Origin of the sequence: Microbispora sp. NPDC049633 (genome assembly GCF_040675265.1) — a bacterium.
In the GTDB taxonomy this organism is placed as follows: Bacteria; Actinomycetota; Actinomycetes; order Streptosporangiales; family Streptosporangiaceae; genus Microbispora; species Microbispora maris.
Genome location: NZ_JBFAOO010000056.1, coordinates 1 through 41,190, shown reverse-complemented (window position 1 = coordinate 41,190; position 41,190 = coordinate 1). Strand labels below are relative to the sequence as shown.

37 protein-coding genes are annotated in these 41,190 nt (G+C 72.4%); 16 read left to right on the top strand and 21 right to left on the bottom strand.

The window, feature by feature from the left end; translation table 11 throughout:
* Both AB0J39_RS17210 and AB0J39_RS17205 read right to left on the bottom strand, forming a co-directional pair.
* A partial coding sequence (locus AB0J39_RS17210) for a DoxX family protein (RefSeq protein ID WP_363465414.1) occupies positions 1 to 646 on the bottom strand: 646 nt, incomplete at its 3' end.
* Between the two features lie 78 nt (positions 647 to 724).
* Positions 725 to 2,314 (bottom strand): MFS transporter, encoded by a 1,590-nt coding sequence (locus tag AB0J39_RS17205; protein ID WP_363465411.1) that lies wholly within the window; start codon positions 2,312 to 2,314, stop codon positions 725 to 727.
* Positions 2,315 to 2,550: 236 nt separating this feature from the next.
* On the opposite strand from AB0J39_RS17205, the gene AB0J39_RS17200 reads away from it, so the two are divergent.
* Complete coding sequence (locus AB0J39_RS17200) at positions 2,551 to 4,914, top strand: AAA family ATPase (RefSeq protein ID WP_363465408.1); 2,364 nt, start codon at positions 2,551 to 2,553, stop codon at positions 4,912 to 4,914.
* Between the two features lie 102 nt (positions 4,915 to 5,016).
* On the top strand, positions 5,017 to 6,720 hold the full coding sequence (locus tag AB0J39_RS17195; RefSeq protein ID WP_363465405.1) for an ABC transporter family substrate-binding protein: 1,704 nt from the start codon (positions 5,017 to 5,019) through the stop codon (positions 6,718 to 6,720).
* Positions 6,721 to 6,747: 27 nt separating this feature from the next.
* On the opposite strand, the gene AB0J39_RS17190 is transcribed toward AB0J39_RS17195, so the two are convergent.
* Complete coding sequence (locus AB0J39_RS17190) at positions 6,748 to 8,250, bottom strand: hypothetical protein (protein WP_363465416.1); 1,503 nt, start codon at positions 8,248 to 8,250, stop codon at positions 6,748 to 6,750.
* Between the two features lie 225 nt (positions 8,251 to 8,475).
* Positions 8,476 to 8,730 (bottom strand): hypothetical protein, encoded by a 255-nt coding sequence (locus AB0J39_RS17185; RefSeq protein WP_363465403.1) that lies wholly within the window; start codon positions 8,728 to 8,730, stop codon positions 8,476 to 8,478.
* Between the two features lie 101 nt (positions 8,731 to 8,831).
* Here AB0J39_RS17185 and AB0J39_RS17180 point away from each other — a divergent pair, with 101 nt between their 5' ends.
* From AB0J39_RS17180 to AB0J39_RS17165, 4 genes are all read left to right on the top strand, one after another.
* Positions 8,832 to 9,398, top strand: coding sequence for an HhH-GPD-type base excision DNA repair protein (locus tag AB0J39_RS17180; protein WP_363465401.1), 567 nt, complete (start codon positions 8,832 to 8,834; stop codon positions 9,396 to 9,398).
* 177 nt (positions 9,399 to 9,575) lie between these two features.
* Positions 9,576 to 11,657 (top strand): SpoIIE family protein phosphatase, encoded by a 2,082-nt coding sequence (locus tag AB0J39_RS17175; protein WP_363465399.1) that lies wholly within the window; start codon positions 9,576 to 9,578, stop codon positions 11,655 to 11,657.
* A 219-nt stretch (positions 11,658 to 11,876) separates the two neighbouring features.
* Positions 11,877 to 13,565: an RNA polymerase sigma factor gene (locus AB0J39_RS17170; protein ID WP_363465397.1), complete on the top strand. Its 1,689-nt coding sequence runs from the start codon at positions 11,877 to 11,879 to the stop codon at positions 13,563 to 13,565.
* 345 nt (positions 13,566 to 13,910) lie between these two features.
* The gene (locus AB0J39_RS17165) at positions 13,911 to 14,801 is read left to right on the top strand and encodes a hypothetical protein (protein WP_363465394.1); all 891 of its coding nucleotides are present in this window, start codon (positions 13,911 to 13,913) and stop codon (positions 14,799 to 14,801) included.
* Position 14,802: 1 nt separating this feature from the next.
* Here the strand turns inward: AB0J39_RS17165 and AB0J39_RS17160 are convergent, their stop codons facing one another.
* Positions 14,803 to 15,552 carry a peroxide stress protein YaaA gene (locus AB0J39_RS17160; protein ID WP_363465391.1) on the bottom strand — a complete coding sequence of 250 codons (750 nt, stop codon included), beginning with the start codon at positions 15,550 to 15,552 and terminating at the stop codon, positions 14,803 to 14,805.
* Between the two features lie 127 nt (positions 15,553 to 15,679).
* Between AB0J39_RS17160 and AB0J39_RS17155 the strand changes: the two genes are divergently transcribed.
* On the top strand, positions 15,680 to 16,411 hold the full coding sequence (locus AB0J39_RS17155; RefSeq protein WP_363465389.1) for a GNAT family N-acetyltransferase: 732 nt from the start codon (positions 15,680 to 15,682) through the stop codon (positions 16,409 to 16,411).
* Positions 16,412 to 16,632: 221 nt separating this feature from the next.
* Here the strand turns inward: AB0J39_RS17155 and AB0J39_RS17150 are convergent, their stop codons facing one another.
* The gene (locus AB0J39_RS17150; protein ID WP_142561501.1) at positions 16,633 to 16,863 is read right to left on the bottom strand and encodes a hypothetical protein; all 231 of its coding nucleotides are present in this window, start codon (positions 16,861 to 16,863) and stop codon (positions 16,633 to 16,635) included.
* Between the two features lie 247 nt (positions 16,864 to 17,110).
* Between AB0J39_RS17150 and AB0J39_RS17145 the strand changes: the two genes are divergently transcribed.
* Positions 17,111 to 19,183: a DNA topoisomerase IV subunit B gene (locus tag AB0J39_RS17145; protein ID WP_363465386.1), complete on the top strand. Its 2,073-nt coding sequence runs from the start codon at positions 17,111 to 17,113 to the stop codon at positions 19,181 to 19,183.
* 35 nt (positions 19,184 to 19,218) lie between these two features.
* On the opposite strand, the gene AB0J39_RS17140 is transcribed toward AB0J39_RS17145, so the two are convergent.
* The 7 genes from AB0J39_RS17140 to AB0J39_RS17110 all read right to left on the bottom strand — a co-directional run bounded on the left by AB0J39_RS17140 (position 19,219) and on the right by AB0J39_RS17110 (position 23,271).
* Positions 19,219 to 19,515, bottom strand: coding sequence for a hypothetical protein (locus tag AB0J39_RS17140; RefSeq protein ID WP_363465384.1), 297 nt, complete (start codon positions 19,513 to 19,515; stop codon positions 19,219 to 19,221).
* Positions 19,516 to 19,714: 199 nt separating this feature from the next.
* Positions 19,715 to 20,143, bottom strand: coding sequence for a DUF6210 family protein (locus tag AB0J39_RS17135; protein ID WP_363465380.1), 429 nt, complete (start codon positions 20,141 to 20,143; stop codon positions 19,715 to 19,717).
* Between the two features lie 62 nt (positions 20,144 to 20,205).
* On the bottom strand, positions 20,206 to 20,700 hold the full coding sequence (locus tag AB0J39_RS17130; protein ID WP_363465378.1) for a carbonic anhydrase: 495 nt from the start codon (positions 20,698 to 20,700) through the stop codon (positions 20,206 to 20,208).
* A gap of 224 nt (positions 20,701 to 20,924) precedes the next feature.
* A complete protein-coding gene (locus AB0J39_RS17125) occupies positions 20,925 to 21,197 on the bottom strand; it encodes a hypothetical protein (protein ID WP_363465375.1) in 273 nt (90 codons plus the stop codon).
* Between the two features lie 35 nt (positions 21,198 to 21,232).
* Complete coding sequence (locus AB0J39_RS17120; RefSeq protein WP_363465373.1) at positions 21,233 to 21,553, bottom strand: hypothetical protein; 321 nt, start codon at positions 21,551 to 21,553, stop codon at positions 21,233 to 21,235.
* 15 nt (positions 21,554 to 21,568) lie between these two features.
* On the bottom strand, positions 21,569 to 22,576 hold the full coding sequence (locus AB0J39_RS17115) for an SPFH domain-containing protein (RefSeq protein WP_363465371.1): 1,008 nt from the start codon (positions 22,574 to 22,576) through the stop codon (positions 21,569 to 21,571).
* Between the two features lie 194 nt (positions 22,577 to 22,770).
* The gene (locus AB0J39_RS17110) at positions 22,771 to 23,271 is read right to left on the bottom strand and encodes a carbonic anhydrase (RefSeq protein WP_363465369.1); all 501 of its coding nucleotides are present in this window, start codon (positions 23,269 to 23,271) and stop codon (positions 22,771 to 22,773) included.
* 137 nt (positions 23,272 to 23,408) lie between these two features.
* Between AB0J39_RS17110 and AB0J39_RS17105 the strand changes: the two genes are divergently transcribed.
* A complete protein-coding gene (locus AB0J39_RS17105; RefSeq protein WP_363465367.1) occupies positions 23,409 to 23,783 on the top strand; it encodes a VOC family protein in 375 nt (124 codons plus the stop codon).
* Between the two features lie 4 nt (positions 23,784 to 23,787).
* Here AB0J39_RS17105 and AB0J39_RS17100 read toward each other — a convergent pair whose 3' ends face one another.
* The 3 genes from AB0J39_RS17100 to AB0J39_RS17090 all read right to left on the bottom strand — a co-directional run bounded on the left by AB0J39_RS17100 (position 23,788) and on the right by AB0J39_RS17090 (position 24,837).
* The gene (locus tag AB0J39_RS17100; RefSeq protein WP_363465364.1) at positions 23,788 to 24,075 is read right to left on the bottom strand and encodes a hypothetical protein; all 288 of its coding nucleotides are present in this window, start codon (positions 24,073 to 24,075) and stop codon (positions 23,788 to 23,790) included.
* A 1-nt stretch (position 24,076) separates the two neighbouring features.
* Complete coding sequence (locus tag AB0J39_RS17095; protein WP_363465362.1) at positions 24,077 to 24,421, bottom strand: hypothetical protein; 345 nt, start codon at positions 24,419 to 24,421, stop codon at positions 24,077 to 24,079.
* Between the two features lie 230 nt (positions 24,422 to 24,651).
* Positions 24,652 to 24,837 carry a hypothetical protein gene (locus tag AB0J39_RS17090; RefSeq protein ID WP_363465359.1) on the bottom strand — a complete coding sequence of 62 codons (186 nt, stop codon included), beginning with the start codon at positions 24,835 to 24,837 and terminating at the stop codon, positions 24,652 to 24,654.
* Positions 24,838 to 25,007: 170 nt separating this feature from the next.
* Here AB0J39_RS17090 and AB0J39_RS17085 point away from each other — a divergent pair, with 170 nt between their 5' ends.
* Positions 25,008 to 25,964 (top strand): helix-turn-helix domain-containing protein, encoded by a 957-nt coding sequence (locus AB0J39_RS17085; RefSeq protein ID WP_363465356.1) that lies wholly within the window; start codon positions 25,008 to 25,010, stop codon positions 25,962 to 25,964.
* 44 nt (positions 25,965 to 26,008) lie between these two features.
* On the opposite strand, the gene AB0J39_RS17080 is transcribed toward AB0J39_RS17085, so the two are convergent.
* Positions 26,009 to 28,540, bottom strand: a complete 2,532-nt coding sequence (locus tag AB0J39_RS17080) for a DNA topoisomerase IV subunit A (protein WP_363465353.1) — start codon at positions 28,538 to 28,540, stop codon at positions 26,009 to 26,011.
* Between the two features lie 189 nt (positions 28,541 to 28,729).
* Positions 28,730 to 29,305, bottom strand: coding sequence for a GNAT family N-acetyltransferase (locus AB0J39_RS17075; RefSeq protein ID WP_363465350.1), 576 nt, complete (start codon positions 29,303 to 29,305; stop codon positions 28,730 to 28,732).
* A 96-nt stretch (positions 29,306 to 29,401) separates the two neighbouring features.
* Here AB0J39_RS17075 and AB0J39_RS17070 point away from each other — a divergent pair, with 96 nt between their 5' ends.
* Positions 29,402 to 31,513, top strand: coding sequence for a RecQ family ATP-dependent DNA helicase (locus AB0J39_RS17070; RefSeq protein ID WP_363465347.1), 2,112 nt, complete (start codon positions 29,402 to 29,404; stop codon positions 31,511 to 31,513).
* Between the two features lie 146 nt (positions 31,514 to 31,659).
* Entirely contained in the window at positions 31,660 to 32,238 is a 579-nt protein-coding gene (locus AB0J39_RS17065) for a hypothetical protein (RefSeq protein ID WP_363465345.1), read from the top strand.
* 23 nt (positions 32,239 to 32,261) lie between these two features.
* On the opposite strand, the gene AB0J39_RS17060 is transcribed toward AB0J39_RS17065, so the two are convergent.
* Positions 32,262 to 33,155 carry a sugar kinase gene (locus tag AB0J39_RS17060; RefSeq protein WP_363465342.1) on the bottom strand — a complete coding sequence of 298 codons (894 nt, stop codon included), beginning with the start codon at positions 33,153 to 33,155 and terminating at the stop codon, positions 32,262 to 32,264.
* A 277-nt stretch (positions 33,156 to 33,432) separates the two neighbouring features.
* Between AB0J39_RS17060 and AB0J39_RS17055 the strand changes: the two genes are divergently transcribed.
* From AB0J39_RS17055 to AB0J39_RS17040, 4 genes are all read left to right on the top strand, one after another.
* Positions 33,433 to 36,069: a GNAT family N-acetyltransferase gene (locus tag AB0J39_RS17055; protein ID WP_363465339.1), complete on the top strand. Its 2,637-nt coding sequence runs from the start codon at positions 33,433 to 33,435 to the stop codon at positions 36,067 to 36,069.
* Between the two features lie 82 nt (positions 36,070 to 36,151).
* Entirely contained in the window at positions 36,152 to 36,745 is a 594-nt protein-coding gene (locus AB0J39_RS17050; protein WP_363465336.1) for a DUF5998 family protein, read from the top strand.
* A gap of 29 nt (positions 36,746 to 36,774) precedes the next feature.
* Positions 36,775 to 37,971, top strand: a complete 1,197-nt coding sequence (locus tag AB0J39_RS17045) for a nucleotide pyrophosphatase/phosphodiesterase family protein (protein WP_363465333.1) — start codon at positions 36,775 to 36,777, stop codon at positions 37,969 to 37,971.
* Between the two features lie 142 nt (positions 37,972 to 38,113).
* Positions 38,114 to 38,926, top strand: a complete 813-nt coding sequence (locus AB0J39_RS17040) for a sulfurtransferase (protein ID WP_363465330.1) — start codon at positions 38,114 to 38,116, stop codon at positions 38,924 to 38,926.
* A 33-nt stretch (positions 38,927 to 38,959) separates the two neighbouring features.
* Here AB0J39_RS17040 and AB0J39_RS17035 read toward each other — a convergent pair whose 3' ends face one another.
* On the bottom strand, positions 38,960 to 39,940 hold the full coding sequence (locus tag AB0J39_RS17035; RefSeq protein ID WP_363465327.1) for a pyridoxal-phosphate dependent enzyme: 981 nt from the start codon (positions 39,938 to 39,940) through the stop codon (positions 38,960 to 38,962).
* 128 nt (positions 39,941 to 40,068) lie between these two features.
* Positions 40,069 to 41,190: CHAT domain-containing protein (locus AB0J39_RS17030; protein WP_363465324.1), on the bottom strand; the 1,122-nt coding region annotated here is incomplete at its 5' end.

Genomic DNA, 41,190 nt, shown 5'->3' with positions numbered 1-41,190 from the left:
CGGCCGCCGGCGGCGGCTCCGACCCGGGCGAGGGCCGCCGCTCCCCGGAGGAGGGGGCGGGTCCCGCCGGGGCGGTGGGCCGTCCCTGCGCTCCGTCCGCGCCCGGCTCGCCGGGCCGCGGCGGGCGCAGCGCCGCGATGACCGCGTCGGCCTCGGCGTCGGCCCTGGCGTCGGCCCTGGCAGCACGGCCGGCGTCGGGGCGGTCGAAGGCGGCGGCGAACTCGCCGGCCGCCTCGGCCTCGCGCCGTTTGATCACCACCATGTGGTCGGCCGAGATGCGGCCCGCGCCGGTGACCGCCAGCAGCACGGAGGCGGCCCCGAGAGCCACGATCAGCTCGATGTCGCCCCCGGTGAGCGGCAGGCCGGCGTCCCCGGCCGTGAGCACGAAAACCGCGAGGGCCTCGGCGAACAGCAGCAGTCCGACGATCGGCACGGCGAGGCCCGCGATCAGCAGCGTGCCGCCGACCAGCTCGGTCAGCATGGTCACCGGCGCCCACACGTGGGGCAGCGGGGCCTGCAGCGTGGTGAACTGGTCGGCGGTGGCGTTGAGGCCGGCTTCGAGCTTCTGCCAGCCGTTGGCGAAGAAGATCCCGCCGACGCCCATGCGGGCGGCCAGCGAGGCTAGGTCGTGCAGGGTTCTCTTCACGGCTTCTCATCCTGGGGGGTGGGGGATGACTTGCCCGGACACTTCCCCGCCTGCGCCGCCGTCATGCGCCCGGCCGGCTCAGTCCCGTACGCCGCCGGGCTCCTCGGCGCCGGCGTCCGAAGGGGCGGGAGCATGGCGGGGCAGCAGCAGGGCCACGGCCAGCGCGGTGAGCCCGAGCAGCGCCACGCTGACGGCGATGGTGGAGTGCAGGGCGGTGACGAATGCCACGCGGGCGGCGCCCAGCAGCGCGGCTCCGGTCGCGCCGGCCTCGCCGGCCACGTGCGCGGCCGCGGCCAGCGACTCCCGGGCCTGCGCCATGAGCCCGGACGGGATCCCGGGGACGGTCCCGAGCGAGGGGGCGTACACGATCGTGGTGATCGTGCCGAGGACGGCGATGCCGAGGCCCGCCCCGAGTTCGTAGGCCGTCTCCTCGATCGCGGCGGCGCCGCCCGCGCGCGCCTCCGGCACCGACGCCATGATCGTGTCGGACGCCGCCAGCAGGGCGACCTCGACGCCGAACCCGATGCCGACGAAGCAGACGGTCAGCATCACCGGATGCTGCTCGGTGCCCCAGGTCAGCACCGGGGTGAGCGACAGCGCGGTGAGGGCGAGACCGCCGCCGACCGTGGCGCGCAGCCCGATCCGCCCCAGCACGTGCGCGGCGGCCAGGCCGCCCGCGATGGCCGCGACCATGAGCGGCAGCATCCGCACGGCGGCTTGCGAAGGCGACAGCCCCAGCACGAGCTGGAGATACTGCGCCAGCATCAACTCCAGCCCGACCAGCGCGAAGATCGCCAGCAGCACGCAGCCCACGCCGGTCGCGAAGCCGCGCTGGGTGAACAGCCCGATGTCGAGCAGGGGGAAGTCGAGCCCCCGCTGCCGCCGCACGAACCAGACGAGCAGCGCGACGCCGGCCAGGAGGACGGCGAGCGAGGGGCCGCGGCCCAGCAGGTGCCCCGACCCCGCCTCCTTCAGCCCGAACGCGACGGCCAGGATGCCGGCGGTGGACAGCGCCGCGCTCAGCGCGTCCCAGGGATGCTCGGCCCGCCGCGGCGAGGCCGGCAGGATCCGTACGGCGAGCGGCAGCGCGACCAGCAGCAGCGGGACGTTGATGAGGAAGACCGCACCCCACCACAGATGCTCGACGAGGACCCCCCCGATCAGCGGCCCGACGGCCGCACCCGCGGCGGCGACCGCGCTCCACACGCCGAGGGCGATCGCCCGCTCGCGCCGGTCGGTGAACACCTGCCGGATGATCGAGAGCGTCGCCGGCATGATCATCGCTCCGCCGACGCCGAGGAACGCCCGCGAGGCGATGAGCGCGAGCGGGGTCGCGGCGAACGCGGCCGACAGCGAGGCCAGGCCGAACACCACGTAGCCGCCGAGCACGAAGGGCCGCCTGCCGTAGCGGTCGCCGAGGGTGCCGAACGTGACGAGCAGCGGCGCGACGACCAGCGAGTAGATGTCGATGATCCACAACAGCTGCACGGACGACGGCTCCAGCGCCGCGGTGAGTGCCGGGACGGCGATGTGCAGCACGGTCGCGTCGACCGCGATCAGGAGCAGGCTGAAACACAGGAGCACGAGCACCGACCACCGGCTCGCCCGATGCTCGCGCAGGGCGCCCGCGGCGCGGACGGCGGCGGACTCGACCGAAACCATGATCATCGACCGCTCAGTGCTCCTGCCCGAAAATTCCGGCCAGCTGGAACATGCGTGGCAGCTTAGGCCATGGGAAGCGGATCTCTCAGCCCTTCCGGGGATGTCGGGAACATATCGCCGGATCCGTATCGCTCCAGGTGATCGAACGGGGGCCGGCGACGTGCGTCGTCCACCGCGCCGCAAGGGTCCACCCATTCCGTCCGGACGTGCGGTATAACCGGGGTCGAAGCGGGGAGGCGTCGATGCGGGACTCCGACAGGGCACGGGCGGCGAGCCTCTTAAACCGAACTGCGGCACGTGATCTGTTCGAACAGGTGCGTTTCCGCTATTTCAGGCTTCCGCCGTTCGCGCGACGGGCGCTGTTCGCGGTGCTGCTGGTCGCGACCATGGGCGTGGCCGCGGCGCTGAACTGGTCGCTGATGCCCACGTTCATCTACACGTTCCTGGCGCTGTGCTTCCTCGCGCTGGCCCTCAGCTATCCGCGTGCCGCCGCGACCGTGCTCGTGCTCGCCGGGTGGGGCCTGCTGCTGCCGCTGTTCATGGGCGTTTTCGGCGGGCAGTCGATCGTGCCCGGCCTGCTGATGCTGCTGGGCGCGCTGACCGGCGGCGCGGCTCACCTGATCCGGTGGGTCCCGCCGTGGCTGACGACGCTGATGTCCCTCGTGCCCGCCGGGGTCGTCGCGCTGTCGCTGTCGCCGTTGTCGCCGTCCGCCGCCCTGTGGGGCGCCTATGGCGCGGCCGCCGCGGTGCTCCTCTACCGCCTGGTGCTGGCCCGCAGGGTGCGCGGCGAGGCGGAGCGGGAGGCGGCGGGGGCCGAGAGCCAGGTGCAGGTGCGCGCGTACGACAGGCCAGGACGGCCCGGCGGCCACCAGCCCGGGCCGGCCGAACCGGCCGCTCCACCGCCCATCACGGTCGAGCAGGCGCTCGCCGAGCTGGAGTCCATGATCGGCCTCGAACCGGTCAAGGAGCAGGTGCGCGCCATAGCCGCGTCGATCGAGGCGGCCCGGCTGCGCAGGGAGGCGGGCTACACCAACGAGCGGCCGATGCGCCACTTCGTGTTCGTCGGCCCTCCCGGCACCGGCAAGACCAGCGTCGCCCGATCGCTCGCCAAGATCTTCTACGCGTTCGGGCTGCTGGAGACGCCGTTCGTGGTCGAGGCGCAGCGGGCCGACCTCGTGGGGGAGTACCTGGGGGCCACAGCCATCAAGACCAACGAGCTCATCGACCGCGCGCTCGGCGGGGTCCTGTTCGTGGACGAGGCGTACGGCCTCATCAACTCGGGCGACGGCCAGCCCGACCGGTTCGGCGCGGAGGCCGTGCAGACGCTGCTGAAGCGGGCCGAGGACGACCGCGAACGGCTCATCGTCATCCTGGCCGGCTACGAGCGGGAGATGAACGACTTCCTGGCGTCCAATCCGGGGCTGTCGAGCCGCTTCGCCACCCGGGTGCGCTTCCCCAGCTACAGCCCCGCGGAACTGCTGGAGATCACCGAGGCGCTGCAGCAGCGGCGGGGAGACCTGCTCGCCCCCGAGGCGCGTCCCGTGCTGCGCCGGCTGTTCGAGGACGTGCACCGCCGGGCGCTCGTCGACGACCTCGGCAACGCGCGGTTCGCCCGCAGCCTCGCCGAGGCCGCCGCGCAGGCCCGCGACGTCCGCGTGGTGAGCGCGGGCGGGGCGCCGCGCGGCGAGGACCTGGTCACCGTCGCCGCCGACGACGTGACCAAGGCGTTCAACGAGATCACCGCGCGATACCGCGGCTACCAGGTCACCCCGACCCTGGACGAGGCGCTCGCGGACCTCGACAGGATGGCCGGCCTCGACCCGGTCAAGCGGCAGGTCCACGCGATCACCGCGCAGCTCAAGGTGGCCAGGATGCGGCAGGAGCAGGGCCTGCCGGTCCAGTCGCAGATGCGGCACATCGTGTTCGTCGGCCCTCCGGGCACCGGCAAGACGACCGTCGCGCGGATCGTCGGCCGGATCTTCTCCGCCCTGGGCCTGCTGGCCCGGCCCGACGTGGTCGAGGCGTCGCGGGCCGACCTGGTCGGCCAGCATCTGGGCGCGACCGCGATCAAGACCAACGAGCTGGTCGACCGCGCGCTCGGCGGCGTGCTGTTCATCGACGAGGCGTACAGCCTGGTCAACTCCGGCTACTCGGGGGGCGACGCCTTCGGGGCAGAGGCGGTGCAGACGCTGCTGAAGCGGGCCGAGGACGACCGCGACCGTCTGGTCGTCATCCTGGCCGGCTACGAGCGCGAGATGGACGCCTTCCTGGCGACCAATCCCGGTCTGGCCTCCCGGTTCAACCAGCGCGTGTCGTTCCCCTCCTACTCGCCGTCCGAGCTGACCGAGATCGCGGAGCTGCTCGCCGCGCGGAGCGGCGACAGGTTCGACGCCTCCGCCGCGCGCGACCTCGCGGACGTGTTCGACTGGGTCTGCCGTGAGGGGCTCATCGACGGGCTGGGCAACGGCCGCTTCGCCCGGTCCCTGTACGAGCGGGCCGCGCTGCGGCGCGACGTCCGCCTCGCCGAGCAGGGGTCGGCGAACGCCGCCGAGCTGACGACGATCACCAGCGATGACGTCCGCAGCGCGGTGGACGAGTTGTCCTGATGTCGTAGGGAAATCCACAGGGCGCGTGTCCCGATGGCCGAGTGCCGTCACTTCCTGCTACTAATCGACGACGTAGGGTAGCCAGGAGGATCGGAGAAGCGCGTGAGAGCACGATGGCCGGTTGCCCTGGCCGCACTGGCCGCTCTGTGGGCCGCCGGCGCCTGCGGCGTGCAGCGGGGGCCGGGTGAACCCGGCAACGAGCTCGCCCCCTCCCCGGTCAAGGCGTACGACATCAACCCGCTGGCGCGTGACAAGGTCAAGGACGGCGGCACGCTCCGGTGGGGGCTCACCGACTTTCCGTCCCAGTGGAACCGCAACCACGTCGACGGCGACACCATCGCCGTCAAGGTGGTGACGGACGCGTTGCTGCCGCGCACGTTCCGGTCGGACGCGCGGGGACGGCTGACCCTCGACACCGACTACGTGACCAACGCGAGGATCACCGCGACCTCCCCCCGCCAGGTCGTCACCTACTCGATCAACCCCAAGGCGAAGTGGTCGGACGGCAGGCCGATCACCTGGACGGACTTCGCCGCGCAGTGGAAGGCCATGAGCGGCCGCGACCGGGACTACCGGGTCGACTCGACCATCGCGTACGAGAACATCCAGAGCGTGGGCCGGGGGGCGAGCGACCGCGAGGTGGTGGTCACCCTCGCCCAGCCGTTCAACGAGTGGCAGTCCCTGTTCACGCCGCTGTATCCCGGCACCACCAACGCGACCGCGGCGGCGTTCAACGCCGACTGGATCAACCGCATCCCGGTGACCGCGGGGCCGTTCAAGGTGGAGCGCCTCGACGTCAAGGGCAGGACGGTCGCGCTCACCCGCAACCCCGCCTGGTGGGGCAACCGGGCGAAGCTGGACGGCATCGTGTTCCGCGCCGTGCGCCCCGACCAGATGGTCCACGCGTTCACCAAGGGGGACGTGGACGTCTTCGAGGTGGGCCCGTCCCCCGGCGACTACGCGCGGGTCAGGGAGGCGTGGGACGCCGTGATCCGGCAGGCCGCCGGCACCCAGTATCGGCAGCTCACCTTCAACGGGGAGAGCCCGGTCCTGGCCGACGCGCGGGTGCGCGAGGCCGTCGCGGCGGCGCTCGACCGCCGCGGTCTCATGCAGGCGGACCTGAAGGGCCTCGGCTGGCCGGCCGTGACGCTGGACAACCACTTCCTCATGAACAGCCAGTACGGCTACCGTGCCAACGCCGGCGAGATCGGCGCGTACGACCCGAGGCGGGCCGGGCGGCTGCTCGACCAGGCGGGCTGGACGCTGTCGGGCAAGACGCGCGTGAAGAACGGCAAACCGCTCACGCTGCGCTTCGTCGTCCCCGACGGCATCGTCATGAGCGGCCTCGAGGCCGACTCCGCCCGGCAGATGCTGCAGCGTGTCGGCATCCGGGTCGAGGTGCGCAAGGTGTCCTTCGACGACTTCTTCGGCAAGCACCTCATCCCCGGCGACTTCGACATCACCGCTTTCGCCTACCCGAGCACGCCGTACCCCGTCTCGGACGCCTTCGACATCTACGCCGACGGCGAGAGCGGCGGCCGGGGCGACGACACCGAGTGGTACGCCAACATCGGGCGCAGCGGCAGCAAGCAGATCGACGAGGCCATGTACCGCGCCGGCAGCACGCTCGACGCCGCCAAGGTGCCCGGCCTGCTCAACGAGGCCGACCGGCTGGTCTGGAAGAAGGTCAACGTGCTGCCGCTCTACCAGTGCCCGCAGGGCGTGGCCGTGCGGTCCGCGCTCGCCAACATCGGGGCCAACGGGTTCCACGACCTGAGGTATGAGGACATCGGCTACGCCTCCTGAGCGGCGGCCGCCCGGGCCGCAGGCGCGTCAGGTGGGAGGTTCGTCGGGGATGTCGGCGATGTCGTCCAGGGCGGCGGCCAGCTCGTCCGGGTGGTCGCCGATCCGCTCGGCGATCTCGATGAGGACGTGCAGCACGTCGTGCCGGTCGTGCCCCAGGTCGATCAGGCGCTGGGCGGCCTCCCACAGCTGCGGCGGGTCGCCGACCCACAGCCGCCCCGCGATCTCCTCGTGCCAGGCGAGGTGCTCCTCCAGGTCCGTACGGCCCAGCTCGCCGGCGTGGTCGATCTCCAGCAGGATGCGCCGGTCGGCCTCGTCCGCCGGGTTCAGCAGGTCGAGGTTGGTCGACCCGCGCATGCCCTGCAATAAGGGGAACGCGAACGCGCGCCGGGCCAGCGCGGACAGGTCGCCGTCCGGCAGCAGCCGCTCTACGAGAGAGCGGTCCAGTCCGAAGGTGGCCGGGTCGCGGTAGGCCTCGGTGAACCGGGCGGTCGCCTCCCAGACCGCGTCGAGCGTGGCCCGCACGCCCTCCTCGGGCAGCCCGATCCGGGGGCCGGCGAAACGCACCCACGCCGACAGCACGTGCGGCATCGCGTCCTGCTCCGCCGGGGTGAGCAGGACCTTGCGCGGCAGCCAGTCGAGCAGGAAGGTCTCGCACTTGGTCGGGCTCACCCGCATCGGCCGGCCGAAGTCCTGGTCGCAGCCGTAGTCGATGATGTGGTCGGCGCACCGGGAGGCGGCCGAGGGGTCCGACAGGTTCTCCGCCGCGTCCGAGGCGAGGAACTCGGCCGCCAGCATCGCGCGGCGGTCGCGGCTGTAGGGCGCCTCCGTGTGGGCGGGAGCGGGCCGCATCCGCCCGGGCGGCAGCGCCTTGATCCGCGCCCGCGCGAAGGCGTGGTAGGCGCTGTAGCTGTCGCTCACGAGCTTCGGGCCGCCACGGCCGTGCGCGGCGGCGCCGGTGGCCTTCATGGCGAACTCCAGCAGCGCCCGCGCCTGCTGCGGCTCCAGCTCCTCGAACCGCAGCAGCGCGTTGCCCGCCGCCTCCAGCCTGGCCTGCTCCAGCAGCTTGTCGACCTGGGACGACACCCACGCGTCGCGGGCCATCCCGCCCATGTTGTAGTCGACGACCACGACCAGCGCGTGCCGGTCCTCGCCGTTGTAGGCGAACGTGCACACCACGGTGTCCTGGTCGCCGTACACGTCCCTGGAGACGTAGCAGCCGGTGGGCTTGACGGCGCCGACGCGGTCCGCCCAGCGGGGCCGGGCGACGTCGGACTCCATCAGCGCGAGCGCCGCGCCCTCCGCCTTGGCCGCCTGGCGGGCGGTGCCGAGGTAGGCGACGGAGACGAGCAGGGTGAGCGCGGCCGGAGTGCCGGCCTTGGCGGCGTAGTCCACCAGGCCCTCGCCGAGGATCTGCTCGACGTCGCCGCCGCGCAGCCGCCTGCCCCACCAGGCGCCGAGCATGTCGGAGACCATGAGCTCCGCGTCGAGCGGGCTGCGCACGGCGAGCAGCTCCCTGGCCGCCAGCAGCATCTCCGCGAAGACGTCGTCCGGCGGCCGGGCCTCCCGGGGGTCACGTCGGCGCCGGCGACTCACGAGATCTCGCTCCGCTCGCTCACGGTCACCACCTTCTCGCATTCCCGCCGCGAAGGGCATCAGGAACACGGCCCGGTGACTTCCCCGTTATCTGCCGCTCCAGCCTTTCCCAGGCTACGCCGGCAGGGCGGGGCGACGGCCGCGTGAGCGTCGTGCGCCGCCTCACCTCCGGGAAGGCGGCGCCGAGTTCACGAGACCCAGGAGGCGTTCCCGGGCGACCCGCTCGACGATCTCCGGTGTGACGTCGAGCCCCAGGTGCTTCCCGCACGCCCAGGCGTCGGCGACGCAGCGGGCGACGGCGGACAGGGGGATGGTCAGGAATTCCGCGGCCAGACGATCGGTCACCAGCTCCGCCGGTTCACGGAGACCCGGCTCCGGTGTTGGGCCGCCACTGATTCGTGCTGCGAGTACGGGCATGGACTGCATTCCTCGCTGAATGGGGACCTGCCGCCCCTTATTCCACCTCTTTCCCGGGCGGTGTCAAGCCTTGGCGGGCCACCGCGTGGGAAGCTTGACCCATGCGCATCCGGCTCGCCCAGGATCCCGAGGCCGACGAGCTGCTCGGCCGCAGCCCCCTCGCACTGCTCGTCGGCATGCTGCTCGACCAACAGGTGCCGCTGGAGCGGGCCTTCGCGGGGCCCCGGGCGATCGCCGACCGGCTCGGCCGCGACCTGGACGCGCGTGAGATCGCCTCCTATGATCCTGACCAGTTCGCGGCACTGTTCGCGGCGGCGCCGGCCGTCCATCGGTATCCGAAGGCGATGGCGGCCCGCGTCCAGGCGCTCGCGACATATCTCGTCGAGCACTACGATGGCTCGGCCGAGAAGGTATGGGAGGATGTCCGCGACGGTGCCGAACTGCTGCGCCGGCTGCTGGCCCTCCCCGGATTCGGCCGGCAGAAGGCCCAGATCTTCCTGGCCCTGCTGGGCAAACAGTGCGGCGTGCGCCCGGACGGCTGGCGTGAGGCGGCCGGGCCGTACGGCGAGGAGGGGGTGCACCGGTCGGTGGCCGACGTCGTGGACGCCGAGAGCCTGCAACTGGTCCGCGCGACCAAGCAGGAAGCCAAGCGGGCGGCCAAGAAGTAGGCCCGATCTTCCTGCGCGAGGCGCCGGTCTTTTGACAGGATGCGTTGACCGCATGGCGGGCGGGGCTTCCGTCCGCGTATGCGGATCGCCCATGATGTAGGGCAGATCTGCGCTACCAATCACAGTTATGGAGATGTGCCTCGTGGGAGACGCTGGCACGCGACGGAGGTGCCGACCATGAGCGCCGAAACCTCCGTGCCCCGGCCCCGGGAGCCCGGTTTGGACATATCAGACTCCGACCTCTTCAGAGGCCTGATGTCGGAGGCGCCGTTTGCCTTCGCGTTTTTCGATCCGGATGGGCGTTTTGTCCGGGTCAACTCCACCTTTACCGAGCTGACCGGCCATCCTGTCGAGCTGCATCTTGACCGCCAACCGGCCGAGCTGCTGCCGGCCGACCTGACCACCCTGATCGAGGCGGTGCTGCGCCGGATCGCCGACGAGGCGCTGCCGATCACCGACCAGCGGATCAGGACCCGCGCGGAGAACGGCGACAGCCGCCACTGGACGGTGTCGTTCTTCCCGCTGCACGGCGACGACGGCGTCATCGGGACCGCGCTCTTCGGGGTCGACGTGACCGAGCGGCAGTCGAACGAGGAGGTGCTGGAGCGCAGCGAGGAGCGCTACCGCTCGCTAGTGGAGTCGCAGCAGCAGCTGGTGTGGATCAGCTCGCCCAGCGGCTCCGTGGCCGAGGACGCGCCCCAGTGGCGGGCCATCACCGGCCAGGGCCTGGAGGAGTACCTCGCGCACGGCTGGCTGGACGCGGTGCACCCCGACGACCGTCCCGGCACCGAGGAGGCGTGGCGCGAGGCGCTGCGCGGCCGCACGATGTTCGAGTGGAGCTACCGGGTGCGCACCCGGGCCAGCGGCTACCGGCACTTCGAGGTCCGGGCCGTGCCGATCGTCAGGCACGGCCGCGTGGTGGAGTGGGTCGGGGCCAACACCGACGTCACCCCGCAGCGCGAGGCCGAGGAGATGCGCGGCCGCCTCACCGACCAGCTCGGCGCCGCCGCGCTGCGCACCGCCCGGCTCCAGGGCGCGACCGCCCAGCTCGCCGAGGCGCTCACCGTCGAGCAGGTGGTGCAGGTGATCATCGACGTCGGCCGTACGGCCCTCGCCGCCGACCACTCGTCCGTCGCCCTGCTCGACCCGGACCGGGCCACGCTGAAGGTGATCAACAGCGGCGGCACCCCGGACGCCCCGGGCGAGGACATCGACCTCGCGCAGCCCAACGTGATGACGATGGCCGTCAACAGCCGTCGCCCGGTCTTCGCCGAGTCGCCCGACAGCCTGCGCGCCCAGCTCGTCGACGCCGGCGCCGACGAGGGGCGGATCTCCGGCTTCCTGGCGCAGACGGACGAGCGGGCCTGGGTGGGCCTGCCGCTGCTCGCGGCCGGGCGGGCGCTCGGCGCGCTGCGGTTCTCGTTCACCCGGACCCAGAAGATCTCGCAGGAGGACGGCGTCTTCCTGGAGGCGCTGGCCGGGCAGTGCGCCCTGGCGGTCGAGCGGGCCACGCTGTTCGAGCGCGAGCACAAGACGGCCGAGACCCTGCAGCGCAGCCTGCTGCCCGAGCGCCTGCCGGTGGTGCGGGGGATGACGCTCGCCTACCGCTTCCGCTCCGGCTCACGCCACGTGCAGGTGGGCGGCGACTGGTACGACGCGTTCGTCCTGCAGGACGGCCGGGTGGCGGCGGTGGTCGGCGACGTCATGGGCAAGGGCGTCAAGGCCGCCGCGGGCATGGGCCGGATCCGCAACGCCATGCGGGCGCTCGCGCTGACGAACCCGCCCCCGGCGGCGGTGCTGACCGGGCTCGACCGCGTCTTCGAGGCGACCGAGGAGGAGGAGCAGGTCACCACCCTGGCGTACATGGTCGTCGAGCCGGGGACCGGGGAGGGCACGCTGGCCCTGGCCGGTCACCCGCCGCCGCTGCTGGTCTCGCCGCAGGGCGTCGGGCTGCTGCACGAGACCGAGCCGGGCACTCCGCTCGGCTGGGCCACGAGCCGCAAGCAGTTCAGGTTCTGCGTGCCGCCGGGTCACACCGCCGTCCTGTACTCGGATGGTTTGGTGGAGAACCGCAAGCGCGGGCTGGACGCCGGACTCAGGGAGCTTTCGTCCGTAGTGGCCGAAGCGCCCCCGGAGGTCCTGAGCAGCCCGAATATGCTGCTCGATTTCCTGGTGGACCACATGCTGTCCGGGTATGAACAGGACGATGATGTAACGGTACTCGCGGTCCACGTCCCACCGGCCACGAAGAGTGACTGAATGAAACAGTCATAACGGTTGCTTTCGGGTATCAGTGACCTCCTTCCGTACGCACTAGTGTCTCGGTCGGCCTAGGGTGGAGGAGCAACCCGGCGGGACGCGGCCGTATCACGTTCCGTGGCGTGCCACAATGGCATGTCGCGGTCTGCGCGACCTCACCACCGGAAAAGAAGAAGCACCTGGGTCCATTCTCGCCATGCGTTCGTTCGAGAGGTGTTCGTGTCGCCTGCAAGTTCGACTCGCTCGAAGCCGTCGGAGCTGAACGAGCCAGTGATTCAGCAGCTCCTCGAGCGTGGGCGCTCGCAGGGTTTCCTCGAGTCCGAGGATGTCCGCAAGGCCTTCGAGGAAGCGGACATCCCGATGTCGCAAGCCGCTGGATTCCTGCGCAGCCTCAGCAAGGAGGGTGTGACCGTCGTGGTGACGGCCGCCGACTCCGCGGCTCCCAAGCGTTCTCGAGGTCAAGCCAAGCGCCGCACCACCGCGCCCGTCAAGAAGACCACCAAATCCGCCGCGGCCAAGGAATCGCAGCCGGAGACCGTGACCGCCGTGGTCACCGACTCCGCGCCGGCCGCCAAGCCGGCGGCGAAGAGGCCCGCCCCGGCCAAGCCCGCGCCCGCCGCCAAGCCGGCTGCCGCCAAGGCTCCGGCGAAGCCCGCTCCGCCGAAGAAGGCCGCGCCCGCCAAGCCGGAGGCACCCGCCACGGGGCCCGAGGGCAAGGCGCCGAAGGCCGACCCCAAGCCGAAGTCGGCCGACATCGCCGAGGACGACGAGGACATCGACCTCGAAGGTGACGTCGACATCGAGGACTTCGACATCGAGGTCGAGGACGTCGAGATCGACGCCGAGGCGGAGACCGAGGAGTCCGACGCCGAACCCGAGGGGGAGGCCGAGGGCGAGGAGCCCAAGGCCGAGGCGCTCGTCCAGTCCGAGGACGAGGTGCTGATCCTCACCGACGACGATGACGACGCGCCCGTCGCCCAGGTCGCGGCGGCCGGCGCCACCGCCGACCCGGTGAAGGACTACCTCAAGCAGATCGGCAAGGTGCCGCTCCTCAACGCCGAGCAGGAGGTCGAGCTCGCCAAGCGGATCGAGGCCGGCCTGTTCGCCGAGGAGCAGCTCGCCCAGGAGGCCGACAACCTGCCCGTCGACGTCCGCGCCGAGCTGGAGTGGATCGCCGAGGACGGCCACCGTGCCAAGAACCACCTGCTGGAGGCCAACCTCCGCCTCGTGGTCTCGCTGGCCAAGCGCTACACCGGCCGCGGCATGCTGTTCCTGGACCTGATCCAGGAGGGCAACCTGGGCCTGATCCGCGCCGTCGAGAAGTTCGACTACACCAAGGGCTACAAGTTCTCCACGTACGCCACGTGGTGGATCCGGCAGGCGATCACCCGGGCCATGGCCGACCAGGCGCGGACCATCCGCATCCCGGTCCACATGGTCGAGGTGATCAACAAGCTGGCCCGGGTCCAGCGGCAGATGCTGCAGGACCTCGGCCGCGAGCCCACGCCGGAGGAGCTGGCCCGCGAGCTCGACATGACGCCCGAGAAGGTCATCGAGGTGCAGAAGTACGGCCGCGAGCCGATCTCCCTGCACACTCCGCTGGGCGAGGAGGGCGACAGCGAGTTCGGCGACCTCATCGAGGACTCCGAGGCCATCGTCCCGGCCGACGCCGTCAGCTTCACGCTGCTGCAGGAGCAGCTGCACTCCGTTCTCGACACGCTGTCGGAGCGGGAGGCGGGCGTGGTGTCGATGCGGTTCGGTCTCACCGACGGGCAGCCGAAGACTCTCGACGAGATCGGGAAGGTCTACGGCGTGACCCGTGAGCGGATCCGCCAGATCGAGTCCAAGACCATGTCGAAGCTGCGCCACCCCTCCCGTTCCCAGGTGCTGCGCGACTACCTGGACTGACGCACGAGTCCATCGTCCCCCCGGCCGTGTACGGCCGAGGGGCGATGACGTAGGAGTGTCCCGCAGATCTCGCCGTAGCGAGGATCGGCCAGGTGGATGCCTCGCAAGGCGGAGGAGGAGCCCATAGCGGAGCTATGGGCGACGACGACAACACAGCGAGGCGCCGCCTGGGTGACCGCAGTAGGCGAAAGATCTAAAGGAGACGACTTTACACCCCCGTAACCTCGTGGTAGCGCCCCGGGCACGTCGACGCTCCTAGGCTCGCGCCTCATGGGAGTGATCGAAGTGGATCGGGCGCGTGCTCGGGGGCCACGAGTGATCCCGGACCGCCCGTGGGCGGATGCAATGCTCGACGAGGCGGTCGAGGCCGCCTGCCGGGGCGACCTCGGACCGGCCGCGGCCGTCCTGGCGGACAGCAGGGGCGACCCGGAGACGCGGTCGCTACGGGTGGAGGCGCTGTCGCGGACCGTCATCGGGGCGAGCCGGTCGATAGAGGCGCTGCTCGCCTATAACCAGGGCAATCCGGACCTCTGGCTGTGGCTCGGCCGAGCCCGGCTGGAGGAGGCCTGGGAACTGCGGCCCGACGTACGGGCCAGAGCGGTGCAGGCGGACCGGCTGCACGCCTATCAGTCGGCGATGGAACAGGCCAGGCAGCCGCTGCTGACGGCGGCGGCGCTCGCGCCGGGCGACCCGGTGCCGTGGGAGGGCCTGATGTGGCTGGCCGTCGGGCTGGACCGGCCACGCGTCGACAAGGACGCGGTCTGGTACGAATGCTCCCGCCGCTGGCCGACGCTGTACTCGGGGGCGGTCGCCCGATTGGTCACGCTGTCCCCCGGCTGGGGCGGAGCCGCCCAGGAGATGCTCGCTTTCGCCCGCTCGGCCGCCGCGCACGCCCCGGAGGGCAGTCCGCTGCCCGCGCTCGTGCCGCTGGCCCACTTCGAGATCGTCGCCGCCGGGCGCACCCCCATGTCGCGGGGCGGCTGGTTCTCCTTCGAGGCGCAGCGCGAGATCGTCTCGGCCTCCGCCCACTGGTCGGAGCGGCGTCTCGGCGGCGCGCATCCGCGGGCGGTCGAAGCGCACAACGTCTTCGGCGCCGCGTTCTACCTGTCGGAGCTGCGGCGTCCGGCGCGTGGCCACCTGGCCAGAACGGGCGGCCGGTTCAGCCGGCTGCCCTGGTCACATCTCGGCGATCCCGGACAGCAGTACCGCCGGGCCTGCGCCCGGCTCAACGTCTGACTCACTCGTTCACGATCACGTCGAGGGTCCGCGGCCGTCCCCGGCCGGCGGACGCGGTCAGTTCCACCCGGTGCCCCAGGCCGGTCAGCAGGTCGGCGAGGTCGCCGGCCGTGCGGGGCCGGTCGGGGGTCTCGACGAGCGATCGGGCCACCACGCCCCTGGTGGCCTTCGCCATGTGGCTGACGACGGTCCGCTTCCCCGCCGCCTCCCTCAGCACCCGTACGGCCACGCCGCGTTCGCCGGGCTGCCAGGCGGCGGCGTACGTCGCGGACCGCATGTCCACCACGAGCCCTTTCGTCGCGTCGAGCACGGCGCTGATCGACGGCCGCCAGAACGCGGCCAGGCCGCCCATCGGCGGCAGCCGTACGCCCATGGACAGCCGGTAGGGCGGCAGGCGGTCGGACGGGCGCAGCAGGCCCCACAGCGCCGAGAACACCACGATCCTCCGGTCCGCCCGCCGCCGGGCCTCGGGGGCGAGGGTGGCCAGGGCGAGGTTGTCGTACAGCACACCCGTGTAGAGGGCGGCGACGGGCAGCGTGCGCGCCGTGGGCAACGCCAGGTTGCGCTCGATCTCGCCGGCCTGCCCCTCGGACAGGCCGAGCACGCCGCGCGCCTCGGGGGTGTGGCAGAGCGAGACGAGGGCGTCGAGGACCTTCTCGCGCGGGGAGGCGAGTTCGGGGAAGCTGAGCCGCCGGACGGTGGAGGTCCCCCGCTCGGCCTTCCCCTCCGAGGGCGGAAGCAGGATGAGCACGGTTCCGCAGCTTATCCGGCCCTCAGGCCGGTCAGGCGTCCGCCGGATCGGTGACGACGTGGCCCGGCGGCGGCGCGGGTGCCGGGGGTGGAGATCCGGGCGGTGACGGCCGGTTAGGCTGCGGCGGGTGAGTGAGATCGCACAGTTCGACCTGCTGGTGGACGAGGCCGGGCCGGCGCCGGGGCGGGCCGAGGACGGGGGCGGCTGGGTCTACCGGCATGCCGGCGGCGTGACGAAGCGGGCCAACTCGGTGCTCGCGCTGGGGGAGCGCGCGGACCTGCCGGAGGCGGTCGACCGGGCCGAGCTGTTCTATGAGGGCCTCGGGCAGCCCTGCGTGTTCTCGGTCGGCATGGGCGCGACGCCGGGGCTCGACGAAGAACTGAGCCGCCGGGGCTATCGGCTCGCGGACCCCACTTTGGTGATGACCAGGCCGCTGACCCCCGGTGACCGTGCCCCGGGGGCGGTGGTGGAGGACGCGCCGTCGGAACGGTGGCTGCGCACGTGGTGGAGCGTGGACGGCGGGCGGCATCGCGACGCCGGGGAGATCCCCGCGCGGGCGTGGGGTGCGCGCATCCTCGGCGGAGTGCCCGCCGGATACGTCCTCCTCGGCGAGGGCGCGGTGGGAAGGGGCGTGCCGCAGGGCCGGTGGCTCGGTGTCTACTGCATGGCCGTCGAGCCGCGCGTCAGGCGGCGTGGGCTGGGCGCGGCGGTGCTGCGCACCCTGCTCGCCTGGGGCGCAGAGCACGGTGCGGACGGCGCCTACCTGGTGGTGACGGAGGCCAACGCGGCGGCCCGCGCGCTCTACGAGCGGGAGGGCTTCACCGTCGCCGGCCGCTATCACTACCGCGTGCGGCCCTGACGGGCGCCGCGGCAGGGGAGGCCGTGCGCCGGCTAGGGCCGGACACGGCACCCGAACGGCGGCCGCCGGTACGCCGACGGCCGCGGGTCACGCCAGGGACGGCATCCGCCGGGGCCCCGGGGGAAGCGGGGAACGGCGGGTGTCCGGCCCGGGCCGGTGGTCATATGGCGACGGCGTGCGGAGCGGACATCGTCGTGACGCTCCGGCACGCCGTCTATGGGTCAGCGCTCGCCGTCAGGGGCGGTCGCGGGGGATTCACTGAGTCGGGCCGACTCGTCCTGGATCTCAGCACCTTTGTCGCGCAGCACAGTCACGTGCTGACGCCCGTGGTGGGCGCAGAACAGCAACTCCCCACCCACGGGCAGGGTCGCGCGGATGTAGGCCTGAGCACCGCACCGGTCGCACCGGTCCAGGGCCGTCAGCGGCTTGATGGGGGCGAGAGCTCCAGTCACGTATCGCCTTTCGGGTCGCCCCACATTTCGTGGGGACGTTGGCGTCAGTCACTTGGGACAACATCTAACCGGATGAGGGGCTTCCCAATCATGCTCCGACTACGCCGAGAGCAGAATGATCCGGAAAGTGACCGGGATCACAGTGAAAGTGCCGGTCATCGTGCTGCGCCTGGCAAGCTTGTACGCGTACAAACATGAGTGGCGTTAAGCTGCGTACGCGTGTTCGATTGATAAGTGGGAGTTGGGTGTGACTGCGGTTCGCGCGGAGACGGGGTACACCGCCCGTCATCTCTCTGTGCTGGAAGGCCTGGAGGCCGTCCGCAAGCGCCCGGGGATGTACATCGGCTCCACGGACACGCGCGGCCTCATGCACTGCCTCTGGGAGATCGTGGACAACGCGGTCGACGAGGCGCTGGGCGGCTACTGCACCCGCATCGAGGTCGAGCTGCATCCGGACGGCTCGGTCGAGGTCCACGACAACGGGCGCGGCATCCCCGTCGACGTCGAACCCAAGACCGGCCTGGCCGGCGTGGAGCTCGTCTACACCAAGCTCCACGCGGGCGGCAAGTTCGGCGGCGGCTCCTACGGCGCCTCGGGCGGCCTGCACGGCGTCGGCGCCTCGGTGGTCAACGCGCTGTCCTCCCGGGTGGACGTGGAGGTCGACCGCGACGGCAAGGTCCACCAGATCAGCTTCCGCCGGGGCGTGCCCGGCGTGTTCGACGGCGACGGCCCGTCCGCCAAGTTCCGCAAGAAGTCCGGCCTGCGCGACGGCGGCCCGGCCCCGCGCAACGTCACCGGCACCCGCGTGCGTTTCTGGGCCGACCGGCAGATCTTCCTGCCCGAGGCGGAGGTCTCGCTCGACGAGATCCACGTGCGGCTGCGCCAGACGGCCTTCCTGGTGCCGGGGCTCACGCTCGTGGTGCGCGACGCCCGCGGCGAGGAGCCGGTCGAGGAGTCGTTCCGCTTCGACGGCGGCATCGGCGAGTTCACCGAGTTCCTGTCCCGTGACGAGGCCGTGTGTGACGTGCTGCGGCTGCAGGGCGAGGGCCACTTCCACGAGACGGTCCCCGTGCTCGACGAGCAGGGCCACATGACGCCGACGGAGATCGAGCGGGAGCTCACCGTCGACGTCGCGGTCCGCTGGGGGAAGGGCTACGAGACGACCGTACGCTCCTTCGTGAACGTGATCGCCACGCCGAAGGGCGGCACGCACGTCGCCGGGTTCGAGCGGGCGCTGGTCCGCACGATCAACGAGCAGCTGAGGGAGACACGGCTGCTGAAGAACGGCGACGAGCCGGTGACCAAGGAGGACATCCTCGAAGGGCTGACCGCGGTGGTCACCGTGCGGGTGCCCGAGCCGCAGTTCGAGGGCCAGACCAAGGAGGTGCTCGGCACCTCCGCGGCCAGCCGCATCGTCGCCCACGTGGTCACCCGGGAGCTCAAGGCGCTGTTCGCCAGCCCCAAGCGGGGGCAGAAGCAGCAGCTGCGCGCGGTGCTCGAGAAGATCGTCGCCGCTGCCAAGGCGCGCATCGCCGCCCGCGTGCACCGCGACAACCAGCGGCGCAAGTCCGCCCTGGAGAACTCGGCGCTGCCCGCGAAGCTGGTCGACTGCCGCAGCGACGACGTCGACCGCAGTGAGCTGTTCATCGTCGAGGGCGACTCCGCGCTGGGCACGGCCAAGCTCGCCCGCGACTCGGAGTTCCAGGCGCTGCTGCCGATCCGGGGCAAGATCCTGAACGTGCAGAAGGCGTCGGTCGCCGACATGCTCAAGAACGCCGAGTGCGCGGCGATCATCCAGGTGGTGGGCGCGGGGTCCGGCCGTTCGTTCGACATCGAGTCGGCCCGCTACGGGAAGATCATCTTAATGGCCGACGCGGATGTGGACGGCGCGCACATTCGCTGCCTGCTGCTCACGCTCTTCCACCGCTACATGAAGCCGATGGTCGAGGCCGGGCGGGTGTTCGCCGCGGTGCCGCCGTTGCACCGTATCGAGGTCACCAACCCCGGGCGCGGCCAGGACAAGTACATCTACACCTACAGCGACGCCGAGCTGCACAAGGTCCTGCGCGACCTGGAGCGGCGCGGCAAGCGCTGGAAGGACCCCGTGCAGCGTTACAAGGGCCTCGGCGAGATGGACGCCGACCAGCTGGCCGAGACGACCATGGACCCCCGTCACCGCGTCCTGCGCCGCGTCAAGATCGAGGACGTGGAGGATGCCGAGCACATCTTCAGCCTCCTCATGGGCAGCGACGTCGGCCCGCGCCGCGAGTTCATCATCGGCAGCGCCGCCGAGGTGGACCGCGACCACATCGACGCCTGACCGGTGCCGGCGGGCACCGGCTCACCGTCGTGACCTCAGCATCCCTGGGCGGTGAGAAGGTCCATGACCTCCGGATGGAAGTTCACCGTCCGGCAGCCGTAGATCCCAAACGGGATGGCGACCGTCCCCCCGCCGACGGTGCCGGTGGTGCTCGGCCCCGTGCAGCCGTTGGCGATGATGAAGTAACCGACGATGTCGGATAAGAAGTACCGGTCGCCGCTCGTGCAGGTGTAGGTGGCGGCGCCCTGGGCCGCGGCGGGCGCGGCGGTGACGGCGCTCGCCAGGGTGATCGCGGCGCAGATCGTGGACACGCGCGTGACCAAAGCCTTCATGGGGGGCGTCCTTCCCGGGGAGGTGTGCGGACGCATGCCTCCCTACCCGGACAACCCTGGCCCGACCTCGCAGGCGGTGTCCGGAAGCGGCCAGTTCCGGTGACCTCAGCCGTCTCTGGGCAACCGATGATCCGGCCTCCCCTCCCGCGCGTTCGCAGTCGTCCCCCGAGCGGGCCGTGTTCGCCGCCCTCCGGCGGGCTCAGTCCGAGTTGCGCCACATGAGCACTCCGGGGCCGTCGGGTGTGGCCACCGGAACCCACGCCTCGTCCACCTCGCGGATCCGGCTCTCGTCCAGCCGCAGGTCGTGCCGCCCGTCGGCGTTCCCGTCGCACGTCCAGTAGGGGATGGATCCGACGATGTCGCGCAGCCTGTTCCGCTCGTCGTCCGGCCACGGGTGGTTCCAGGTGCCGGCGCGACGAAAGTCCTTCTCGAACACGTCGCGAAGCGCGTCGAGAGCGTCAAGGTCGTACACCGGGACGAGGAAGCCTTCCACCTGCCCCTGGCGGCAGGCCGTGCCGCCGTACTGCTGCTGGTAGAAGACCCCGGTCGCGGCCTCCACGACGACGTACAGCCAGCGGCCGCCGCTCGTGCCGTCGGGATCGAGGAAGACGAAGCGTGGCGTCCTCATGGCGGCAGTCTCCCGGACCGTCCCTCACGAGATCAACGACTCGGACCGGCCGGTGCGCGGGTTCAGGGCTTGACCTCCCGGAGGCGCCCGGTCTCGACCTCGTAGACGAAGCCCCGCACCGAGTCCTTGTGCGGGATGAACGGGTCGGCCTTGACGCGGTTGAGCGACTGGATCATGTCCGCGTCGAGGTCGGGGAAGGCCTCGGCGGCCCAGTCGGGCTTGATCCCGGTCTCCGCCTCGATGTCCCGGCGGAACTCGTCGTCGGTGAAGGTCAGCATGCCGCAGTCCGTATGGTGGATGAGGATGATCTCCCGGGTGCCGAGCAGGCGCTGGCTGATGGCGAGGCTGCGCCGCTCGTCCGCGGTCACCACGCCGCCGGCGTTGCGGATGACGTGCGCGTCGCCCTCGGTGAGGCCCAGCAGGCCGTACACGTTGAGCCGGGCGTCCATGCAGGCGACGATGGCAACGCCACGCGCCGGAGGCAGCGGCAGGTGCCCCTTGTCGAAACCCGCGGCGTATCGCTCGGCGTTGGCGAGGAGCTCGTCGGTGACGCTCATGTGGTGCCTTTCGGATCGCTGGAATCGCTGGCCCCACTGTTGCCGATTATCCCTACCGGGTCAATAGGTATTGTGACTGTGGGTGAAGTGAGGATGCCCGATGGTCATCGACGGGCGGCGCCGGTCCGCGCCGCGCGTTCATCGTCGGCGGCGCCGCCGAGGTGGACCGCGATCACATCGACGCCTGAGCCGGTGCCGGCGGGCACCGGCTCACCGTCGTGAGCTCAGCAGTCGTGCCCGGCGATGTAGAGGGGTTCCGTGTCGGTGACGCGGACCACCCGGCGGCAGTGGTAGGTCCCGGTGTCGAGAGTGATCGTCCCCGCGACGCCGGTGCCCGGTCCCGTGCACTCCCGGGCTAGGAAGTCGCCCGATCCGGTGGGCGGTGTCCGGAAGCGGCCAAACGCGCCGTTTCCCGGGCGTGGTCGCGGCCGGAAGAGCAGTGTGACCGTGCCGCCTCTCCCCGCCGAGGACGTCGCCCGGGTGCGGGAGCCGTTCACCGAGTAGGGCTGTTTTCGCCGCCCTCCGGCTGGGCTCAGGACTCGATCTCCAGCGTGCTGACACGGTTGCGGGCCTCCACCATGGCCTCCCGGTAGAGCTCGTCCCAGTTCGGGTCGTCGTCCTTGATGGCCCTGACCGTCTGCCTGGCCAGCTCCACCGGCCCGGCGGGGCCGAGGGCGACCTTGCGTACGACGATCAGGGTCCACCCGTTCTCCATGACCGTGTCGGTCTCCCAGCGGGGTGCGCCGGCGGCCTCCCGCCGGGACGCCGGTTTCCCGCCGCGAGTGAGCGTCACGAGCAGATACACGAGTATCGCGATGACGATGAGCGTGATGGGAAGGGCGAGCAGGCGCATCGGGGTCCCGGCTCCCTACTTGGTGGGCAGAGCGACGCCTCCAGTATTGCCCGGCGCGTACACCGTGATGCCCTGGGGCAGAGCCTTCAGCTTCTCGATCTCCGCACAGGTGGGGCACTTGTTGTAGCCGTCCTGCCGGGCCTTGTTGGCCTCCGCCTCGGCGCGTGCCTGGGCGACCTTGGCCTGCGCCTCCGTGACCTTCGCGAACGCGGCCTGCGCCTGGTTGACCGCCTCCTGCACCTCGGTGGGCAGGGTCACCCGTGAGAGGTTGAAGTGGATGCCGGTGAGGAAGTCGGCGCCGAGGGTCGACTTGAGGTCCTCGGCCAGGCTCGTGTTCACCGCGTTCTGGATCTTGGCGATGTTCGCGTTGTTGCCCTGCTGCGGCACGCCCGACTGCTGACCGGCGCTGTTGTTCTGCACGAGCGCGCAGGAGGAGACCAGCTCGGCGCAGCGGAAGTTGTTGATCTGGGTGCGCAGGTCGTTGTCGATCACCGGCCGGATGATCTGGTCGAGGAAGGCCGACCAGCCCTCGTCGCCGTCCCATGGGTAGTAGCTCCCGCCGTTGGTGCTGCGGAACTTGCGCGTGCCGAACTTGTCGTCGAACGACTTCAGCGTCTGGTGGTCGAGGTTGAGCCCGAAGTACAGCGTGCCCTCGATGCCCATGTTGACGCCGTCGCTGCTCGGCACGTTGACCACGTCGACGCCGGACTTCTCGCCTTCGCCGGAGTTCGAGGTGATCGTGTAGAAGCGCTGCTGCGCCGGATAGCGGTGTATCTGGGACCACCAGCCGATCCAGGTGACCCCGGAGCCGGGGTCGATGACCTGGCGGACCTTGTTGTCGTCGAGCGGCCCGCCGTCGCGGACGACCGCCACCTCTCCGCCGCTGGTGCGCTCGAACCCGCCGAACGCGCCGATCAGGGCCGGCGCGCCGACGACGATGAGCGCGAGGATCACCAGGATGGCGATGCCGCGGAAGGAACGGCGCGACGTGCCGCCTGAGGCGGCGGAGGGGGTGCGGGGCATGCGGGCTCCTGTGGGGGCTCGGAACCGGTGGTGTGACCGGGGGAGAGGCGCGCGTTTTCGCGATCCAGCAGAAGAACGTAGCAGTCTCCCGGCCGGGTTCCGTCCCGCCGCCGAAGCGCGCCGCCGGTCCCGTGGACGTCCCCGCCGGCCCCGTACGGCAGGCCCGGGGGGAGCCCGCCGTACGGGACCGTGGATCAGAGCTCGACGGGCTGGAGCCGTCCCGTGTGCACGTCGTACAGCGCGCCGCCCACGACGAGGTCCTGCGGCAGGTAGGGGCTGGACTTGATGCGGGTGATGTCGTGCCGCAGCGCGGCCCGCTGGTCGGGGACTGTCTGGAACTCCAGGCTCCGGGTGTCGACGCCGTGCTCGGCGGCGATGAGGTTGTGCACGTCTTCGTCGGTCGACTTGGACATCCGGCAGTCGGTGTGCGGCATCACCAGCACGCGGTCGACGCCGAGCAGGTAGACGGCGAGGACGAGGGTACGCAGGACGTCGTCGGTCACCCGGGCGCCGGCGTTGCGCAGGATCTTCGCGTCGCCGGCGGTCAGGCCGAGCAGGCCGAGGGGGTCGATGCGGGAGTCCATGCACGTCACTACGGCGAGCCCGCGCGCGGCGCGGCCGCTGAGTCCGGAGTGGGTGAACGTGCTCGCGTACTTCTCGTTGGCGGCAAGCAGATCGTCGAAGGCAGCGGTCATGTCACAGATGTTGCCCGATGCCATTTCGCCGCTCCCTGTGGGGGTGGGGATTTTCGCCACCGCGGCGGCTGGCTCTCCGATGCGACACCGGTATAGGGTTTTCACTGGTGTTGTTCTCATCGGAAAAGAGGTCGCCCATGAGCGGTGTCGCACGGATGTACTCGGTGGTGCTCGACTGCCCGGACCCCAGGGCCCTGGCCGCCTTCTACGCCGGGCTGCTGGGCTGGAAGGTCACGAGCGAGGAGGAGGACTGGGTCACCCTCGACGGGGACGACCAGGGCCGTCTCTCCTTCCAGCGGGTGCCCGGCCACAGGCCGCCCGAGTGGCCGGACGCCGGGCACCCGCAGCAGTTCCACCTGGACCTGGTCGTGGACGACTCGGTCAGGGCGGAGAAGGAGGCGCTGGCCCTGGGCGCGGTCAGGCATGAGCACCAGCCCGGCGAAGGGCAGGGGTGGACCGTCTACCTCGACCCCGCGGGACACCCGTTCTGCCTGTGCGTCTCGTCGGGCTGACGCCTCACAGCGGGGACTCGGAGACGGCCTTCCCCCGGGGCGTGCCCGTGAGGCGCCGCAGCACGAGAAGGCCGCCGATCCCCGGCAGCCAGGCCAGCGCCTTGCCTGCCGGGTCGCACCCCGCGTCGCGGGCGGCGGCCACGACGACGAACAGGTACGCGCAGCCGTGGAGCGGGCCGACGAGCGAGGACACGGCCGGCAGGTGCGTGGTGGCCAGGTTGACCAGGAGGACGGCCAGGGATCCCAGCTCGACGGCGGCGGCGGCACGCAGGGCGGTGCGAGGGCGCGACATGTCAGACTCCCGTGGTCGAGCCGGGGCGGACGATCATCAGCACCGTGACGGCCGCCCACAGCACGTTGAAGACGCCGGTCAGCATCGCCAGTCTCGCCACCCCGGTCCCGGCGTCTACGGCAGGGGGATCCCCGGCGGCGAGCCGGGCTAGGACGGCGTCCTGGCCGGGCAGGACGGCCAGGGCCAGGATCGCGGCCGCGGCGCCGGTGAGCGCGACGGACGCGATGACCCAGGCGTCGCCGAGCACACCTAGGGCGCTCGCCGTGGCGAACCCGAAGACCGGCACGGCCAGACCCGCGACGGCGTAGACGCGGCAGACGCGGTGCAGGACGCGGAGCACCGCCAAGCCGCCGGCCTGTGTGGTGCGATCCGCTGTCTTCCGATTCGCTGTGTGCCGATTCGCTGTGTGCCGATTCGCTGTGTGCCGATCCGCTGTGTTCCGGTCACCTGTGTTCCGGTCACCTGTGTTCCCCGCCGCCGCACGCCGTGCGGCGGCGGGGAACATGCTCGCCGCCACGGCGACCGGGCCGATCGCGAGGATCGCGGCGAGGACGTGGACGGCCAGGAAGAACGCGGTCATCGGGTGCGCACTCCGATCGACGGGCCGGGGATGCCGCTCGCCATCTCCAGGGCTCCCTCCGCCGTGACGAGCGTGGCGGTCAGCGGGGCCCGGGCGAACATCGCGGCCACCGTCAGGACCTCGTACGACGCGAGGACGTCCAGGGGGTCGAACCCGTCGAACAGCACGAACTGTGCTTGCATCGGCATCTCTCCTCGTGGGTGTGCGGTCACCAACCGTAGGAGTGCGGCCGTCGTCGATCCCAGCGGCGAGAACGACAAAGACCAACGGATTTCCGCCAAGACGTGCTATCAGGCCGTTCACACGAGAGCACAGGTGCTCCTACTGGCGGGATTCCGTCTATGGTGCGATCGTGCACACCGTGGCGATCCTGGCGCTGGACCATGTCGTGCCGTTCGACCTGGCGACCCCGATCGAGGTGTTCGGTCGCACCCGGCTGCCGGACGGCCGCAGGCCGTACCGTGTGCGGGTGTGCGGGCCGGCCCCCGAAGTGGCGACCGAGGTGTTCGCCCTGCGCGTGCCGTACGGCGTGGACGCGCTGGCGCAGGCCGACACGGTCATCGTGCCCGGCTGCTCGGAGCGGGCCGGGCCGCCCCCGGCCGAGGCGCTGGAGGCGCTGCGCGAGGCCGCCGCGCGGGGCACCCGCCTCGCCTCGATCTGTGTGGGCGCGTTCACGCTCGCGGCGGCCGGGCTGCTGGACGGCCTGCGGGCGACCACCCACTGGGCGGCGGCGCCCGAGCTGGCCCGGCGGTTCCCTTCGGTGGACGTGCGGCCGGACGTGCTGTACGTCGACAACGGGCAGGTGCTCACCTCCGCGGGCGCGGCGGCCGGACTCGACCTGTGCCTGCACATGATCAGGCGTGACCACGGCTCGGCCGTCGCGGCCGACGCAGCCCGCCTGTCGGTGATGCCGCTCGAACGGGAGGGCGGCCAGGCCCAGTTCATCGTCCACGAGCATCCGCCGGTGCCCGGCGGCTCACTGCTGGAGCCGGTGCTGGCGTGGATCGAGGACAACCTCGGCCGGGACCTGACCCTGGCGGAGATGGCGGCCAGGGGCGGGATGAGCGAGCGCACCTTCAGCCGGCGCTTCCGTCAGCAGACCGGCACCACTCCGCTGCAGTGGCTGCTGCGGGCCCGGGTGCGGCGGGCGCAGTACCTGCTGGAGAACACCGACCACGGCGTCGAGCGCATCGCGGCGCAGGCCGGGTTCGGGTCGCCGACCGCGTTCAGGGAGCGGTTCAAGCGGGTCGTGGGGACCACGCCGCAGGCGTACCGCTCGTCCTTCCGGAGCGGCCCCGCCGTCACCTGAGCCGGAGTCCGCCCGCCACCCGCGGCGGGCGGACTCCATGACGGCTACGAGACCGGCTCTTCGCCTCCGGTGTCGCCGGTGGTGGCCATGCCGCCCTCGGTCACGGCGGCCTCGTCGTCGTCGCCGTCCGCGCCGAGCGCGCCGCCGATCGCGGCGATGGCGTGCACGAGGCGCACGCCCGAGCCGTCGCGGCGGCCCAGCTCCTCCGGCAGCGGCACCGGCTTTCCGGTCGAGGAGACGGCCTTCACCGGGGCCGGGCCGGCGTAGGCGAGCAGCAGGACGTCCTCGCCCTTCAGGAAGCGCTGAGCGCGGACGCCGCCGGTCGCCCGGCCCTTCGGCGGGAAATCGGCGTAGTCGGAAACCTTGCCCGCGCCCATCTGGGTGCCGGGCAGGGCGGTCGAGGAGCCGGCGACTGTCACCACACGCGCCTCACGGGCCGGATCGACCACGCCGAAGAAGACCACCTTCGCGTCGCCGTCGAGGCGCACGCCGGCCATGCCGCCGGCCGGGCGTCCCTGCGGTCGTACGGCCGAGGCGGGGAAGCGCAGCAGCTGCGCGTCGCTGGTGATGAAGACCAGGTCGTGGTCGGCGGAGGTCAGCTCGGCGGCGCCGACCACCACGTCGCCGTCGCGCAGGCCGATCACCTCGAACTCGTCGCGGTTGACGGGATATTCGGGCACGACCCGCTTGACCACGCCCTGGCTGGTGCCGAGCGCGAGGCCCGGGCCGTCCGGGTCGAGCGAGCCCAGGCCGACGACCTTCTCGTCCGGTTCGAGCGAGACGTACTCCGACACCGGGTGCCCGCCCGCCAGCGTGGGCGGGTTGGCCGAGGGCGGCAGCGCGGGCAGGTCGAGCACCGAGACCCGGATCAACCGGCCCTTGGAAGTCACCACGCCCACCTCGCCGCGTACGGTCGAGCGGACCACCGACACGAGCACGTCGTGCGCCGTGCGCTCGCCCTCGCCGGAGATCGGCGTGGCATCGGTCGTACGGGCGAGCAGGCCGGTGGACGACAGCAGCACCAGGCAGGGATCGTCGGGCACCTCCAGCGGCACGACGGCGCTCCTGGCGGCCTCCGACGACTCGAGCAGGACCGTGCGCCGCGGCGTGCCGTACGTCTTGGCCACCTCGGCCAGCTCGGACGACACGACCTTGCGCAGCCGGTCCTCCGAGCCGAGGATCTCGTTCAGCTCGGCGATGTCGGCCAGGAGCCGCTCCTTCTCCCGGTCGAGCTCCAGCTTGTCGTAGCGGGTCAGGCGGCGCAGCGGGGTGTCGAGGATGTAGTTGGCCTGGATCTCGCTCAGCTCGAAGGTCTCCATGAGCCGCGCGCGGGCCTGCGCCGTGTCGTCCGAGTTCCGGATGACCCGGATGACCTGGTCGATGTTGAGCAGCGCGATGATGAGGCCGTCGACGAGGTGAAGCCGTTCCTCGCGCTTGCGCAGCCGGTACGCCGAGCGCCTGCGCACGACGTCGAGCCGGTGGTCCACGTAGACCGACAGCAGCTCGCGCAGGCCGAGCGTGCGCGGCTGGCCGTCGACGAGGGCGACGTTGTTGATGCCGAAGGTCTCCTCCATCGGCGTCAGCCGGTAGAGCTCCTCCAGCACGGCCTCGGGGTTGAAGCCGTTCTTGACCTCGACGACCAGGCGCAGGCCCTTGTGCCGGTCGGTCAGGTCCTTGAGGTCGGCGATGCCGGTGAGCTTCTTGGCGTTCACCAGCTCCTTGATCTTGGTGACCACCCGCTCGGGGCCCACGTTGAACGGCAGCTCGGTGACGACGATGCCCTTGCGGCGCGGGGTGACCTGCTCGATCGTGACCTTGGCCCGCATCTTGAAGGTGCCGCGGCCGGTCTCGTACGCGTCCCTGACGCCGCCCAGGCCGATGATCGTGCCGCCGGTCGGCAGGTCGGGGCCGGGGACGAAGCGCATGAGCTCGTCCAGTGTGGCGGTCGGCTTCCTGATCAGGTAGCGGGCCGCCGCGATGACCTCGCCGAGGTTGTGCGGGGCCATGTTGGTGGCCATGCCGACCGCGATGCCGGAGGCGCCGTTGACCAGCAGGTTGGGGAACGCCGACGGCATGACCGACGGCTCGGTCTCCTGGCCGTCGTAGTTGGGCTTGAAGTCGACGGTGTCCTCGTCGATCGACTGCACCATGAGCATGGCGGCCGGGGCGAGGCGGGCCTCGGTGTACCGCATCGCGGCCGGCAGGTCGTCGGGAGATCCGAAGTTGCCGTGCCCGTCCACCAGCGGCAGGCGCATCGAGAACGGCTGCGCGAGCCGTACGAGCGCGTCGTAGATGGCCGAGTCGCCGTGCGGGTGGAGCTTGCCCATCACCTCGCCGACGACGCGGGAGGACTTGACGTGTCCGCGGTCGGGCCGCAGGCCCATCTCGCTCATGGAGTAGAGGATGCGGCGCTGCACGGGCTTGAGGCCGTCGCGCGCGTCGGGCAGCGCGCGCTGGTAGATCACCGAGTAGGCGTACTCAAGGAAGCTCGTCCGCATCTCCGCGGAGACGTCGATGTCGACGATCCGCTCCTCGAAGTCCTCGTCCGGCGGGGGTGTCGTCGTGCGTCGGGCCATGTCGTGGTTTCCTGCGTGTCGAGGAGCCGGGCCCCGGCCCGTCGGAGCCGGGGAAGGTCAACGTCGGTGGTGCGTCTCTCGAACATTCTGCCGAGAGTTCACCCTGTTCGCGACTCACACCATATCGCCGGGCCCGCGCCCGCCGTCCCGGCTTCCCCGACGGGACAGCCCTTGCGGCCCCCGGGACGGTCAGTCGCGGGGACCGGCGCCGGGCCAGGGGCCGGGCGTCTCGCCCTCGTCCTCGTCACCCGGGACGTTGAGCTTCTCGTCGTAGATCCGGAAGCCGCGTGCCTTGTAGTTCGCCAGCGCCGCCGGTCCGTCGAGCGAGCAGGTGTGCACCCAGACCCGCCGCGTGGCCTCCCGCCCCGGCCAGCGCTCGGCGAGGTCCCAGGCGCGTGCCGCGGCCTCGCCCAGCAACCACCCGCCGAGGCCCTGCCCGATCGCGTACGGCAGCAGCCCGAAGTTGACGATCTCGACCGTGCCGTCGTCCTGGGCCCCCAGTTCGGCGTACCCGGCGGGGGTGCCGCGCACCCAGGCCACCCAGGTCTCGACGCCCGGCCGGTCGAGCCAGTCCTTCCACTGCTTCCAGGTCCACGGCAGCCGGCTGGTCCACTGCCAGTCGCCGCCCACCGCGGTGTAGAGGAAGCGGCTGAACTCCGGGCTGGGGACCTCGGCGCGGACGACCTGCGCGGGGAGCGCGGGCGGCCGGCCCGGCCGGAGGTCTGCGGGGCTGGTCTGTTCGAGATACCAAGTGGTCACGTCCATAACGGGAGACATCCAACCACGTCGCCCGTACGGGCCGGTGCGGTCGCTTCGCCGTCGCGGCGGAAACGGTCGGCCGGACCTGGTACCAATGGGCGGGTGAGCGAAGAAGAGGTGACGCTGCGGGAAGAGGCCGAGGCCCGGCTGCGGGCGCTCGCCGGCGATCACGCGCGGCTGCGCGACGACCAGTGGGCCGCGATCAAGGCCCTGGTCATGGACCGCAGACGCGCGCTGGTGGTGCAGCGCACCGGCTGGGGGAAGTCGGCCGTCTACTTCATCGCGACCGCGCTGCTGCGCGAGCTCGGCGAGGGGCCCACGGTCATCGTCTCCCCGCTCCTGGCGCTCATGCGCAACCAGATCGCCGCGGCCGAGCGGGCCGGCATCCACGCCGAGACGATCAACTCCGCCAACCCCGAGGAGTGGGAGAAGGTCTACGGCCAGGTCGCCGAGGGCGCGGTCGACGTGCTGCTGGTCAGCCCCGAGCGGCTGAACAATCCCGACTTCCGCGACAACGTGCTGCCCGAGCTGGCCGGCAGCGCGGGGCTGCTGGTGATCGACGAGGCCCACTGCATCTCCGACTGGGGCCACGACTTCCGGCCCGACTACCGCAGGCTCCGCACGCTGCTGGCCGAGCTGCCGCCGGGCATCCCCGTGCTGGCCACGACGGCCACGGCGAACGCCCGGGTCACCCGTGACGTCGCCGAGCAGCTCGCCGTCACCCAGGAGTGGGACGAACTGCCCGGGGGCGAGGTGTTCGTCCTGCGCGGTCCGCTGGAGCGCGAGAGCCTCCACCTGAGCGTCGTACGGCTGGGCGGCGCGGACCAGCGGCTCGCCTGGCTGGCCAGGACGCTGCACGAGCTGCCGGGCTCCGGCATCGTCTACACGCTGACCGTCGCGGCGGCCCAGGAGATCGCGGCATACCTGCGCGAGCAGGGGCACACCGTCGTGGCGTACACCGGCCAGACCGAGCCGGCGGACCGGCTGGCGGCCGAGGAGGACCTGCTCGGCAACCGGGTCAAGGCGCTGGTGGCGACCTCGGCGCTCGGGATGGGCTTCGACAAGCCCGACCTGGGCTTCGTGGTCCACGTGGGCGCGCCCGCCTCGCCGGTGGCCTACTACCAGCAGGTGGGCCGGGCCGGCCGCGGCGTCGAGCGGGCCGAGGTCATCCTGCTGCCCGGCCCCGAGGACCGGGAGATCTGGGCCTACTTCGCCTCGCTCGCCTTCCCGCCGGAGGGCGTGGTCAGGGCCACGCTGGAGGCGCTGGCCGAGGGGGGAGTGCTGTCCACCGCCGCGCTGGAGACGAGGGTCGACCTCAGCCGGAGCCGGCTGGAGATGATGCTCAAGGTGCTCGACGTGGACGGCGCCGTACGCCGGGTCAAGGGCGGCTGGGAGGCCACCGGCGAGCCGTGGAGCTACGACGCCGAGCGTTACGCCCGGGTGACCGCCGAGCGCCGGGCGGAGCAGGAGGCGATGCTCGGATACATCGCGACCACCGAGTGCCGGGAGCAGTACCTGCGCCGTCACCTCGACGACGAGTCGGCGACACCGTGTGGCAGGTGTGACAACTGCACCGGCGCCCACCGTTCCGCCGAGGTGCCGGACGAGGCCGTCCGGTCCGCGCACGAGCGCCTCGCGCGCCCCGGCGTCGAGATCGAGCCGCGCCGCCAGTGGCCGACCGGCCTGCCGGACCTGAAGGGCCGGATCAAGCCGGAGCTGGGGGCGGAGCCGGGCCGCGCGCTCGGCCGTCTGACCGACATCGGCTGGGGCACCCGGCTGCGCGAGCTGTTCGCGGCGGGGGACGGCCCGGTCCCCGACGACGTGTTCGCGGCCGTGATCGAGGTGCTGAAGTCGTGGGAGTGGGAGCGGCGCCCGGTGGCGGTGGTCGCGTTGCCGTCGGGCACGCGGCCGCTCCTGGTCGGATCGCTCGCCGAGCGGCTCGCCCAGGTCGGCCGGCTGGAGCATCTCGGGACGCTCGGCTACCGCAGCGGGCCGCCCGCGGCCAGGCACAACAGCGCCCAGCGGGTGGCGGCGATCCGGGGGACGCTCGCGATGCCGCGTGACGTCGCCGCGAGGATCGCGGCGGCGGGCGGGCCGGTGCTTCTGGTGGACGACCGCGTCGACACCGGATGGACGATGGCGCTGGCCGCCGCCCAGATCCGTCACGCCGGGGCGCCCGCCGTGCTGCCCCTGGCCCTCGCCGTCACGAACTGAGCGACTCCCGAGCCCGGCCCGGGGCCGGACCTCGCGCCCCTGACGCGCGGGGGCGGCGAGCCGGGATTCGGCTCCGGGACGGGCCAGGGTGAGGTCAGGGTGATCGCCCCATCCCGGGGCGGGGCCCGATCACCACACTTGTCGCCATGAGATCACTTGTTGCGGCTCCGGCCCTGGTCGGCGCGTACGGCGTCGCCCGCGTCCTCGACGGTCTCGACGGCAGCCGGGGACCCGGCCCGGCCTGGACCGTGGGGCACCTGTTCTTCCTGGCGGCGTTGGTCCTCTTCGTCTGGATCTTCGGGCGGCTCCGGACGATGGCCGGCGGCGGGCTGACCGCCACGGCGGGATACGCCGCCGGTCTCGCCGGTGCGCTGGCGCTGGCCGCACAGTTCACGATCGACATCGTGGTCGGCTTCCTGTCCGCCGACCATGACGCGATGGGGCCGCACTTCGAGGCCGTCAAGGCGATCCCGGGCGTCGAACCGGCCGTCTACACCGTCGTGCCGTTGCTGTTCTACGTGGGCATGGTGACGTTGGTGGCCCGGCTGGCGTCCCAGCGGCGGGTGCCGTGGTGGAGCCCGGCGCTGGTGCTCGTGCAGGCCGTGCTCCCGCTGGCGAACAAGGACCTGATCCCGCTGGGAGCCGCGCTGCTCCTGCTGGCCTTCGTGCCGCTGATGCGCGTACGCCCCGCGCGGCCGGTCGCGCTCGCGCGCAGCCCGTTCTGAATCGGACCTTCCGAACGGGAGGGTCAGAGCCGGGGGCGGGCGCCGAGGTTGGAGATGCACCTGGCGGCGAGGGTGTTGCCCGCCGCCAGCGCCTCGGCGGCCGGCTTGCCGTCGAGCCAGACGGGCAGGAAGCCGGCGGTGAAGGCGTCGCCGGCGCCGGTGCCGTCCACCACGCGGTCGACGACCTCGCCGGGCGCCCGGACCGGCTCGGGACGGTTGTTGGAGTACCAGAGCGAGCCGTCGGCGTTGAGCTTGATCACGACCTGGGGGAACCAGGCGGTCAGCACCTTGGCCGCGGCGGCGGGGTCGTCCCTGCCGGTGAGCACCTTGGCCTGGTCGGCGTTGGCGAACAGCAGCTTCGCGCCGTCGGTCCACTCCAGGAAGGGCTCGGCGCCGGTCCGCTCCAGCGGGGCGGAGGAGGCGCAGTCCACCGAGATCGACATGCCGGCGCGCCGGGCCATGTCGAGCGCGGCGAGGCCGGCGTCGCGCGACCCCTCGTTGATCAGCGTGTAGCCGGACACGTGCAGGTGGCCGCCGGAGGCGAACAGGTCGCGCGGCAGGTCCTCGGGCGACAGCGCGGCGTTCGCGCCGGGGTCGGACAGCATGGTCCGCTCGCCCTTGTGCGTGACGAGCACGACGCAGGTGCCGGTCGGCCGCTCGGGGTCCATGACGAGCCGGGCGTCCACGCCGTACCCCATGAGCTCCATGTCGCGGTTGCGGCCGGTGATATCGGCGCCGCGGCGGCCGATGAAGGCCACCTCCGACCCCTCCACGGCGAGCCAGGAGGCGATGTTGGCGCCGGAACCGCCGCCGTGCATCGTGACGACGGCCGGGGTGTCGCTCGCCCTGGCAAGAGGGAACTTCGCGCGGGCGACCGCGTCCGTCATGAGATCGCCCACCACGACGACCCGCGTCATGATGTCACCACCTTGCCAACTGCTAGTGGAGGCGAGCCATGCCCTGGGAGGGGCGGCGTTCTCTCCGTGCTGTGAGGCTGACGTCCAGAAACCTAACAGCTTCCAGGGGCGTCGTGGGGTGGAGAGCGGACAGACGGGCACAGTCGATGCACAAGCGTTGCCCAATTCGTCTCGTCACGGCTGGTAGATCCCTTATAAGCGGTCTCGCGAGACGGGCCCGTCAGTCGTAACGAATCTCTCAATCCAGGCCAAGCCAGGCACCGCTAGCCTCGATTGCGTGGACCCTCAGTACCCCGCCCACTGGGAGGCGGACGTCGTGCTGTCGGACGGCGGCACCGCGCACGTCCGCCCGATCAGGCCGGACGACGCCGGCATGCTGCGCTCGTTCTACTCACGCCTGTCCGCGGAGTCGATCTACTTCCGCTACTTCGGGCCACGGCCGCGGCTGACCGACAAGGATGTGGTCTGGTTCACCAACGTCGACTACGACAACCGGGTCGCCCTCATCGCCACGATCGGCACCGAGATGGTCGCGGTCGTACGGTACGACCGGGTGCAGCCGCGCGACCACGCCGAGGTTGCCTTCCTCGTCGAGGACGCCCACCAGGGCAGGGGCGTGGCCTCGGTGCTGATGGAGCACCTGCGGGCCGCCGCGCGCGAGCGCGGGATCAAGACGTTCATCGCGGACGTGCTGCCGGGCAACCACCGCATGATGGGCCTGTTCCGCCAGGCGGGCTACACGGCGCAGAGCCAGTTCGAGGACGGCGTCGTACGCATGACGCTCGACCTGTCCAGCACCGAGACCGCGCTGGAGGTCCGGCTCGCCCGCGAGCATCGCGCCGAGGCGCGCTCGATCGCCCGCCTGCTGACGCCGGAGTCGGTCGCGGTCATCGGCGCGAGCCGCGAACCGGGCGGAATCGGCCAGACGGTCCTGCGCAACCTGCTCGCGGCCGACTTCACGGGGCCCGTCTACCCCGTCCACCGGCACGTACGGGCCGTGGCCGGCGTGCGGGCCTACCGCAACGTGTCCGCGATCGACGGCGAGGTGGATCTCGCCGTGCTCGCGGTCCCCGCCGAGGGCGTGCTCGAACTGGTCGAGGAGTGCGCGCGGAAGGGCGTGAAGGGCCTGGTCGTGGTCTCCTCCGGGTTCGGCGAGACCGGGCCGGAGGGCCGGGCGCGCCAGGAGGAACTGGTCCACATCGCCCGGGGATACGGCATGCGGGTGGTGGGGCCCAACTGCCTGGGCATCGCCAACACCGACCCCGCCGTCCGGCTCAACGCGACGCTCGCGGCGACCCTGCCGGGGCGGGGGAGGGTCGGGTTCTTCAGCCAGTCGGGCGCGCTCGGCACCGCCCTGCTGCAGCGGGTGGCGCAGCGCGGCATGGGCATCTCGACGTTCGTCTCGGCCGGCAACCGCGCCGACGTCTCCGGAAACGACCTCCTCCAGTACTGGGAGGAGGACCCCGCGACCGACGTGATCCTGCTGTATCTGGAGTCCATCGGGAACCCGCGCAAATTCACCCGGCTGGCCCGGCGGATCTCCCGGTCCAAGCCGATCGTGGTGGTCAAGTCGCGCGGCGTCCCCGGCGGGCATCGCGCGCCGGTGCTCGCCCTGCCCGACACCGCGCTCAGCTCGCTGTTCGCGCAGGCCGGGGTCATCCGGGTGGACGACCTGGTGCAGCTGTTCGACGTCGCCGAACTCCTGGCGCACCAGCCGCTGCCGGCCGGACCCCGGGTGGGCGTGGTCGGCAACTCCGACGCGCTCACGCTGCTCGCCGAGGAGGCCTGCGCCGGCGCGGGCCTGGAGCCGCGCCCGCCGGTCAACCTCGGCGCCCAGGCGGGGGCGGGCGAGTTCGCCGAGGCGCTGCGGAGCGTGCTGCCCGAGGTGGACGCCGCCGTCGCGATCTACATGCCGCCGATCCCGGGCGACTGCCGCGAGGTGGCCGAGGCGCTGCTGGAGGCCGCTCGGGAGTCGGGAAAGCCGGTGCTGGCCACCTTCCAGGGACAACTGGGCATGCCGCCGGAGCTGCGGGTGCCGGGCGGCCCGGGCGACGAGTCCCCCCAGCGGGGGTCGATCCCGTCGTACCCCGCCCCGGAGGAGGCCGTCCGCGCGCTGGCCCACGTGGTGCGTTACGCCCACTGGCGCCGGCAGCCCCCGGGCACGGTCCCGTACGTCGAGGGGATCGACACGGCGGCGGCGCGGCGGATCGTCGACGCCGAGCTCGCCGGCGAGGGGGCGGACGGCGAGGAGCGGGAGATCGACGCGACGGCGCTGCTGGCCTGCCACGGCATCGAGGTGTGGCCGGCGCACGTCGCGGCCGACGCCGATGAGGCCGTCGTCACCGCCGAGCGGATCGGCTGGCCCGTCGTGGTCAAGTCGGCGGACCCCGAGGACGCCCGCCGCGCCGGCACCGTGCGCATCGGCCTCGCCGAGCCCGCCGGGGTCCGGCAGGCGTACGCGGACCTCGCGGCCCTGCTCGGGCCGGACACCCCGCTCGCGGTGCAGCGCATGGCGCCGCAGCCCTCGGTGCCGACCGTCGTCGGCGTTACCCAGGACCGCTACTTCGGCGCGGTCGTCACGTTCGGCCTCGGCGAGGTCACCGCCCGGCTGCTCGGCGACCAGGCCTACCGCCTCGCGCCGCTCACCGCCGAGGACGCGGCGGGGCTGGTGCGGTCGGTCCGCGCCGCGCCGCTGCTGTTCGGCGAGTACGGCTACCAGGCGGTGGCCGTGGAGGCGCTGGAGGAGCTGCTGGTGCGCGTGGGGCTGCTGGCCGACGCCCTGCCCGAGGTCGCCCGGATGGACCTCGACCAGGTCCTGGTGAGCGCGACGGGCGTGGCCGTGCTCGGGGCGCGGGCCGTCCTGCGGCCGGTCACGGCGCTGCGCCCCGACGTCGGCCCCCGGCGGCTGAGCTGATCGGCCGGGCGCCGGGACCCGGACGGAAAACCCGTACCGCCGGGGTGTGAAACAGGTGTCCCTTACAGGGCAGGATGGATCCATGAGGGAAACCCGAGTCTCCGCCGCGGGCTTGCGCGAGGCCATAGATCGCAGCGGCTACTACCCGGATCTGGTGGCCGACGCCGTCGACTCCGCGCTCGGCAACGAGCAGGTCACGGCGTACGTCGTGCATCACGAGGCCACGTTCGACCCGGCGATGGAGGTGCGCAGGCACGTCACGGTCCTGGTCCTTTCGCCCACCCGGCTGCTGGTCTGCCACACCGACGAGCACCCGCCCGCCGAGGGCATGCCCGCCTCGCACGCCTCCACCACCACCGAGGCGGTGCGGCTGAGCCGCATCCAGTCGGTCGCCGTGACCAGGGTCGTGCCCGACCCCGCGTCGTACGTGCCGGGCGTCCCCCCGACGGAGGTCACGCTGACGATCGGCTGGGGCGCGATCTCCCACGTCGATCTCGAACCGGCGACCTGCGGCGACGAGAACTGCGAGGCCGACCACGGCTACACCGGCGCGATCACGGCCGACGACCTGTCCCTCCGGGTCAGCGAGGCGGCCGACGGCCCCGAGGCCGTCACCCACGTGCTGGCCTTCGCGAAGGCCCTGTCGGAGGCCACCGCCACGACGGCGACTTCCTGACCGCCCTCCTCGAGCCGCCGGGAGGCGACGTGAGCGACCCCCAGCCCCCCGCGACGTCTGCAGTGACGCCCTCGGGAACGTCGTCCACCGCGTCTCCCGTTGTGCCGCCGGCCACGCCCGTGCCGTACGTGCCCGCGTACGGCACGGCCTCGCTGGCCGATCTGCCGGGCTCGCTGCTCGCCTCCCTCGGGCTGCCGGGCGCCGCGAGGCTGGCGCTGGAGCCGGCCGCCCGGGTGTGCCTGTTCCTCGTGGACGGCCTCGGGGCCGAGCTCCTGGCCGCGCATCCGGGCGCCGCGCCGTTCCTGTCGGCCCACCTGCGCGGGACGCTCACGGCCGGCTTCCCCTCCTCGACCCCGACCAGTCTGGCCACCCTGGGCACCGGCGCCGATCCCGGGGAGCACGGCATGATCGGCATCCAGATGGCCGTCCCGGGGGAGGGGCGGCTGTTCAACTGCCTGCGCTGGACGGCACCCGGCCCGCCGATCGACCCGGACGTGTGGCAGCCCGTGCCGACCGTCTACGAACGCATGGCGGCGGCCGGGGTCGATCCCGTCTACGTGGCGCCCGCCTCGTTCGACGGCACCGGACTGACCCGCGCCGTCTACCGGGGGATGCGCCACCGGGCGGCCGAGACCCCCGGCGAGCGCGTCGAGGCGGTGCGGCAGGCGATGCGCGAGAGCGGGTTCGTCACCGTCTACTACGGCGACGTCGACCGCGTGGGGCATTTCCACGGGTGGGGCAGCGGGGAGTGGCTCGAGAAGCTCGCCGTGGCCGACCGCATGGCCGAGCGCATCGCAGAAGGCCTGCCGCCGGGGGCGGTCCTGTACGTCACGGCCGACCACGGCATGGTCAACGCCGCCGACAAGGTCGACGTGGATCTCCGCCCCGACCTGCGGGAGGGCGTGCTCATGCTGGGCGGTGAGGCCCGCGTGCGCCACGTCTACACCTCCCCCGGCGCGGCGGATGCGGTGCTGGAGACCTGGCGGGAGGCCCTGCGCGGGCGCGCCTGGGTGGTCACCCGCGAGGAGGCCGTCGCCGCGGGCTGGTTCGGCCGCCGCGTCCGCCGCGAGTGGCTCGGCCGGGTCGGAGACGTGGTGGCCGTGCCGTACGGCGAGTGCGTGATCGTGGCCTCGGCCGACGAGCCGGTCGAGTCGTCGATGATCGGCTACCACGGCTCGCTGACCTCCGCCGAGCAGAACGTCCCGCTGGTGGAGATCCGCCGCTGACGCCTTCCTCGAGATCCGTCGCTGACGCCCGTTCGCGAGATCGCCGGGGGGCGCCGGCGGCGGGGATGCGCCGACGCCGGCCCGCCGCACGGCACAATGGCTGCGGCACCGTCCGACACCGAGCCGAAGGCGAGGAGATGGCATGAGCCCGCTGATCACTCCTGAGGAGCTCGCCGCGATCGGCGAGGCCGTGATCCTCGACGTCCGGTGGCGGCTGGGTGGACCGCCCGGCATCGAGGCGTACCGCGAGGGCCACGTCCCCGGCGCGGTCTTCTGCGCCCTCGACGCCGATCTCGCCGCCCCGCCCGGACCGGCCGGACGGCATCCGCTGCCCGCGCCGGAGGCGTTCCAGGAGGCGATGCGCCGCCTCGGGGTGTCGCAGGACCGGCCGGTGGTCGTCTACGACGAGGCCGACTCGACGGCGGCGGCCAGGGCCTGGTGGACGCTGCGTTACTTCGGCCACGGCGACGTGCGCGTCCTCGACGGCGGGCTGCGGGCCTGGACGCGGGCCGGGCTGCCGGTGACCAAGGAGGAGGGGCCCGTGCGGCGCGGTGACTTCACGGCGCGGCCGGGAGGGATGCCGGTGCTCGACGCGGGCGGGGCCGCCGCGCTGGCGGCCGACGGCGTGCTGCTCGACGCCAGGGCGGCCGAGCGCTACCGGGGCGAGGTGGAGCCGATGGACCCGGTCGCCGGGCACATCCCCGGCGCGGTCAGCGCTCCGACCGGTGAGAACGTCGAGCCCGGCGGGCGGTTCCACGCCAGGGAGTTCCTGCGTGAGCGCTTCAACAGCCTCGGCGCGGTCGAGGGCGTGCCCGTCGGCGCGTACTGCGGGTCCGGGGTCACGGCCGCCCACCAGGTGCTCGCGCTGGAGATCGCCGGGCTGCCGGCGGCCCTGTACGTCGGCTCGTGGTCCAACTGGGTCGCCGATCCCGGCAGGCCCGTCGCCACCGGCTGACGGGCCTCACGCTGTGGTCCCGGCGGGGAGGGGTCAGGACCCGTGGGCGGGAGCCGCGCCGACCCAACGGCGATAGGCGTCCATGTCGACGTTGCTGCCGCACACCACGGTGACCACGTGCCGGCCGGCGAAGCGGTCGCGATTCTCGAGGATCGCCGCGATGCCGAGCGCGGCCGACGGTTCGACGACGAGGCCGGCGTGGTCGAGGAGCATCCGCATGCCGGCGATGATCGACGCCTCCCGGACCAGCACGCAGTCGTCGGCGACCACGAGGAGGTCGTCCAGGACGGCCCGGATGGGACGCCGGCTGGCGACGCCGTCGGCGATGGTGTCGGCCGAGTCGGTGGTGACGACGCGCCGTCGGCGCCACGAGTGTGTCATCGCCGGTGCGCCCAGCGGCTGGACGCAGATCACCTCGACTCCGGGCGCCGAGGACTTCACCATGTGACCCACACCGGTGGCCAGCGCCCCGCCGCCGAGAGCGATCAGGATGGTGTCGAACGAGGGCGCGGTGTCCGTCAGCTCCAGGCCGATGGTCGCCGCGCCTTCGCAGGTCTCGATGTCCAGGCTGTCTTCGACCAGGCGGATGCCGTCGTGGCGCGCGATGGCCGCCGCCCGCTCGCGAGCCGTGTCGAAGTCGCCGTCCACCAGCTCCAGCCTGGCGTCCAAGGCACGGATGCGATCGAGCTTGGCCGCCGGCGCGAAGCGGGATGCCACGACGGTGACGTCGAGCCCCCGGCCGCGACCGGACCAGGCGAGGGCCTGGCCGAGGTTGCCCGCGCTGGCGCACACCACGGCCCGCGAGCCGTTCCCCGCGAGCAGGCTCGCGATCACCTCGGTGCCCCGGGCCTTGAAGCTGCGCACCGGGTTCGCCGTTTCGAGCTTGACGCTCACCGCGCACCCGAGGACGGGCTCCAGCGCCTCGCAGCGGTAGAGCGGAGTGTCGAGGAAGAGCGGGTCGATCACATGGCGGGCCGCCCGGATCCGAGCGGTGTCGAGGCGCGTCTGCTGCACGGCACAGCAGCGTAGCCCCGTGGGCGCTGTCCGGTCCGGTGCGAACGCCCGGCGGCCGGTTGCCGTACGCGGAGGCGAGGCGCCGGCGGAGAGGGCGTGCCGTGCGGCGACGGGACGGGGCGTGGGGGTCAGCCGGTGCCGAAGGGCGCGTCGCCGGAGCCGAAGCACACGAAGCCCGGCACGGCCGTCTTCTCGGCCGCCCGGGCGAGCGCCTCGGCGGGGGATCGGCCCTCGGCCAGCAGCGTGTGGAAGAGCGTCATGAGCGCCAGAGCCTCGTCGTCGCGCACCGGCACGACCCCGGCCACCACGCACCCCGCCACTCCGGTGTGCGCGGCGCGGTCGAGGAAGGCCCCGGCGAGGCCCAGCGCCGCGCCGTCCACCGGGGCGTGCGCCATCCCGGCGTCGCAGGCCGACAGCACGACGAGGCGGGGGATCCGCCGCGCGGTCAGCAGGTCGTAGGCCATGAGCGGCCCGTCGTCCAGCGTGATCCGCGACAGCATGGGCCCGCGCGGGGTGAACATCCCGTGGGCGGCGACGTGGAGCACGTCGGCCAGCTCCAGCGCGCGGAGCACCTCCGCCCTGGTGGCGCCGGCGCGCCGCGCCCGCGCGTGCGCGGCGACGACCATGTCGGCCTCGGCGGCGGCGTGGTCGAGCCCAGGTCCCGCGACCGACAGCACCACAGGGGCGCCGGCCGGGCCGGGGCGCGGGGCGAGCCACCCGGTGGCGTCGGCCGCCACCGACACCGGCCGCCCGCGCAGCGAGGGAAGCAGTGGCCAGGGCAGCGTGCACAGCGCTCCGGTGGGCACGACCGTCACCGGCCCGCCGGGCGGGCTCCCCGCGCAGGTGAGCGTGCCGGGACCGGACAGGAGAACGCGGTCGAGCGCGGACAGCTCGCGGACGACCGCCCCGCCGGCCGCTCCGTGGCGGGCGTCCGTGTCGCCGGAGGTATCGCGGAGGTTGCGGCGGCGCAGGCCGTACCGGATGCGGACGGTCGCCTCCACCGCGGCCTGGTAGGAGCCGAGCGCGCGCAGCGCACACCCTTCCGGGCCGGCCGTGACGGCGAACAGGTCGTCGCCGCGCCGCACCAGCTCCACCAGGATCCCCGCCCCGGCGGGCGGGGCGCCGGGAGCCCGGAACGCGGGAGCCGCCGCGCCGCGCACGACCGCCCGGCACCGTTCGGCCCATTCGAGCACCGGCTGGGCGTCTCCCGTCCGCCCGGCCCGGTCGAGGGCGATCTCCCGGCCGAACGC

Excerpts from the sequence above, each read along its gene's own strand:
- AB0J39_RS17190 (WP_363465416.1), bottom strand. The coding sequence starts at position 8,250 with ATGCTGCTGGCGGCCAGGGAGCTGCTCGCCGTGCGCAGCCCGCTCGAC.
- AB0J39_RS17040 (WP_363465330.1), top strand. The coding sequence starts at position 38,114 with ATGAGCCCGCTGATCACTCCTGAGGAGCTCGCCGCGATCGGCGAGGCC.
- AB0J39_RS17080 (WP_363465353.1), bottom strand. The coding sequence starts at position 28,540 with ATGGCCCGACGCACGACGACACCCCCGCCGGACGAGGACTTCGAGGAG.
- AB0J39_RS17120 (WP_363465373.1), bottom strand. The coding sequence starts at position 21,553 with ATGCGCCTGCTCGCCCTTCCCATCACGCTCATCGTCATCGCGATACTC.
- AB0J39_RS17100 (WP_363465364.1), bottom strand. The coding sequence starts at position 24,075 with ATGTCGCGCCCTCGCACCGCCCTGCGTGCCGCCGCCGCCGTCGAGCTG.
- AB0J39_RS17165 (WP_363465394.1), top strand. The coding sequence starts at position 13,911 with ATGCTCGACGAGGCGGTCGAGGCCGCCTGCCGGGGCGACCTCGGACCG.
- AB0J39_RS17075 (WP_363465350.1), bottom strand. The coding sequence starts at position 29,305 with ATGGACGTGACCACTTGGTATCTCGAACAGACCAGCCCCGCAGACCTC.
- AB0J39_RS17130 (WP_363465378.1), bottom strand. The coding sequence starts at position 20,700 with ATGAGCGTCACCGACGAGCTCCTCGCCAACGCCGAGCGATACGCCGCG.
- AB0J39_RS17060 (WP_363465342.1), bottom strand. The coding sequence starts at position 33,155 with ATGACGCGGGTCGTCGTGGTGGGCGATCTCATGACGGACGCGGTCGCC.
- AB0J39_RS17135 (WP_363465380.1), bottom strand. The coding sequence starts at position 20,143 with ATGAGGACGCCACGCTTCGTCTTCCTCGATCCCGACGGCACGAGCGGC.
- AB0J39_RS17065 (WP_363465345.1), top strand. The coding sequence starts at position 31,660 with ATGAGATCACTTGTTGCGGCTCCGGCCCTGGTCGGCGCGTACGGCGTC.
- AB0J39_RS17105 (WP_363465367.1), top strand. The coding sequence starts at position 23,409 with ATGAGCGGTGTCGCACGGATGTACTCGGTGGTGCTCGACTGCCCGGAC.
- AB0J39_RS17090 (WP_363465359.1), bottom strand. The coding sequence starts at position 24,837 with ATGCAAGCACAGTTCGTGCTGTTCGACGGGTTCGACCCCCTGGACGTC.
- AB0J39_RS17050 (WP_363465336.1), top strand. The coding sequence starts at position 36,152 with ATGAGGGAAACCCGAGTCTCCGCCGCGGGCTTGCGCGAGGCCATAGAT.
- AB0J39_RS17205 (WP_363465411.1), bottom strand. The coding sequence starts at position 2,314 with ATGATCATGGTTTCGGTCGAGTCCGCCGCCGTCCGCGCCGCGGGCGCC.
- AB0J39_RS17115 (WP_363465371.1), bottom strand. The coding sequence starts at position 22,576 with ATGCCCCGCACCCCCTCCGCCGCCTCAGGCGGCACGTCGCGCCGTTCC.
- AB0J39_RS17185 (WP_363465403.1), bottom strand. The coding sequence starts at position 8,730 with ATGCCCGTACTCGCAGCACGAATCAGTGGCGGCCCAACACCGGAGCCG.
- AB0J39_RS17180 (WP_363465401.1), top strand. The coding sequence starts at position 8,832 with ATGCGCATCCGGCTCGCCCAGGATCCCGAGGCCGACGAGCTGCTCGGC.
- AB0J39_RS17200 (WP_363465408.1), top strand. The coding sequence starts at position 2,551 with ATGCGGGACTCCGACAGGGCACGGGCGGCGAGCCTCTTAAACCGAACT.
- AB0J39_RS17175 (WP_363465399.1), top strand. The coding sequence starts at position 9,576 with ATGAGCGCCGAAACCTCCGTGCCCCGGCCCCGGGAGCCCGGTTTGGAC.
- AB0J39_RS17140 (WP_363465384.1), bottom strand. The coding sequence starts at position 19,515 with ATGAAGGCTTTGGTCACGCGCGTGTCCACGATCTGCGCCGCGATCACC.
- AB0J39_RS17110 (WP_363465369.1), bottom strand. The coding sequence starts at position 23,271 with ATGACCGCTGCCTTCGACGATCTGCTTGCCGCCAACGAGAAGTACGCG.